Origin of the sequence: Streptomyces natalensis ATCC 27448 (genome assembly GCF_000935125.1) — a bacterium.
Taxonomy (GTDB): Bacteria; Actinomycetota; Actinomycetes; order Streptomycetales; family Streptomycetaceae; genus Streptomyces; species Streptomyces natalensis.
This window is the reverse complement of sequence record NZ_JRKI01000026.1, coordinates 112,614-169,450: the sequence shown is the minus strand read 5'-3', so window position 1 is coordinate 169,450 and position 56,837 is coordinate 112,614. Positions and strand designations below refer to the sequence as shown.

51 protein-coding genes (2 of these 51 cut by a window edge) are annotated in these 56,837 nt (G+C 71.9%); 35 read left to right on the top strand and 16 right to left on the bottom strand.

Translation table 11 applies throughout. The annotated features are described in order from the left end of the window. Positions 1–329, top strand: partial view of an AAA family ATPase gene (locus SNA_RS16515; RefSeq protein ID WP_030064615.1) — the 3' portion only. It extends 412 nt beyond the left edge of the window; 329 of the gene's 741 nt are visible here — the last part of the coding sequence; its start codon lies off the left edge, out of view; the stop codon is at positions 327–329. Between the two features lie 306 nt (positions 330–635). Here SNA_RS16515 and SNA_RS16510 read toward each other — a convergent pair whose 3' ends face one another. The 3 genes from SNA_RS16510 to SNA_RS16500 all read right to left on the bottom strand — a co-directional run bounded on the left by SNA_RS16510 (position 636) and on the right by SNA_RS16500 (position 4,140). Then, entirely contained in the window at positions 636–1,523 is an 888-nt protein-coding gene (locus SNA_RS16510) for a GNAT family N-acetyltransferase (protein WP_044365627.1), read from the bottom strand. Between the two features lie 83 nt (positions 1,524–1,606). Next, complete coding sequence (locus SNA_RS16505) at positions 1,607–3,058, bottom strand: amino acid permease (protein ID WP_030064614.1); 1,452 nt, start codon at positions 3,056–3,058, stop codon at positions 1,607–1,609. Positions 3,059–3,183: 125 nt separating this feature from the next. Continuing rightward, positions 3,184–4,140, bottom strand: a complete 957-nt coding sequence (locus SNA_RS16500; protein WP_198535049.1) for a hypothetical protein — start codon at positions 4,138–4,140, stop codon at positions 3,184–3,186. A gap of 720 nt (positions 4,141–4,860) precedes the next feature. Between SNA_RS16500 and gcl the strand changes: the two genes are divergently transcribed. The 3 genes from gcl to SNA_RS16485 all read left to right on the top strand — a co-directional run bounded on the left by gcl (position 4,861) and on the right by SNA_RS16485 (position 8,545). Continuing rightward, positions 4,861–6,642 (top strand): glyoxylate carboligase, encoded by a 1,782-nt coding sequence (gene gcl, locus SNA_RS16495; RefSeq protein ID WP_030064612.1) that lies wholly within the window; start codon positions 4,861–4,863, stop codon positions 6,640–6,642. Positions 6,643–6,755: 113 nt separating this feature from the next. Further along, positions 6,756–7,595 (top strand): TIM barrel protein, encoded by an 840-nt coding sequence (locus tag SNA_RS16490; RefSeq protein WP_044365624.1) that lies wholly within the window; start codon positions 6,756–6,758, stop codon positions 7,593–7,595. Positions 7,596–7,648: 53 nt separating this feature from the next. Then, positions 7,649–8,545: a 2-hydroxy-3-oxopropionate reductase gene (locus tag SNA_RS16485; RefSeq protein ID WP_044365622.1), complete on the top strand. Its 897-nt coding sequence runs from the start codon at positions 7,649–7,651 to the stop codon at positions 8,543–8,545. Positions 8,546–8,627: 82 nt separating this feature from the next. Here SNA_RS16485 and SNA_RS16480 read toward each other — a convergent pair whose 3' ends face one another. Both SNA_RS16480 and SNA_RS16475 read right to left on the bottom strand, forming a co-directional pair. Then, entirely contained in the window at positions 8,628–9,875 is a 1,248-nt protein-coding gene (locus SNA_RS16480) for a cytochrome P450 family protein (protein ID WP_044365620.1), read from the bottom strand. After that, positions 9,872–10,312: a MarR family winged helix-turn-helix transcriptional regulator gene (locus tag SNA_RS16475; protein WP_051877555.1), complete on the bottom strand. Its 441-nt coding sequence runs from the start codon at positions 10,310–10,312 to the stop codon at positions 9,872–9,874. Before SNA_RS16475 ends, SNA_RS16480 begins: the two co-directional genes overlap by 4 nt. A gap of 113 nt (positions 10,313–10,425) precedes the next feature. On the opposite strand from SNA_RS16475, the gene SNA_RS16470 reads away from it, so the two are divergent. Then, positions 10,426–10,653, top strand: a complete 228-nt coding sequence (locus SNA_RS16470; protein ID WP_030073235.1) for a hypothetical protein — start codon at positions 10,426–10,428, stop codon at positions 10,651–10,653. 60 nt (positions 10,654–10,713) lie between these two features. Here SNA_RS16470 and SNA_RS16465 read toward each other — a convergent pair whose 3' ends face one another. Beyond that, positions 10,714–11,478: an SDR family oxidoreductase gene (locus SNA_RS16465; protein ID WP_030073234.1), complete on the bottom strand. Its 765-nt coding sequence runs from the start codon at positions 11,476–11,478 to the stop codon at positions 10,714–10,716. A 630-nt stretch (positions 11,479–12,108) separates the two neighbouring features. Between SNA_RS16465 and SNA_RS16460 the strand changes: the two genes are divergently transcribed. The 18 genes from SNA_RS16460 to SNA_RS16380 all read left to right on the top strand — a co-directional run bounded on the left by SNA_RS16460 (position 12,109) and on the right by SNA_RS16380 (position 29,613). Next, positions 12,109–12,846 carry a DUF4232 domain-containing protein gene (locus SNA_RS16460; RefSeq protein WP_030073232.1) on the top strand — a complete coding sequence of 246 codons (738 nt, stop codon included), beginning with the start codon at positions 12,109–12,111 and terminating at the stop codon, positions 12,844–12,846. 295 nt (positions 12,847–13,141) lie between these two features. Beyond that, positions 13,142–14,233 carry an NADH-quinone oxidoreductase subunit B family protein gene (locus SNA_RS16455; protein WP_030073231.1) on the top strand — a complete coding sequence of 364 codons (1,092 nt, stop codon included), beginning with the start codon at positions 13,142–13,144 and terminating at the stop codon, positions 14,231–14,233. Positions 14,234–14,409: 176 nt separating this feature from the next. Then, positions 14,410–16,194 (top strand): nickel-dependent hydrogenase large subunit, encoded by a 1,785-nt coding sequence (locus SNA_RS16450; protein WP_030073230.1) that lies wholly within the window; start codon positions 14,410–14,412, stop codon positions 16,192–16,194. Continuing rightward, on the top strand, positions 16,191–16,736 hold the full coding sequence (locus SNA_RS16445; RefSeq protein ID WP_044365618.1) for a NifU family protein: 546 nt from the start codon (positions 16,191–16,193) through the stop codon (positions 16,734–16,736). The genes SNA_RS16450 and SNA_RS16445 overlap by 4 nt, the downstream gene beginning before the upstream one ends. Next, a complete protein-coding gene (locus SNA_RS16440; RefSeq protein WP_037794494.1) occupies positions 16,733–17,398 on the top strand; it encodes a DUF5947 family protein in 666 nt (221 codons plus the stop codon). The genes SNA_RS16445 and SNA_RS16440 overlap by 4 nt, the downstream gene beginning before the upstream one ends. Then, positions 17,395–18,144 carry a DUF6084 family protein gene (locus SNA_RS16435; RefSeq protein WP_078969952.1) on the top strand — a complete coding sequence of 250 codons (750 nt, stop codon included), beginning with the start codon at positions 17,395–17,397 and terminating at the stop codon, positions 18,142–18,144. The genes SNA_RS16440 and SNA_RS16435 overlap by 4 nt, the downstream gene beginning before the upstream one ends. Then, positions 18,141–19,556 (top strand): hypothetical protein, encoded by a 1,416-nt coding sequence (locus SNA_RS16430; protein WP_030073226.1) that lies wholly within the window; start codon positions 18,141–18,143, stop codon positions 19,554–19,556. The genes SNA_RS16435 and SNA_RS16430 overlap by 4 nt, the downstream gene beginning before the upstream one ends. Positions 19,557–19,620: 64 nt before the next feature. Further along, positions 19,621–20,166, top strand: coding sequence for a hydrogenase maturation protease (locus SNA_RS16425; protein ID WP_044365854.1), 546 nt, complete (start codon positions 19,621–19,623; stop codon positions 20,164–20,166). 14 nt (positions 20,167–20,180) lie between these two features. Next, positions 20,181–20,282: a DUF6893 family small protein gene (locus SNA_RS45190; RefSeq protein WP_420823484.1), complete on the top strand. Its 102-nt coding sequence runs from the start codon at positions 20,181–20,183 to the stop codon at positions 20,280–20,282. A gap of 143 nt (positions 20,283–20,425) precedes the next feature. Beyond that, positions 20,426–20,806 carry a hydrogenase maturation nickel metallochaperone HypA gene (hypA, locus tag SNA_RS16420; RefSeq protein WP_030071473.1) on the top strand — a complete coding sequence of 127 codons (381 nt, stop codon included), beginning with the start codon at positions 20,426–20,428 and terminating at the stop codon, positions 20,804–20,806. A 4-nt stretch (positions 20,807–20,810) separates the two neighbouring features. Continuing rightward, a complete protein-coding gene (gene hypB / locus SNA_RS16415) occupies positions 20,811–21,560 on the top strand; it encodes a hydrogenase nickel incorporation protein HypB (RefSeq protein WP_030071472.1) in 750 nt (249 codons plus the stop codon). After that, positions 21,557–23,944 (top strand): carbamoyltransferase HypF, encoded by a 2,388-nt coding sequence (hypF, locus tag SNA_RS16410; RefSeq protein WP_044365617.1) that lies wholly within the window; start codon positions 21,557–21,559, stop codon positions 23,942–23,944. The genes hypB and hypF overlap by 4 nt, the downstream gene beginning before the upstream one ends. A 163-nt stretch (positions 23,945–24,107) precedes the next feature. Continuing rightward, positions 24,108–24,431, top strand: coding sequence for a HypC/HybG/HupF family hydrogenase formation chaperone (locus SNA_RS16405; protein WP_030071468.1), 324 nt, complete (start codon positions 24,108–24,110; stop codon positions 24,429–24,431). Continuing rightward, positions 24,428–25,552, top strand: a complete 1,125-nt coding sequence (gene hypD / locus SNA_RS16400) for a hydrogenase formation protein HypD (RefSeq protein WP_030071465.1) — start codon at positions 24,428–24,430, stop codon at positions 25,550–25,552. The genes SNA_RS16405 and hypD overlap by 4 nt, the downstream gene beginning before the upstream one ends. Beyond that, positions 25,545–26,606 (top strand): hydrogenase expression/formation protein HypE, encoded by a 1,062-nt coding sequence (gene hypE, locus SNA_RS16395; RefSeq protein WP_030071464.1) that lies wholly within the window; start codon positions 25,545–25,547, stop codon positions 26,604–26,606. Before hypD ends, hypE begins: the two co-directional genes overlap by 8 nt. A gap of 257 nt (positions 26,607–26,863) precedes the next feature. Continuing rightward, complete coding sequence (locus SNA_RS16390) at positions 26,864–27,919, top strand: AraC family transcriptional regulator (protein WP_044365616.1); 1,056 nt, start codon at positions 26,864–26,866, stop codon at positions 27,917–27,919. Between the two features lie 107 nt (positions 27,920–28,026). Then, a complete protein-coding gene (locus SNA_RS16385; RefSeq protein ID WP_044365615.1) occupies positions 28,027–29,196 on the top strand; it encodes a lipase family protein in 1,170 nt (389 codons plus the stop codon). A gap of 144 nt (positions 29,197–29,340) precedes the next feature. Further along, positions 29,341–29,613 carry an acyl-CoA carboxylase epsilon subunit gene (locus SNA_RS16380; protein ID WP_157879944.1) on the top strand — a complete coding sequence of 91 codons (273 nt, stop codon included), beginning with the start codon at positions 29,341–29,343 and terminating at the stop codon, positions 29,611–29,613. Positions 29,614–29,699: 86 nt separating this feature from the next. On the opposite strand, the gene SNA_RS16375 is transcribed toward SNA_RS16380, so the two are convergent. Beyond that, positions 29,700–31,940 (bottom strand): HelD family protein, encoded by a 2,241-nt coding sequence (locus SNA_RS16375; protein ID WP_044365613.1) that lies wholly within the window; start codon positions 31,938–31,940, stop codon positions 29,700–29,702. A gap of 340 nt (positions 31,941–32,280) precedes the next feature. On the opposite strand from SNA_RS16375, the gene SNA_RS16370 reads away from it, so the two are divergent. From SNA_RS16370 to SNA_RS16360, 3 genes are all read left to right on the top strand, one after another. Continuing rightward, entirely contained in the window at positions 32,281–33,828 is a 1,548-nt protein-coding gene (locus tag SNA_RS16370) for an APC family permease (protein WP_078969975.1), read from the top strand. A gap of 250 nt (positions 33,829–34,078) precedes the next feature. Continuing rightward, complete coding sequence (locus tag SNA_RS16365) at positions 34,079–34,909, top strand: PP2C family protein-serine/threonine phosphatase (protein ID WP_044365611.1); 831 nt, start codon at positions 34,079–34,081, stop codon at positions 34,907–34,909. 63 nt (positions 34,910–34,972) lie between these two features. After that, on the top strand, positions 34,973–35,956 hold the full coding sequence (locus tag SNA_RS16360; RefSeq protein WP_030071440.1) for an MASE1 domain-containing protein: 984 nt from the start codon (positions 34,973–34,975) through the stop codon (positions 35,954–35,956). A 3-nt stretch (positions 35,957–35,959) separates the two neighbouring features. Here SNA_RS16360 and SNA_RS16355 read toward each other — a convergent pair whose 3' ends face one another. Continuing rightward, a complete protein-coding gene (locus SNA_RS16355; protein ID WP_044365609.1) occupies positions 35,960–37,078 on the bottom strand; it encodes an ATP-dependent DNA ligase in 1,119 nt (372 codons plus the stop codon). A 270-nt stretch (positions 37,079–37,348) separates the two neighbouring features. Between SNA_RS16355 and ligD the strand changes: the two genes are divergently transcribed. The 3 genes from ligD to SNA_RS16340 all read left to right on the top strand — a co-directional run bounded on the left by ligD (position 37,349) and on the right by SNA_RS16340 (position 40,106). Next, positions 37,349–38,359, top strand: coding sequence for a non-homologous end-joining DNA ligase (ligD, locus tag SNA_RS16350; RefSeq protein ID WP_030071434.1), 1,011 nt, complete (start codon positions 37,349–37,351; stop codon positions 38,357–38,359). A gap of 227 nt (positions 38,360–38,586) precedes the next feature. Then, positions 38,587–39,810: a PP2C family protein-serine/threonine phosphatase gene (locus SNA_RS16345; RefSeq protein ID WP_030071432.1), complete on the top strand. Its 1,224-nt coding sequence runs from the start codon at positions 38,587–38,589 to the stop codon at positions 39,808–39,810. Positions 39,811–39,881: 71 nt separating this feature from the next. Then, positions 39,882–40,106: a hypothetical protein gene (locus SNA_RS16340; protein WP_044365607.1), complete on the top strand. Its 225-nt coding sequence runs from the start codon at positions 39,882–39,884 to the stop codon at positions 40,104–40,106. Here SNA_RS16340 and SNA_RS16335 read toward each other — a convergent pair. After that, a complete protein-coding gene (locus SNA_RS16335; RefSeq protein ID WP_078969951.1) occupies positions 40,103–41,698 on the bottom strand; it encodes an AMP-binding protein in 1,596 nt (531 codons plus the stop codon). The genes SNA_RS16340 and SNA_RS16335 overlap by 4 nt on opposite strands. Positions 41,699–42,057: 359 nt before the next feature. Here SNA_RS16335 and SNA_RS16330 point away from each other — a divergent pair, with 359 nt between their 5' ends. Together SNA_RS16330 and SNA_RS16325 are read left to right on the top strand one after the other, a co-directional pair. Further along, positions 42,058–44,145, top strand: a complete 2,088-nt coding sequence (locus SNA_RS16330; protein WP_030071430.1) for a SpoIIE family protein phosphatase — start codon at positions 42,058–42,060, stop codon at positions 44,143–44,145. 327 nt (positions 44,146–44,472) lie between these two features. Then, complete coding sequence (locus tag SNA_RS16325) at positions 44,473–45,930, top strand: APC family permease (RefSeq protein WP_044365605.1); 1,458 nt, start codon at positions 44,473–44,475, stop codon at positions 45,928–45,930. A 43-nt stretch (positions 45,931–45,973) separates the two neighbouring features. Here the strand turns inward: SNA_RS16325 and SNA_RS16320 are convergent, their stop codons facing one another. Then, entirely contained in the window at positions 45,974–46,312 is a 339-nt protein-coding gene (locus SNA_RS16320) for a hypothetical protein (RefSeq protein WP_044365851.1), read from the bottom strand. Between the two features lie 560 nt (positions 46,313–46,872). Here SNA_RS16320 and SNA_RS16315 point away from each other — a divergent pair. Together SNA_RS16315 and SNA_RS16310 are read left to right on the top strand one after the other, a co-directional pair. Beyond that, positions 46,873–49,605 carry a SpoIIE family protein phosphatase/ATP-binding protein gene (locus SNA_RS16315; RefSeq protein ID WP_044365603.1) on the top strand — a complete coding sequence of 911 codons (2,733 nt, stop codon included), beginning with the start codon at positions 46,873–46,875 and terminating at the stop codon, positions 49,603–49,605. A 151-nt stretch (positions 49,606–49,756) separates the two neighbouring features. Beyond that, positions 49,757–50,482: a Mut7-C RNAse domain-containing protein gene (locus SNA_RS16310; RefSeq protein WP_044365601.1), complete on the top strand. Its 726-nt coding sequence runs from the start codon at positions 49,757–49,759 to the stop codon at positions 50,480–50,482. Positions 50,483–50,512: 30 nt separating this feature from the next. Here the strand turns inward: SNA_RS16310 and SNA_RS16305 are convergent, their stop codons facing one another. From SNA_RS16305 to SNA_RS16290, 5 genes are all read right to left on the bottom strand, one after another. Beyond that, positions 50,513–51,238, bottom strand: a complete 726-nt coding sequence (locus tag SNA_RS16305; protein WP_030071421.1) for a flavodoxin family protein — start codon at positions 51,236–51,238, stop codon at positions 50,513–50,515. Between the two features lie 130 nt (positions 51,239–51,368). Beyond that, positions 51,369–51,545, bottom strand: coding sequence for an SDR family oxidoreductase (locus SNA_RS39665; RefSeq protein WP_078969950.1), 177 nt, complete (start codon positions 51,543–51,545; stop codon positions 51,369–51,371). Continuing rightward, the gene (locus SNA_RS16300; RefSeq protein WP_044365599.1) at positions 51,542–52,567 is read right to left on the bottom strand and encodes an acyl-CoA dehydrogenase family protein; all 1,026 of its coding nucleotides are present in this window, start codon (positions 52,565–52,567) and stop codon (positions 51,542–51,544) included. The genes SNA_RS39665 and SNA_RS16300 overlap by 4 nt, the downstream gene beginning before the upstream one ends. Next, positions 52,567–53,736, bottom strand: coding sequence for an acyl-CoA dehydrogenase family protein (locus SNA_RS16295; protein ID WP_030071415.1), 1,170 nt, complete (start codon positions 53,734–53,736; stop codon positions 52,567–52,569). Before SNA_RS16295 ends, SNA_RS16300 begins: the two co-directional genes overlap by 1 nt. Then, a complete protein-coding gene (locus tag SNA_RS16290; RefSeq protein ID WP_044365597.1) occupies positions 53,736–54,587 on the bottom strand; it encodes an enoyl-CoA hydratase in 852 nt (283 codons plus the stop codon). The genes SNA_RS16295 and SNA_RS16290 overlap by 1 nt, the downstream gene beginning before the upstream one ends. Before the next feature lie 104 nt (positions 54,588–54,691). On the opposite strand from SNA_RS16290, the gene SNA_RS16285 reads away from it, so the two are divergent. Both SNA_RS16285 and SNA_RS16280 read left to right on the top strand, forming a co-directional pair. After that, positions 54,692–55,492, top strand: a complete 801-nt coding sequence (locus tag SNA_RS16285; RefSeq protein ID WP_030071414.1) for an SDR family oxidoreductase — start codon at positions 54,692–54,694, stop codon at positions 55,490–55,492. A gap of 112 nt (positions 55,493–55,604) precedes the next feature. Continuing rightward, positions 55,605–56,762, top strand: a complete 1,158-nt coding sequence (locus SNA_RS16280; RefSeq protein WP_030071413.1) for an acetyl-CoA C-acetyltransferase — start codon at positions 55,605–55,607, stop codon at positions 56,760–56,762. Positions 56,763–56,797: 35 nt separating this feature from the next. Here the strand turns inward: SNA_RS16280 and SNA_RS16275 are convergent, their stop codons facing one another. Beyond that, a protein-coding gene (locus SNA_RS16275) for an NAD(P)H-dependent flavin oxidoreductase (protein WP_030071412.1) crosses the window boundary here: on the bottom strand, positions 56,798–56,837 show its final stretch. Its footprint extends 1,004 nt past the window's final position; only the last 40 of its 1,044 coding nucleotides appear in the window; its start codon lies beyond the right edge, outside the window; its stop codon occupies positions 56,798–56,800.

The following is a 56,837-nucleotide window of genomic DNA, read 5'->3' as shown; positions in this document are numbered from 1 at the left end:
AGATGAGTCATGGCGAGGGGTTTCTGCTGGCCTTCCGGGAGCGGTTCTCCCAGCGGGGCTTGTATGTGTTGGACGAGCCGGAGGCGGCGCTGTCGTTCACTTCCTGCCTGGAACTGATCGCGTTGATGGATGAGTTGGGACGGGCCGGCGCGCAGGTCATCTGTGCTACGCACTCGCCCTTGCTGACTGCGCTGCCTGGTGCGGAGATCGTGGAGGTCGGTGAGCACGGGATGCGGTCGGTGAAGTGGGCCGAACTGGGGCTGGTGGACCATTGGCGGCGGTATCTCAGCGAACCGCGGGCCTATCTGCGGCACGTGCTGGGCCAGTGATCTGCGAGCAGCGGCTCACGGCGGCCACTGGTGTCGGTGGTGCAGTGCCACTTCACCGGCGGCGCCATCAACCTCGCCCGCATCGATGCCTGGTTCACCGGCGGGCCACTCGCCCGCACCTGCACTTCATCCTTCGCGGCGCTCCGCCCCGCTGGATGAGATCCAGCGGGGCGGATGTACCCACAGCATCCGTGCCCGGGGGGCTTGCGCCGCCTCGGCGGCTCGTGCGGGACGGTGCCTTGACGACGGCGCGTGCGGGACGATGCCCGGCAACGGCGCGTGCGGGACCGCGCCCCGACGGCGGCGCTACCCCAGTTCGAGGCTCGTCACGGCGAAGGTGCGGTTCCGGTCCGACGGTGGCACCTGCCCGGTGTACATCCGGACGGTGTGCGATTGGGGGGACAGGCCGTGGGCGGTGGCCAGGGCGTGTGCGGCGTGCCGGGGCTCGGGGACGTCGAAAAAGACATCGGCGGCCGGGTCGACGGTGGCGGTGAGGGCGTCGAAGAGCGCCTCGGCGGCCTGCGGGGTGTCGGCGAAGAGCGGGCCGATGCGGTGTCCGGTGCGAGCCGGCCGGATCACCCCGTAGCCGGCGATCTCGCCGTCGTGGACATAGGCGCGGGCGGTGTGGCCGGGGGCCGTCAGCCAGCCGCGGACGAAGGCGCTCCGGTCCGCGGGGAAGCAGCGCCGGTCGTAGCCGGTCAGGGCACCCAGGTGCGCGCCGGTGACCGCGACGATCTCCGGCGGGGCCGGTGTGCCCGCGCGGGTGGGGCGGCCTCCGTAGCGCAGGGTGTCGTAGACGGGGGTGAACCCGGCGCGCCGGTAGGTGGCTTGCTGTGCGGGGACCGCGTCCAGACCGACGGTCCGGGCGCCGGCGTGCGGGAAGGCGGCGCGCCAGGTGGCGAGGCCCAGGCCCCGACCGCGGTGGTCGGGGTGGACGAGGTAGTAGCCGAGGAAGGCGTACTCGGCCGAGTAGTTGACGATCGACAGCGACGAGAGCGTGGTGTCACCGCGGCGTCCCACGAAGAAGCCCGCGGGGTCGGTGGGGTGGAAACGGGCGGCGTCGTCGAGGCCCGGATTCCACTCTTCGTCGGCGGCCCACTGCACCACGTGGTGCCAGTCGTCCAACGTGGCGGTGGTGACGGCGAGTTCGCCGGTCGTGACGGGTATGCGGTGTGCTGCGGGGTTCTGGGGCATGCCGGTGGTGGTCCCTTCTGTGGGGTCGGGGTTCGGGGCCGGGCGGGTACGGCGGGCGGTGACGCCGACCCACCGGACAGGCCCTAGATCAGGTCCATGGCCGCGACCTCGTCGGGACGGCCGTAGCTGACCGGGCCCTGGAAGCGCCTGCGGGCGGTGGCGAACCACCAGACGGTGGCGATGACGAGCACCACCGCCAGGGCAATGGGCGCGTAGTTGAACGAGGTGGGGGTGATCGGGGACGCCTGGGGCAGCATGAACAGCACGTTGCTGACCAGGATCCAGGTCACCGCGATCGCCGCGACGGCCTTGCCGTAGCGGCCGAGGTTCCACGGCCCGGCCTGGAAGTCGTCGAGTCGCAGCCGCAGGAAGATCGGCACGGCGTAGGCGAGGAAGAGTCCTACGACGTTGACGCTGACCACCGCGGTGAAGGCGGTGTGCGACCACCAGCCGGGGAGCACCAGCACGAGGGGGCAGGCCGCGGCGAGCCAGACCGCCTTGACCGGCGTACGGGTGCGTGCGGACACCGAATGCCACCAACGGGAGCCGGGCATCGCGCCGTCCCGGGAGAAGGCGAAGATCTGCCGGGTATTGCTGGTCATGTTGGCGAGACCGCAGAACAGCATGGCGCCGATGACGATCAACAACAGGAACTTCGTGGTGTTTTGGCCGAGGGCGTCGAGGAGAATCTGCACCGGTGGTGCCTCGGCGCTCGCGGCGTGCGCATAGTCGCGGATCGCATAGACCAGGGCGAGCATCAGGATGAGGCCGGTGAGCGCCGAGTAGGTGATCGCCCGCATGATGCCCCTGGGCGCATTGACGGTCGCCTTCACCGTTTCTTCGGACATATGGAAACTGCCGTCGAATCCGGTGAACGTCCAGCTGGTGACGAGCAGCCCCAGCATTCCTCCGTACGCGGCGTGGCTGAATCCGGTGTTGTTGGCGAAATGCGTGATGAACGAGGGCGATTGGTGGTGTTCCGGGATGACGGAGAGCGCGCCGACGATGACCACCATGCCGGTCAGCAGCCACCACACGGAAATCCGGTTCAGTACGGCGACGAGTCGCACGGTGTAGGTGTTCGCCAGCGCCTGGACGAGGAGGATGACCGCGGTGATGGCGACGGTCTGCTGTGGCGTGGGGCGGTAGGACGGCCACTGCATGGCGATGAATGCCTGGATGAAGGTGGCGGCGGCGAAGTTGGTGGCCGCGGTGCCGCCGACCTGGCCGACGAAGTTCAGCCAGCCCGTGTACCAGGACCAGGCGGCCTGATGCCGTTTGGCCAGCTTGCCGGCCGAGAAGTAGAGCGCACCGCTGGTCGGGTAGGCGGACGCGATCTCGCCCATCGCGGCGCCGACGAACAGCACCATCACCGATACGCCGATCCAGCCGAAGACCAGGATCCGCGGGCCGCCGGCGTTCATTCCGAACCCGAAGGAGGAAAAGATGCCGGAAATGATGTTGATGATGGTGAAGGAAATGGCGAAATTGTCGAACGCACGGAATCTGCGGGTGAGTTTCCGTGGGTAACCCATGGCGTGCAGGGTCGCATCGTCGTCGAGTGTGACGGGGTATTCCGGATGGGGGGATTCTGGACCGAGAAGAGATGTGCGCCGGGACACAAACGCAACCTTTCTGGGGTGGGGGGAATTTATCGGGATCAGGCGTTGTGTGGCACCGGAAGCCCACAGGAACGTCTCGCTTTGGTCAGCTGTTCCGCGGGGTCACCGAATACACTCCAGGGCATTCTTGAGGCATACGGGCCCATGGCCGTGAAGACTTCCCGCGCCTCGAATTCCCGTTTCGCCATGAACAGCGCATGGGCCAGGTAGGCCAGGTCCAGTACCGGAGTGAAGCGGTAGTCGGCCACCCTCGGAAACCAGTGGTGGTGGACGCTCATCGCGGTGGCGGCCCACGGCGGCTGTTCCCAGGTGCGGTCGGCGAGCAGGGCCGAGGGATCGTAGTCCTCCACCAGGACGACCAACGGCAGCAGCCGGAGCGGTGAACCGGCCGGCGCCCGCTGGCTCAGGAACGCGGCGACATCCCAGCTGGCGCCGGAGGATCCGCCGTAGCGGGCGAAGAAGAACGACAGGAACCGGTGGTGCGCCTCGCGGTGCCAGGCGTCGAGCCGGAGGATGTGGGAGAAGAGGCGCCACGGGCCGGGCGGCGCGGTCAACAGCCCCTGCGGCGCGGGGTCCTTGAGGCCGTCGAGCCGAGCCAGCGCCAGCTGGGCCACCCACGGGGTGGGGTCCTCGGGCAGCTCCTTGGCGGCCCGTTCGCATGCCGTCCGCGCTATCCGCGTCAGCGCCCGCTGTCGCTGGTCACCGGCGTCGGCCATGCGCAGGGCGCGGAGCATCGCCACCCGGGCCCACAGCAGCGCCGCCTCGGGGCCGGGCTCCTCGGACAGCCAGCGTTCCGCCAGGTCGGAGTCGGCGGCGACGGACGCCAGCACGAGGGAGCGGTGGGCGCGTACCTCGTAATCGTCCCGGGTTTCCTTCAGCGCCTCGTGCGCGCTGAAGTACCGGCCGGCCCTGACGTCCATACATGCCCGCGCGAGCACGCGGTCATCGGCCGCCGGGCTCCACACATAGTGTCCTTCGAAAGAGCCGGCTGTCATGGTCCCCTCCCCGTCACGAAGGCGTTGTCCCCGGCACCGCATTCCCGTCGCCCTGAATTCAGCTGGATCCGCATCACCGGTTACGTGGCAGCGGTCACACCCTACTCACCCTCAACTCGAGGCGAAAAGAGTCGTCTGGAATATCTGCCTTTCCGTACCTTTTCGCCGCGAGGAAATTGAAGAGAAAACAATTTTTCGGCCGACCTCGGGAACCTCGACCGGTCGCTTCTCGCCGCCGCCGGTGCATGTGTTTGGCATATTCACGCGTTTACCTGACCTTCACAAGCGGACTCCGGGGACCGATCGCCCCTCCCTTTTCCGCCAACTTGGACATGCGTGGGCCGCTCGGCCCTCGGTCCTCGACCCCCAGCCCTCGGTCCCGGCCGCCGGCCGAGGCTCGCTGTCCACCGGTCGGGGCTCGCCGCCCCCCCGTCGAGGCGGTGATCCGCGTTCCCGTCGCTCCGCCGGGGCCGCCGCCAGGTCCCTGACCTGGGCGCCCGTGCGTCATCCCGCCGCGCCCCGGGCGGCCCCCGGGGTGCGGCTTTTCCGCCTGCCCGTCCGGAATCCGCCCCGCCTCCGGCCCTTGACGAGCGGTGTGAGGCGTTCTACCTTGCTCTTCCATAAAGCAAAACATTGATTCCATGATGCGGAATTAAGAGCTTTCGGTCCTTCCGGTCCTTCGCCGGAACATGCCCTGACAGGTCGACGCAGGAGTACTCGATGCCTCGAATGACAGCCGCCCGCGCTGCGGTGGAGATCCTCAAGCGCGAGGGCGTGACCAACGCCTTCGGAGTGCCGGGCGCGGCGATCAACCCCTTCTACAAGGCGCTGAAGGAGGGTGGCGGCATCGACCACACGCTGGCCCGCCACGTCGAGGGCGCCTCGCATATGGCCGAGGGCTACACCCGGACCCACCCGGGCAACATCGGTGTCTGCATCGGCACGTCCGGCCCGGCCGGCACCGACATGATCACCGGCCTGTACTCCGCAACCGGCGACTCCATCCCGATCCTCTGCATCACCGGCCAGGCGCCGACCGCGGTGATCCAGAAGGAGGACTTCCAGGCCGTCGACATCGCCTCGATCGCCCGGCCGGTCACCAAGGCCGCGACCACCGTCATGGAGGCCGCCCAGGTCCCCGGCGTCTTCCAGCAGGCCTTCCACCTGATGCGCTCCGGCCGCCCCGGCCCGGTCCTGATCGACCTGCCGATCGATGTCCAGCTGACCGAGATCGACTTCGACCCCGAGACCTACGAGCCGCTGCCGGCCTTCAAGCCGACCGCGACCCGTGCCCAGGTCGAGAAGGCGATCCAGTTCCTGCTGGAGTCCGAGCGCCCGCTGATCGTCGCCGGTGGCGGCATCATCAACGCCGACGCCTCCGATCTGCTGGTCGAATTCGCCGAGCTGACCGGCACCCCGGTCGTCCCGACCCTGATGGGCTGGGGCATCCTCGCCGACGACCACGAGCTGAACGCCGGCATGGTCGGCCTCCAGACCTCGCACCGCTACGGCAACGCCAACTTCCTGGAGTCGGACTTCGTCCTGGGCATCGGCAACCGCTGGGCCAACCGCCACACCGGCAAGCTGGACGTCTACACCCAGGGCCGCAAGTTCGTCCATGTCGACATCGAGCCGACCCAGATCGGCAAGATCTTCGCCCCGGACTACGGCATCGCCTCCGACGCCAAGGCCGCGCTGGAGCTGTTCGTCGAGGTGGCCAAGGAGCTCAAGGCCGCCGGCAAGCTGCCCGACCGCAGCGCCTGGGCCGCCTCCACCCAGGAGCGCAAGGCCGAGCTCCAGCGCCGTACGCACTTCGACAACATCCCGATGAAGCCGCAGCGCGTCTACGAGGAGATGAACAAGGCCTTCGGCCCGGAGACCCGCTACGTCACCACCATCGGCCTCTCCCAGATCGCCGGCGCGCAGATGCTGCACGTCTACAAGCCGCGCCACTGGATCAACTGCGGCCAGGCCGGCCCGCTCGGCTGGACCATCCCGGCCGCGCTGGGCGTCGCCACCGCCGACCCCGAGACGCCGGTGGTCGCCCTCTCCGGTGACTACGACTTCCAGTTCATGATCGAGGAGCTGGCGGTCGGCGCCCAGCACAAGATCCCCTACGTCCATGTCCTGGTGAACAACGCGTACCTGGGACTGATCCGCCAGGCGCAGCGCGGCCTGGACATCAACTTCCAGGTCAACCTGGAGTTCGAGAACATCAACACCCCCGAACTGGGCGTCTACGGCGTGGACCACGTCAAGGTCGCCGAGGGCCTGGGCTGCAAGGCGATCCGGGTCACCGACCCGAACGAGCTGGGTGCCGCTTTCGAGGAGGCCAAGAAGCTGGCCGCCGAGTACCGCGTCCCGGTCGTCGTCGAGGCCATCCTCGAACGGATCACCAACATCTCGATGAGCGGCACCGACATCGCCAGCGTCAACGAGTGGGAAGAGATCGCGACCGAGCCGGGGCACGCCCCCACCGCGATCAAGCCGCTCAAGAGCTGACGCCGGACCGGATCCCGTGGTGTGCCGGGCGCGCTTGACCCGCGCGCCCGGCGTCGCCACTATCCCGTAGAACAGAAACACAAATCCGCTATTCGGAAGGGGCGCCGGGCTTCATGGCTTTCACGGACACGCGCTTCAACGTCAATCTGTCGATCCTGTTCACCGAGCTTCCGTTGCTGGAGCGGCCGGCGGCCGCGCGGGCGGCGGGGTTCACGGCGGTGGAGCTGTGGTGGCCGTGGGTGGACGCCCCGGTCCCCGAGCAGGCGGAGCTGGACGCGCTGCGCGACGCCCTGACCGACGCCGGCACCCGCCTGGTGGGCCTGAACTTCTACGCCGGACAGCTGCCCGGCCCGGACCGCGGTGCCCTGTCGGTCCCGGGCGAGGAGTCGGACAAGTTCCGCGCGAACGTCCCCGTCGCGATCGAGTTCGCCACATCGCTGGGCTGCACCACGTTCAACGCCCTGTACGGCAACCGCGTCGAGGGCGTCTCGCCGGAGGAGCAGGACCGGCTCGCGCTGGAGAACCTGGCCTTCGCGGCCCGTGCGGTGGCCGAGATCGACGGCACGCTGATCATCGAGGCGCTCAACGCCCCCGAGTCACCGAAGTGCCCGATCGTCTCGGCCCCGAAGGCGATCGAGGTCGTCGACGCGGTGAACGCGGCCACCGGCCTGGACAACGCCCGCTTCCTGATGGACCTGTACCACCTGTCGATGAACGGCGAGGACCTGGACGAGGTCATCGACCGCTACACGGCCAAGACGGCGCACGTCCAGATCGCGGACAACCCCGGCCGCGGCGCCCCCGGCACCGGCGAGCTGGACTTCGACGCCCTGCTCGACCGCCTGAAGAAGGCCGGCTACGACGGCTGGATCGGCCTGGAGTACAAGCCGGGCGACACCCCGAGTGCTTCGTCGTTCGCCTGGCTGCCGGCCCCGCTGCGCGCAGCCCAGTAACCGGGTCCGCCGCTCGCTGTCCCCTGTTTTTGAGTGTGAAAGAGGTTATTTCGATGAGCAATCTGCCCAAGATCGCGTGGATCGGCCTGGGCATCATGGGCTCCCCCATGGCCGAGAACCTGATCAAGGCCGGTTACGCGGTCACCGGCTACACCCTCGAGGCCGACAAACTGGAGCGCCTGGCCAAGAACGGCGGCACGGCGGCCGGTTCGATCGCCGAGGCCGTCGCCGACGCCGACGTCGTCATCACCATGGTCCCCGCCTCCCCGCACGTCGAGGCCATCGCCTACGGCCCCGACGGCATCCTGGACAACGCCAAGGCCGGCGCGCTGCTGATCGACATGTCCTCGATCACCCCGCAGACCTCCATCGACCTGGCCAAGGCCGCGGGCGACAAGGGCATCCGCGTCCTGGACGCCCCCGTCTCCGGCGGCGAGGCCGGCGCCGTCGAAGCCGTCCTGTCGATCATGGCCGGCGGCGAACAGGCCGACTTCGACGCCGCCCGCCCCATCCTGGAGGCCCTGGGCAAGACCATCGTGCTGTGCGGCCCGCACGGCTCCGGCCAGACCGTCAAGGCCGCCAACCAGCTCATCGTCGCCGTCAACATCCAGGCGTGTGCCGAAGCCGTCGTCTTTCTGGAGAAGTCCGGCGTCGACCTCGCCGCCGCCCTCGACGTCCTCAATGGCGGACTGGCCGGCTCCACCGTCCTGACCCGCAAGAAGGACAACTTCCTCACCCGCGACTTCAAGCCCGGCTTCCGCATCGACCTGCACCACAAGGACATGGGCATCGTCACCGACGCCGCCCGCACCGTCGGCGCCGCCCTGCCCGTCGGCGCGGTCGTCGCCAACCTGGTCGCCTCCCTGCGCGCCCAGGGCGACGGCGGCCTCGACCACTCCGCCCTCCTCCGCGGCGTCGAACGCCTCTCCGGCCACAGCATCGAAGGCTGAGCCACCAGAGACTGCGCCACCGGGGACCCGTACCGGCCGGCGCCGCGACTGCCGCACTGCAGTCGCGGCGCCGGTTCGCCGTTCACGGCGTGCCGAGGGGCGCGTCCCGATGCGCGTCAGGTTCCGCCGTGGTCACGGGCAGCCGGGCCAGCCCCCGCATCAGCCGCGTCCGCCGCCATACGAGCGCCCCGTCGCCCTCCTCGCCGTCCCCCTGCGCACACCGCAGCTCCGGAAAGCGCGTCAGCAGCACCTCGAAGGCGATCCGCCCCTCCAGGCGGGCCAGCGGCGCGCCCAGACAGTGGTGCGGCCCGGAACCGAACGACAGATGCCCGGTGGAACGGCCCCGGTCCAGCCGTACGGCATCGGGCGCGGGGAAGCGCGCCGGATCGCGGTTGGCGGCACCGGGGGAGACCAGCACGACATCGCCCGCCCCGATGCGCGCGCCGCCCAGCTCCAGTGGTTCGGTGGCGTAGCGGAAGGTGGCGACGGTCAGCGGCGCGTCGTAGCGCAGGAATTCCTCGATCGCGGCCGGCAGCAGATCGAGGTCGGCCCGCAGGCGTGCCCGGAGGGCATCGTCGCGGAGCAGCGCCAGCATGCCGTTGCCGATGAGATGGGTCGTGGTCTCGTGCCCGGCGACCACCAACAGCACGGCCAGGGAGACCAGTTCGGGCTCCGTCAGCCGGTCGCCCTCGTCCCTGGCCGCGATCAGACCGCTGAGCACGTCCTCCCCGGGGTCGCGGCGCCGGGCGGCGATCAGCTCCGTCATATAGGCGCTCAGCTCGTGCGACGCCCGGTCGACGACATCGTCCGCATCGGCGGCGAACAGCGTGTTGGACCACCGGCGCACCGCCGCCCGGTCCCGCTCGGGTACGCCGAGCAGTTCGCTGATCACGGCGATGGGCAGCGGGACGGCGAACTCCTCCATCAGATCCGCGGTGCCGTGCGCGGCCAGCCCGGCGGCCAGCGCCTCGGCCAGTTCCCCGGCGATCTCATGGATCCGCGGTGCCAGTCGGGCGACGGCCGCGGGGGTGAATGCCGTCATCGCCAGCTTGCGCAGCCGACCGTGGTCCGGCGGGTCGGTGGCGAGCATGGTCCGACTGACGGCGGGTGCCAGATTGCGGGTGGAGGGCCGGTCGGCGAAGAACCGGGCGGTGTCCTTCGACAGCCGTGCGTCGGCCAGCGCCGCCCGCGCCGCCTCCCATCCGGTGACGACCCAGGTCGTACGCCCGTTACCGGTGGGTATCCGCTGTACGGGACCCCGCTCCCGCAGCGCGGCGAGCAGCGGATACGGGTCCCGCGAGAACTCCGGTGACGCCAGCGGACCGCTCACGGCCGCTCGGCCCGCGCCAGGGCCTTGCGCAGCAGCCGCAGGGCGGTGTCCTGGTCCTCGACGCTGAGCGCGGCCAGCGGCGACTGCTCGACCATCGCCTCGATCAGCTCGCCGCGCACCAGTGCCCCCTTGTCCGTCAGCTCGACCGTCTTGGAGCGTCGGTCCGCCAGGTCGGGAACCCGTTCCGTGAGTCCCTGGAGTTCCAGGCGGGTGACGAGGAAGGTGGCGCTGGAGGGGTCGCAGTGCAGCAGGCCCGCCAGGGTCTTCATCGACGGCGCGGGCAGCGCGGGATCCAGCACCCACAGCGCATCGGCGAGCGGTACCGTCAGCCCCAGCCTGTCCAGGGTCTCCCGGAGCTGGGTCTGGGACGTGCCGATGACCGCACGGAAGGCGATGAGCAGCTCCCGTGTGCGTTCTTCCGGAGTCGGTGTCACCACAGGGCCAGCCTACGGGGTGGCTGGTTGGAGGCTCAAAGCTAGGGCCCGGGTGAGTGCGTGGCCGGCCGCCGGTTCGACGTGCGGGGGCGCGGAGCGCGGAGCAGGCTGTACTCATGACCGAGCACCCGCCTGTCATCGTGCATCCGCCGACGCCGTCCGGCGGCCGACGCGTGACCGTACGTGGGCAGATCGTCGGCCTGGCGCACGGCCGGGGCGATGTCGCCGAATTCCTCCGCCGCGCGGGCATCGCCGGCTCGGCCGAGGAAATCGAGCTCGACGATCCGCGCCTGGTCGAATGGCGGGGCGGGAACCTTGACGAGTGGCCGATGCCGCCGGCCTGATGCGCGCGGGGCGGGGCGCGCCGGCCGGTGGCATCGAAGACGTCGGTGGGCCCGGCCGCGTCAGAGCGTGGAACCGCCGCTGACGTCGATGCGCTGCCCGGTGACCCAACGGGAGTCGTCGGAGGCGAGGACGGCGGCGACATCGGCGATGTCGGCGGGTTGGCCGACGCTGTCGAAGACCGAATAGGCCGCCAGCGCCGCCCGTCCCTCGGGCGTCGCCGTCCGCGCCGCGGTCACATGGGTCTCGACGAAACCCGGGGCGAGGGTGTTCACCGTGATCCCGCGTTCGCCGAGGTCCTTGGCGAGGGTGCGGGTGAGGGTCTCCAGCCCGCCCTTGGCCACGTTGTAGGCGATCTGCGTGGGGTACGCCAAACTCGTCACCGCGGACGAGACGTTGATGATGCGTCCGCCGTCCCGCATCCGGTGCAGACCGTGCTGGATGAGGAAGAACGGTGCCTTGACGTTGAGGGCGATGGTGCGGTCGAACTCCTCTTCCGTGGCTTGGCCTATGCGCCCGCGGAACCTGGTCCCCGCGTTGTGGACAAGGATGTCGAGGCCGGGTTCGGCGCCGCACGCGGCGAGTTCGGTGTCGAAGGCGGCGAACAGGGCCTCGGCGTCACCGGGCACCCCGAGTTCGGCTCCTATGGTGAAGGCCCGTCCGCCGGCGGCCGTGATGGCCTCCAGCGTTTCCTTGGCCGCGGTGTCGTTGCTGTGGTAGTGCACGGCGACCAGCGCACCGTCGCGGGCGAGGCGCTGGGCGATGGCCCGGCCGATGCCGCGGCTGGATCCTGTTACCAGCGCCGTCTTTCCGTTGAGGTCACGCATGGTCGGATGTGGCCTTCCTGTTGCCTGGACATTTGCAACGGACTGTCGCGGCTGTGGGACGCCTCACCGGAGCGTCCGGTCGTCCACAACCTGCCGGCCACGGTCGAGATCGCCACGCCCCATGTGTACGCCGACCAGATCGCGTACATGCACTGCCATCTGGAGCGCCGGCGCGGGCCGGGACACCTCGGTGCTGACCGCTTCCGTGCGGGCCGTGCTGTCGGCGGTCAACCGGGCGGCGCTCGGCCGGGAGGCCGTCAGCCGGGAGGCGGTCGCCGGGCGGTAGCGGGTAACGGGCGGCGGGGGTGCGGGGCGCCGTGGCCGGGGGAGGAAGGAGGGTGCGCGCCCGTCCCAACCGTCCGATTTCCGTCAATATTCGGCCCGGCCATCTGTGGGCCATTGGTGACCGTTCGATTACGGTCGATGACGTCCGTGGCGGTGCGCTGCGCGAACGCCGGTGGTGCGCCGGGGCGCGGCCGCGGCCGGGCGCTCCGGCCCGTTAGCCGGGCGTTAGCGCCTCGTTAGCGGACCGGCAGTGCCCGGGGTCACGCTGGAAGGAGACGGACCGACCGTGCGCACCCGCCACCCCGACAGGGCGCGCAACCACCAGACGAGGGGGAGACAGAGACCATGTCGCTCACCAGCACCACGCTCGGCCGCGGCCGCCGGGTCGCCGCCGGATCACTGATCGCCGTCGCGGCGCTCGGCCTCACCGCCTGCCAGAGCGGAACGGACTCCGCGTCCCACTCCTCGTCGGCCTCCGCCTCCGCCACGGCCCACAGCCAGGACTCCGGCCACGGCTCGCAGTCGTCCGGCAACGGCATGCGCCCGTCCGGCAGCCAGAGCCGCTCCGCCGCGGCCGGGCCCTCCTCCCAGGCCGGAGGCAAGTCGGCCAGCGGCAAGCCCGGACCCCATGCCCCGGGCGCCGCCCAGTCCCACACCTCGGCGACGACCGCCTCGGACCGCTGTACCGCGGACAACATGTCGCTGCACCTGGGCCGTTTGGACATCGGCGCGGGCAACATCCACATCCCGCTCGTCTTCACCAACAAGGGCAAGACGGCCTGTTCGCTGCGCGGCTTCCCCGGGGTCTCGCTGATCCAGCGCGACGGCTCCACGGTCGGCAAGCCCGCCACCCGCTCGGGCGGTGCGGGCGGCAGCGTCCGCCTCCAGCCCGGGCAGAGCGCACACGCCGTCCTGCACACCGTCAATGAAGGCGTCTCCGACACGCCCTGCTGGTCCAAGTCGCAGCTGGTCTTCGTCTACCCGCCCGGCTCCAAGAACTCGATGACCACCGGCAGCGGCGGGCTGCGGGTGTGCGGCGGACAGTTCGATGTCACGTCCGTGCAGCCCGGCTCCCTGGGCTGACGCACCGGGGGCAGTACGTCCACACGCCTCACGGGATCGCACCCGGAGGCGGTAGGGGCCACGCCCGGCGGCATCTGTCCGCCGGGGCGTGGCCCGCCGTATGTGCAGGCCAGCGTCTCTCCGGGGCCCGTGCCCCGCACGCCACGCACCTGTCACTTGAACGGCCCGCGTGCTCGCGCACGGTGGGGCAGTCGGTGTTACCAAGGGAACCGCACGCCGTCGTATGCGCCTTCGGGCGCAGTCGTTGCCTGCCCCTGCACCGCCCCTGACCTGCGCCCCGCGAGGAGGCATCCCCATGGATGCAGCACCGTCGACCGCCGCCGACCGCGCGAAAGCCGACGGGAGCCCGTCCGACGAGGACGCGGCCCCCATTCATGTGCTCTGGATCAACGCGGGCCTGAGCTGCGACGGCGACTCGGTGTCGCTGACCGCGGCGACCCAGCCGAGCATCGAGGAGATCGCGCTCAGCGTGCTGCCCGGCCTGCCCAAGGTCCAGGTGCACTGGCCGCTGATCGACTTCGAATGCGGTCCGACGCAGGGCGCGGACACGTTCATCGAGTGGTTCTTCAAGGGTGAGCGCGGCGAGATCGACCCGTTCGTGCTGGTCGTCGAGGGGTCCATCCCCAATGAGTCGATCAAGCCGGAAGGGTACTGGTGCGGTTTCGGCGACAATCCCGAAACCGGCCAGCCGATCACCACCAGCGAGTGGATCGACCGGCTCGCCCCCAAGGCGCTGGCCGTGGTCGCGATCGGCACCTGTGCCACCTACGGCGGCATCCACGCCATGGCCGGCAACCCCACCGGCGCGATGGGGGTGCCCGACTATCTGGGCTGGGACTGGAAGTCCAAGGCCGGTATCCCCATCGTGTGTGTGCCCGGCTGCCCGATCCAGCCCGACAACTTCTCCGAGACGCTGACCTATCTGCTCTACCAGGCGGCGGGCGCGGCCCCGATGATCCCGCTGGACGACCAGCTGCGGCCCACCTGGCTCTTCGGCGCCACCGTGCACGAGGGCTGTGACCGGGCCGGGTACTACGAGCAGGGGCAGTTCGCCACCACCTACGACTCGCCCAAGTGTCTGGTGAAGCTCGGATGCTGGGGCCCCGTGGTCAAATGCAATGTCCCCAAGCGGGGCTGGATGGACGGCATCGGCGGCTGCCCCAACGTCGGTGGTATCTGCATCGCCTGCACCATGCCCGGCTTCCCCGACAAGTTCATGCCGTTCATGGACGAGCCGCCGGGCGCCACGGTGTCCGTCACCGCCAGCTCCGCCTACGGCAAGGTCGTCCGCCGGCTGCGCGATATGACCGCCCGGACCGTGGACCACGAGCCCAAGTGGCGCCACCGCGGCGGCAAGCTGACCACCGGCTACCGAAAGCCCTGGTGACCTGGGGACCTGCCGGCCGCACCACCCGTCGCACGGCCCCACCGCAGAAACCGAACTGACGAAGCATCAGGTCGCATCGCTCGCCTCGGGCCTCGTTCGGTCCCGCCCCTCATGCGGACGGGCCCCCTCCCGTCAGACCCCCCTCCCGCGCGCTACAGAAGGGCACGGCACACACGATGGCACCGAAGACGAAGGCGGCCGGTGACGGCAGCGGTCTGACGGAGATGTCCTGGGATCCGATCACCCGGATCGTGGGCAGCCTCGGCATCCACACCAAGATCGACTTCAAGCAGAAGCGGGTGGCGGAGTGCTACAGCACCTCGTCCGTCTTCCGCGGCTACAGCGTCTTCATGCGCGGCAAGGACCCGCGCGACGCCCATTTCATCACCAGCCGGATCTGCGGAATCTGCGGCGACAACCACGCCACCTGCTCGGTCTACACCCAGAACATGGCTTACGGGGTCAAGCCGCCGCACCTGGGCGAGTGGATCATCAACCTCGGCGAGTCCGCGGAGTTCATGTTCGACCACAACATCTTCCAGGAGAACCTGGTCGGGGTGGACTACTGCGAGAAGATGGTCCGCGAGACCAATCCGGGGGTGTGGGAGCTCGCCCAGCGCACGGAGGCCCCGCACGCCGGCGACCACGGCTATCGCACCATCGCCGACATCATGACCTCCCTCAATCCCATCGAGGGCGAGTTCTACCGCGAGGCGCTCCAGGTCAGCCGCTACACCCGCGAGATGTTCTGCCTGATGGAGGGCCGCCATGTGCACCCCTCCACGCTCTACCCGGGCGGCGTCGGCACCATCGCCAGCGTCCAGCTGTTCACCGACTACATGAGCCGGCTGATGCGCTATGTGGAATTCATGAAGCGCGTCGTACCGCTCCACGACGACCTCTTCGACTTCTTCTACGAGGCGCTGCCCGGCTACGAACAGGTCGGTCAGCGGCGGGTGCTGCTCGGCTGCTGGGGCGCCCTCAACGACCCCGAGCACTGCGACTTCACCTACCGCAACATGAGCAGCTGGGGCCGGAAGATGTTCGTCACCCCGGGCATCATCGTCGACGGCAAACTGGTCACCAACGACCTCACCCAGATCAACCTCGGCATCCGGATCCTGCTCGGCAGCTCCTACTACCAGGACTGGGAAGGCCAGGAGCAGTTCGTCACCCACGACCCGCTCGGCAACCCCGTCGACCCCCGTCACCCCTGGAACCAGCACACCATCCCCGCTCCGCAGAAGCGGGACTTCAACGACAAGTACAGCTGGGTGATGTCGCCGCGCTGGTTCGACGGCAAGGAGCATCTGGCGCTGGACACCGGCGGCGGCCCGCTCGCGCGGCTGTGGTCCACCGCCCTGTCCGGACTCGTCGACGCCCCGTACGTCAAGGCCACCGGCCACAGCGTCGTGATCGACCTGCCGCGCAGCATGACCAAGCCCGAGACCCGCTTCGAATGGAAGATCCCGAAGTGGAGCAATGCGCTGGAGCGCAACCGCGCCCGGACCTACTTCCAGGCGTATATGGCCGCCATGGCGCTGCACTTCGCGGAGCAGGGCCTGGAGGAGGTCCGCGCCGGACGCACCCAGACCTGGGAGAAGTTCGAGGTCCCGGACGAGTCCATCGGCTGCGGATTCACCGAGGCCGTCCGCGGGGTGCTCTCGCACCACATGGTCATCCGCGACGGCAAGATCGCCAACTACCACCCCTATCCGCCAACCCCCTGGAACGCCAGCACCCGCGACACCTACGGCACCCCGGGCCCGTACGAGGACGCCGTCCAGAACACCCCCATCTTCGAGGAGAACTCGCCGGAGAACTTCAAGGGCATCGACATCATGCGCGCCGTGCGCAGCTTCGACCCGTGTCTGCCCTGCGGGGTGCATATGTACGTCGGTAACGGCAGGTCCGTGGAGAAGATGCATGTGCCCACCGGTCTGAGCGGACTGGCCGGATGAGCGCCCCGGCCACCGCGCCGGCACCGGACGCCGAGACGACCGGCCGGCGCGTCGAGGAGATCCTGGACCGGCTCGCGGCGGGCGGCGACGACAAGGCCGCCGCTGCCGCGGAGGAACTCGTCCGCGCCCTGATGGACTTCTACGGCGCCGGGCTCGCCCGGATGATGCACCTGATCGGCAAGGGCACACCGCCGGCCCTGCTCGGCGACGCGATGGTGGCCTCGCTGCTGATGCTGCACGATCTGCACCCCGAGGACGTCACCACCCGCATCGGCCGTGCCCTGGACAGCGTCCGGGCGCAGCATCCCGTCGAGATGACCGGCTTCGACGCGGACAGCGGGGCACTGCGCCTGCGCTCCGCGGCTGCGGGTGGCTGCGGCTGCCCGAGCACGGCGCAGACCGCCCAGCAGGCCGTCGAGCAGGCGCTGTCCTGTTTCGCGCCCGAGGTGACCTCGGTGCGGCTGGAGCAGGCCGCGGCCGCACCGGAGCCGGCGCTGCTCCAGATCTCCCGCCGCCCGCCGACCGCCGCCACGGCCTCGTGAGCGCCCGGCCCACCGCGCCCGCGCGCCCCGTCCCGCCCGACGCCCGGGGCCTGCACAGATTCCGCGTACCGCAAGCACCCGCCCCCGAACGCTGCGAACTGTGCGGCGCGCTGCTCGCCGACCACGACCACCGCCACCTCGTCGACACCAAACGCCGCGCCCTGGCATGCGCCTGCACCCCCTGTGCCCTGCTCTTCGAGCGGCCCGGCGCGGGCGCCGGGCAGTTCCGTACCGTCCCGGACCGCTATCTCACCGATCCGGACCACACCCTCGACGCCGCGACCTGGGACCTCCTCCAGATCCCCGTCGGCGTCGCCTTCTTCTTGAAGAACACCGACCTCGACCGTCTGGTTGCGCTCTACCCCAGCCCGGCCGGCGCCACCGAGAGCGAACTCGACCCCGGCACCTGGCAGACCGTCCTGGGAACCACGACCCTGGCCCGCCTCCTCGAACCCGATGTGGAGGCTCTGCTGGTGCGCCGCGCGGAGGGCCGGATCGACTGCTTTCTCGTGCCCGTCGACATCTGCTACGAACTCGTCGGCCGGATGCGGCTGCTGTGGCAGGGCTTCGACGGCGGCTCCGAGGCCCGCGCCGCCCTCGACGACTTCTTCGGGCGGGTCGCCGTCCGCGCCCGCGCCCCCAGGGAGGACGACCGCCCGTGACCGACCTCTCCTTCGTCTGCACGGGCGTCCGCTCCGATCCGTACGCCGCCGGGCCCACCCTCCTGTTCCGGCTGCGCATCACCGCCACCGGAGTGGAGCGCGTGCACGCCATCGCGCTGCGCTGCCAGATCCGCATCGAACCCGCTCGCCGCGGTTACGGCCAGGACGAGGGCGCGGCGCTGACCGACCTCTTCGGCACACGCGACCGCTGGGGCAGCAGCCTCAACCCCCTCCAGTTCGCCCAGGTTTCCGTCGTCGTCCCCGGCTTCACCGGCGAGACCGAGGTGGACCTGCCCGTCCCGTGCACCGGCGACCTGGACATCGCCGCCACCCGGTACTTCCACGCACTGGAGGACGGCGAGGCGCCGCTGCGCCTGCTGTTCTCCGGGACGGTGTTCGCCGGACCCGCGGGCTTCCACGTCACACCGGTGCCCTGGGACAAGGAGGCCCAGCTGCGGATGCCGGTCGCCGTCTGGCGGGAGATGACCGAAACGCACTTTCCCGGCTGCGGCTGGCTGCGGCTCCCGCGCGAGACCCTCGATGCGCTGCTCGCCTTCCGGTCGCGCCGCGCCCTGCCGTCCTGGGAGGCGGCCGTCGAGGCGCTGCTCGCCGAGGCCCGCCGCGGCGAACCGCCCCCGCCGCCCCGCCCGTTCGCCCGCCCCGCCACCACGAGTCCCGGCCCCGGCACCGCGGCCCGCGACGCCACCGCTCCCGACCCGACCGTCCCCGAGAGGACCGCACCATGACCACCAGCGTCCTGCCCGACACCCTGGCGGCCTCCTTCGCCGCGGCCCGCCGGGTGGCCGACGCGGTGCTCTTCGAAGGCTATGTGCTCTATCCCTACCGCGCCTCCTCGGCCAAGAACCGGCTGCGCTGGCAGTTCGGCGTCCTGGTCCCGCCCGCCTGGGCCACGGCCGGCGGCGAACACTCCCACCAGCGCACCGAATGCCTGATGGAGCCGCGCTCCGGCGCCCGCCTCTCGGCCGAACTGCGGTTCCTGCGGGCCCAGCGCCGCACCGTCCAGCGCCTGCTGCCCGACGGCACCTTCGCCACCACCGACGAACTTGCCCTGCCCGACCGGCTCCTGGTCCCCTGGGACGAGGGCGTCGAGGAACGCCTCACCTGCGTCATCGACCTCCCCGCACTCCTCGCCGGCCACGTTCTGCCCCTCTCCCTCCCCGCCGGCGAGGACACCGAGGACGTCCATGACGCGGACGGCCGGCAGATCGGCCGGCTGGTGCGCCGCCGCGCGCCGATCGAGGGGCGGCTACGGCTCGCGGCCACCGAACTCGACGGCCCCTACCGCGTGCTGCGGCTGACCGCCACCGTCGAGAACACCAGCACCTGGACCCCCGACGGCCCCGCCGACCGCACGGCCGCGCTGCCCCGCGCCCTGGTGGCCGCCCACCTCCTCCTCGGCCTCGACGCCGGCTCCTTCCTGTCCATGACCGATCCGCCCGAGTGGGCCCGCCCCGCCGTCGCCGACTGCCGCAACGAGCACACCTGGCCCGTACTGGCCGGCGAACCGGGCCACCGCGACGTGGTCCTCTCGTCCCCGATCATCCTGGAGGACCACCCCGCCCTCGCACCCGAAAGCCCCGGCCCGCTCTACGACTCCCTGGAGATCGACGAGATCCTCACCCTGCGCACCGCCGCCCTCACCGACCAGGAGAAACGCGAGGCCCGCGGCACCGATGCGCGCGCCGCCGAGGTCATCGACCTCGCCGACACGATGCCGCCCGAGGTCCTGGAACGGCTGCACGGCGCCGTCCGGGCCCTGCGCGAGGTCACCGGGGAAGGCCCGGCCACACCCGACGACACGCACCCCGACGTACCCCGGCTGCGCCCCGAAACGCCCTGGTGGGACCCCGAGAGCGACCGCAGCGTCGACCCCGTACGCGACCGCATCACCCTCGACGGCCGCTCGGTCGGAGCCGGGAGCCGGGTACGGCTGCGCCCCGGAAAGCGCCGCACCGACGCCCAGGACCTGTTCCTGCACGGCCGCACCGCACACGTCGAGGCCGTGCTGCACGACGTGGACGGCGGGGTGCATCTCGCGGTGACCGTCGACGGGGACCCCGGCGCCGACATCCGCCGCGAGCAGGGCCGGTTCCTGTATTTCCAGCCCGACGAGATCACCCCCCTGGAGGACGCGTGAGCGAGCGAACAATCCGGAGGTGCGCGCCTCGCGAATGCGAGGCCGAGCCAAGCGGGTTCTCGGCATGAGCCCCGATGCCCCTCCCAGGACGCTGATCGCCGGCGTCGGCAACATCTTCCTCGGGGACGACGGCTTCGGCATCGAAGCAGTCCGCCGGCTGTCCGCACACCCCCTGCCCGAGCATGTCGAGATCGTGGACGCCGGCATCCGCGGGGTGCATCTGGCCTACCAGATGCTCGACGGCTACCACACGGTGCTCCTGGTGGACGCCACGGCCCGCGGTGGCGCACCCGGCACCGTCTACCTCCTCGACGCCACCGACCCCGCCCCCGCCCCTGCCGCCCCGCACCCCGCCGCGATGGACGCCCACCACATGACCCCCGACAGCGTGCTCGCGCTGCTCGACACGCTCAGCGCCGGCACCGGCAGCAGCCGCCCGCAGCGCGTCCTGGTCGTCGGCTGCGAACCGGCCGACGTCGAGGAGCGCATGGGGCTGAGCGAGCCGGTCGCCGCCGCCGTCGACGAGGCCGTCGAACTGGTCCTGCGGCTGGTCGGCGGGGCGGAACCGGCCGCGGCCGACACCCCGCCCACCAGCGCCACCCACCACTGAGAGGAACCCGCACCATGCGCAAACTCGTCCTCGGCGCCGTCCTCGCCGCCGCGTTCGCCGCCGTCCTGTCCCAGCTGCCCGACCTCAAGCGCTATCTGCGCATGCGGACCATGTGACGGCCCCGCCCCGGGCGGCGGACCCGCTGCACCGAACGGCGGACGCCACCGGCCCGCCCCGGCGAGGCACCCCGGCCGCCCGGCGGCCGCGCCGTCTAATGGGCCGCGCCGCACCCCCCGCGTCCCCCACCGGAGAGAAACCGATGCACGAGATGTCCCTCGCGCTGGCGGTCGTGGACCAGATCGACGGCGCGGCCCGGTTCGAACGGGCCACCGCGGTCAGCAGCGTCCGCCTCCAGGTCGGCGAACTGGCCGGAGTGGTCCCCGACGCCCTCGCCTTCTCCTTCGAACTCGCCTGCGCGGAAACGGTGCTGGAGGGTGCGGAGCTGATCATCGAACAGGTCGCCGCCCGCGCCCGCTGCCGCCCCTGCACCCGCACCTGGGAGACGGGCATGCCGCCGCGGCTGACCTGCCCCGGGTGCGGAGGGGCCGACACCGAGCTGCTGTCCGGCCGCGAACTCCAGATCGTCAGCGTCAGCTGGCACGACGCCCCGCGGCCGCAACCGACCCACCAGGAGCGCTGACACCATGTGCCGAGTCGTCGATCTGCAACAGGCCGTCCTCGCCAAGAACGACGCCTGCGCCCGTCTGCTGCGCGAGGACCTGGCGGCCCGGGGCACCGCGGTCGTCAATCTGCTCTCCAGCCCCGGCAGCGGCAAGACCGCCCTGCTGGAACGCGAACTGACCCTCGCCCGGCGGCGCGGCATCCCCGTCGCGGCGCTCACCGCCGACCTCGCCACCGAGAACGACGCCACCCGCCTGGCCCGCTCCGGAGCGCCCGTCAAACAGGTCCTCACCGACGGGCTGTGCCATCTGGAGGCGGGGATGCTCGGCGGGCACCTCGACGGCTGGCTTCCCCAGGAGACCCGGCTGCTGTTCATCGAGAACGTCGGAAACCTGGTCTGCCCGGCCTCCTACGACCTCGGCGAGACCCTGCGGGTGGTTCTCGCCTCGGTCACCGAAGGCGAGGACAAACCGCTCAAGTACCCCACCGCCTTCGGGCTGGCCCATCTGGTCGTGGTGACCAAAACCGATATCGCCGCGGCCGTCGGATTCGACGAGGCCGCCTTCCGCGCGCACGTCGAACAGATCAACCCCGGCGTGGAGATCGTATGCACCTCGGCCCGGCGCGGCGAGGGCGACGGCGCCCTGCTGGACCGCGCGCTCGCCGCCCTCGACGGCGCCCCCGTGCATGTCCCGGTGATGACCCAGCAGCACTCCCACCCCGAGCCCGCCTCCGTGCTCGACCCCAACTCGCTGGTGCAGAGCCAGTCATGACGGTACGGCAGGCCGATGCCGCGGCGACGGAGGCCGTCCCCGCGCCGTCCGCCCCCGCGCAGACGGCCGCCGTACGGTGCCGGATCGCCGTGCGCGGGGTCGTCCAGGGCGTGGGATTCCGGCCGTTCGTCCACGCCCTCGCCACCGAACTCGGCCTGACCGGACAGGTGACCAACACCCCCGACGGCGTCGTCGCCGAGGCCGAGGGCCCGCCCGCCGCCGTCGCCCGCTTCGCCGCACGCATCCGCGAGGACGCGCCCCCGCTCGCCATGGTGGAGAGCGCCGACGTCCTCGACATCCCCGTCACCGGCGGCACCGGCTTCGCCATCCGCCCCTCCCGCACCGACGGCCCCTCCCGCACCCTGGTCGCCCCGGACGCCGCCACCTGCGACGCCTGCCTCGCCGAACTGCGCGACCCCGCGGACCGCCGCTACCGCCACCCCTTCCTCACCTGCACCCACTGCGGCCCCCGCTTCACCATCGTCACCGCGCTGCCCTACGACCGCGCCATGACGACCATGGCCCGCTTCCCCATGTGCCCCCGCTGCGCCCAGGAATACGCCGACCCCGCCGACCGCCGCTTCCACGCCCAGCCCATCGCCTGCCACGACTGCGGCCCCCGGCTCCGCCTGACCGGCGCGGACCCCCGCCCCGGCGACGACCCGCTCACCGCCACCCGCCGACTCCTCGCCGACGGCGCCGTCGTCGCCGTCAAGGGCCTCGGCGGCTACCACCTCGTCTGCGATGCGGCCGACGACGACGCCGTCGCCCGGCTGCGCCAACGCAAGGCCCGCGGTGACAAACCCTTTGCCGTGATGGCCCGTCAACTATCTGATGTGGAACGGCTGGTACACGTATCGGACGCCGAACGCGCCCTGCTCACCGGCCCCGCCCGGCCCATCGTCCTGCTGCGCCGCCGCCCCCCGCACGGCGCCGCCCCCCTCTCACCCGCCGTCGCCCCGGGCAGCCCCGACCTGGGCGTGATGCTTCCCTACACCCCCCTCCACCACTTGCTCCTCGGCCTGCCCGGCGATCCTCCAGGGCCCGGACTGCTCGTGATGACCAGCGGCAACACAGCCGGCGAGCCCATCGTCACCGACGACGACGAGGCCCTGCGCCGCCTGGCCCATCTGGCCGACGCCTGGCTCACCCACGACCGCCCCATCCAGGTCCCCTGCGACGACTCGGTCGTCCGCCTCTGCGACGGCGAGCCGCTGTTCGTACGGCGCTCCCGCGGCCATGCACCCTTCCCGGTGACCCTCCCTGTCCCCGTACGGCCCGCGCTCGCGACCGGCGGCGATCTGAAGAACGTGCTGTGCCTGGGGGAGGGGCGCAGGGCATGGCTGTCCGCCCACATCGGCGATATGGACGACCTGGCGACCCAGCAGGCGTTCCACCGGGCCGAGGAACATCTCGAAACGGTCACCGGCGTACGCCCCGAACTGCTCGCCGCCGACCGGCACCCCGGCTACCGCTCCACCCAATGGGCCCGACGGCACGCCGGAGAGCGGCAGGTGGTCCACGTCCAGCACCACCACGCCCATATCGCCGCCGCCATGGCCGAACACGGCCTCGACGGCAGCCGCCCGGTGATCGGCGTGGCCTTCGACGGCACCGGCTACGGGGACGACGGCGCGATCTGGGGCGGCGAGGTCCTGCTCGCCGACTACGACGGATACCGCCGCCTGGGGCATCTGCGCTACGTCCCGCTGCCCGGCGGCGATGCCACCGTCCGCCGCCCCTACCGGATGGCCCTGGCGCAGCTGCACGCCGCCGGACTCGATGCGGCCGCGGACCTGCCCCCGGTCGCGGCCTGCCCGCCCGACGAACGACGGCTCCTGCACCAACAGCTCCGGTGCGGTCTGAACTGCGTGCCCACCTCCAGCATGGGCCGCCTCTTCGACGCCGTCTCCTCCCTGGCCGGGGTGTGCCACCACGCCGGATACGAGGCCCAGGCCGCCCTCGCCCTGGAAGCGGCGGCCCTGACCGCCGCCGACGACGACCACGGCCCCGGCTACGCCTTCGCCCTCGATGCCGCCGACCCCGCCGCGCCCGCCGTCGCCGACCCCGCCCCCGTTCTCGCCGCCGTCCTCGCGGACCTGCGCGCAGGAGTGGCCCCGGCTCTGATCGCGGCCCGCTTCCACACCGCGGTCGCCGCCCTCGTCCACCGTTGGTGCCGGCTGGCCCGCGACCGCACGGGGCTGGACACCGTCGCCCTGACCGGCGGCGTCTTCGCCAACACCCTGCTGGCCACCACCACCGCCCGGCTGCTGCGCGCCGACGGCCTCACCGTCCTGCTGCACCGCCGCGTCCCGCCCAACGACGGGGGACTGGCCCTCGGCCAGCTCGTCATCGCCGCCCGCCGGGCCGACGGACCCGACTGAGAGCGGCAGGGGCCCTGCACGACGGCCGGACCCTGCACGGCCGCACCGAAGACCGAACGCATGGCAGACCGACGCATGACCGACCGACGCATGGCAGACCGCATGCACGACAGACCGTACGCATGAACGCACCCGCGACCGCACCCACGACGAGGAGAAACCCATGTGCCTGGCGGTACCCGGCAAGGTGGTGGAGATCGAGGAACGCGACGGCACCCGGATGGCCACCGTCGACTTCGGCGGCGTGGTCAAGGAGGTCTGCCTGGAGTACGTACCCGATCTCGCGGTGGGCGAGTACGCCATCGTCCACGTCGGCTTCGCACTCCAGCGCCTGGACGAGGAATCGGCCCGGCAGACCCTCGCCCTCTTCGAGGAACTCGGGCTGCTCCAGGAGGAGTTCGGCGACCCCTGGGAAGCGGCCGCCGCCGAGGCGGGCACGGTCCCCGGGCCCGCCGTGAAGGACGAAGCGCAGGAGGCGCAGCGGTGAAGTACATCGACGAGTTCCAGGACCCCGAACTGGCCCGGCGGCTGCTGGACGACATCCATGCCACGGCGACCCGGCCCTGGGCCCTGATGGAGGTCTGCGGCGGCCAGACCCATACCATCATCCGCCACGGAATCGATCAACTCCTCCCGGACAACGTGGAGTTGATCCACGGTCCCGGCTGCCCCGTCTGCGTCACCCCGCTCGAAGTCATCGACAAGGCCCTGGAGATCGCCGCCCGGCCCGACGTCATCTTCTGCTCCTTCGGGGACATGCTCCGCGTCCCCGGTACCGGCCGCGACCTGTTCCGCGTCCGCAGCGAGGGCGGCGACGTCCGCGTCGTCTACTCCCCGCTCGACGCCCTCAAGATCGCCCGGCAGAACCCCGACCGCGAGGTGGTGTTCTTCGGCATCGGCTTCGAAACCACCGCCCCGCCCAACGCCATGACGGTCTATCAGGCCCGCAGGCACCGCATCCCCAACTTCAGCCTGCTGGTCTCCCACGTCCGCGTGCCGCCCGCCATCGAAGCGATCATGACCTCGCCGAGCTGCCGCGTCCAGGCATTCCTCGCCGCCGGACATGTGTGCAGCGTCATGGGCATGGACGAATACCCCGCCCTCGCCGAACGCTTCCGCGTCCCCATCGTCGTCACCGGCTTCGAACCGCTCGACCTCCTCGAAGGCATCCGCCGCACCGTCCGCCAGCTCGAACGCGGTGAGCACACCGTCGACAACGCCTACCCGCGCGCCGTACGCGCCGGCGGTAACCCCGCCGCCCGCGCCATGCTCGACGACGTCTTCGAGGTCACCGACCGCGCCTGGCGCGGCATCGGCACCATCCCCGACAGCGGCTGGCGGCTGTCCGCCCGCTACCGTGACTTCGACGCCGAACACCGTTTCTCCGTCGAGAACATCGCCACCCGCGAACCCGCCGCCTGCCGCAGCGGCGAGGTCCTGCAAGGCCTGATCAAACCGCACGAGTGCGAGGCGTTCGGCACCACCTGCACTCCGCGCACCCCGCTCGGCGCCACCATGGTCTCCAGCGAAGGGGCCTGCGCCGCCTACTACCTCTACCGCCGACTCGGCGTCACCCCCACCAAGCTGGAGGCGAGCCCCGTTGCCTGAGCCCACCTTGGACATCACCGGCTGGACCTGCCCCGCCCCGCTGCGCGAGACGCCCCGCATCGTCATGGGGCACGGCGGAGGCGGCGCCCTGTCCGCCGAACTCGTCGAGCAGATCTTCGCCCCGGCCTTCGGCGGCGACATCCTCGCCCAGCTCGGCGACAGCGCCGCCCTCACCCTCGGCGGGCTGCGCCTGGCCTTCTCCACCGACTCCTACGTCGTACGCCCCCTGTTCTTCCCCGGCGGCAGCATCGGCGACCTCGCCGTCAACGGCACCGTCAACGACCTCGCCATGAGCGGTGCCCGCGCCGCCTACCTCTCCTGCGGCTTCATTCTCGAAGAGGGCATCGACATGCCCGTCCTGGCCCGCGTCGCCGAGGCCATGGGCGCGGCCGCCCGCGCCGCTCGCGTCGAAGTGGCCACCGGTGACACCAAGGTCGTCGAGGCCGGCCACGGTGACGGCATCTACCTCAACACCGCCGGTATCGGACTGATCCCGGCCGGCGTCGACCTGCGTCCCCAGCGCGTCGTCCCGGGCGATGTGGTCATCGTCAGCGGCGACATCGGCGTCCACGGCGTGGCGATCATGAGCGTCCGCGAAGGGCTCGAATTCGGCGTCGAGATCGAAAGCGACTGCGCGGCCCTCGGCGGCCTGGTCGAGACCATGCTCGCCGTCACGCCCGATCTGCACGCCCTGCGCGACCCCACCCGCGGCGGTCTGGCCGCCGCCCTCAACGAAATCGCCGCCGCCTCCGGCACCGGCATCGCCCTCCAGGAACGCGCCGTTCCCATCCCGCCCACCGTCGGCAACGCCTGCGCCATCCTCGGGCTCGACCCGATGTACGTCGCCAACGAAGGCAAGCTGATCGCCTTCGTCCCCCGCGCCCACGCCGACGCCGTACTGGACGCCATGCGCGCCCACCCCCTGGGCGCCGGCGCCGCGATCATCGGCGAAGCCGTCGAGGCCCACCCCGGCATGGTCGTCGCCCACACCTCGCTCGGCGGGACACGGGTGGTCGATCTGCCGGTGGGGGAGCAGCTGCCGCGGATCTGCTGAGGGGGCGTCATAAGACGCATGTCATAGGAAGCGTCATGGGAGCGCCGCCATCTGCCAGGGCCTGTCCGACCGTCGGGCAGGCCCTGGCCGCGGGTGACGGGAACGGTCACGCCCGCTGACCTGTCCGCTCACGGCGGCTACCGTGTCGGGCTATGAGCGAGCGCAGCGAACTCGTCATCAAAGGGTGCGCGCTGAGCCAACGCGAAGCCGAGCGAAGCGTGGGGGTGCCCCCGGTCGGAGACGGGGGGAGTTTCGGCATGAGCCGCCTGACGATCGCGATGCACTTTGTGCGGGCCGCGCTGAGCGGCGCCCGGCGCCGCGGTATCGACACCCTTCCCCTGCTCCAGACCGCCCGGATCCCGCCCCTCCTGCCGGCCGACGAGCGCGCCCGGGTCACCCCCGAACAGTTCACCCGGCTGATCAAGGCCCTGCACCACGCCACCGACGACGAGTTCCTGGGCCTGGGACCGTACCCCAGCCGCCGCGGCACCTTCGCGATGATGTGCCACGCCTGCCTGGGCTGCCACGACCTCGGCGCCGCCCTGGAGCGCGCGGCACGCTTCTACGCCCTCTTCCCCGGCGGACCCGAGATGGCCGTCACCTTACGCACCGGCCCGGACGGCGCCTCCGAGGCCGTCTTCTCCGTACGCAACGATCTGCGCCCCTACGACCACGGCCAGTTCCTCGCCGAATGCATCCTGATCATCTGGCACCGGCTCGCCGGCTGGCTGATCGGCCGGCGCATCCCGCTGCACTGGGCGCAGTTCGCCCACCGGGAGCCGCCCCATGCTGCCGAGTACGGCATGCTGTTCGGCTGCCCGGTGGAGTTCGGCGCCCGCCACACCGCGGCGGGCTGGGACCCGCACTGGCTGGCCGCGCCCGTCGTACGGGACGAGGCCGCGCTGACCGCGATGCTGCGGCGGGCGCCGGCCGATCTGCTCAGCCGGCGCGACTGGGGCACCACCGTCGCCGAACAGGTTCGGCGCACCCTCGACCGGGCCCTGCGCGCCCCCTCCCCGGCGCGGCTGCCGGAGGCCGCCGAGGTCGCGGCCCGGCTCGCGGTCAGTCCGGCGACGCTACGGCGACGGCTCCAGGCGGAGGGCACCTCGTACCGGCACCTGAAGGACGCCGTACGTCGCGACGCGGCCATCAGCGCGCTCACCGCCGGACACGAGCCGATCGCCGAACTCGCCGCCCGTATGGGCTTCTCGGAGGACACCGCCTTCCTCCGCGCCTTCCGTCGCTGGACGGGTACGACCCCCGGCGCCTTCCGCACGAACGGAGGAGCCACACACGGCACGGCCCCGCTGTGAGACACCGGGTCAACAAAGCTGAGCGTCCCGGTCAGCGCGCTCCTTACCCGCCAGTCAGTACGGTCGCCCCCAACCACCCTGGCACTGACGTCAGTTGGGAGACCCGTATGCACCGTCGCTCCAGCGCACTCACCGCCGTCGCCGCCCTGACCCTGGCGCTCGGCCTGTCCGGCAGCAGTACCGCCGCCGACCGCACGGCCGCCGACCACCAACCCGGCGACCTCGTCTCGTCGTCCCCCACCTCCTTCCACCCGCTGCCCGGCGAGCCGACCAACACCCGGGCCTGGCAGATCACTTACCGTTCCACCACCGCCAAGGGCACCCCCAACACCGTCTCCGGAACGGTCATCGTCCCCAAGGACGGACACACCGGCCCCCGCCCCCTGATCACCTACGCCGTCGGCACCGTCGGGCTCGCCGACTCGTGCGCGCCCTCGGCCGGCTTCCCCAAGGGCACCACCATGGAGGCCAATCTCATCCAGCAGCTCACCGCCCGCGGCTGGGCGGTCGCGGTCACCGACTACGAGGGCCTGGGCACGCCCGGCGACCACACCTACACCGTCGGACGCGCCGAAGGGCAGGCCGTCCTCGACGCCGCCCGCGCCGCCCAGCGGCTGCCCGAAGCGGCCGCCTCGGGCGTCACCCGGAACTCACCCGTCGGCATCATGGGCTACTCCCAGGGCGGCCAGGCCACCAGCTGGGCCGCCGAACTGCACCGCTCCTACGCACCCGAGCTCCGGGTCAAGGGCACCGCGACCGGCGGCGTGCCCGCCGACCTGCTGAAGGTCGCCGACCACAACAACGGCAACATCGGCGCCGGTCTGATCCTGATGGCCGCCGTCGGCCAGAACGCCGCCTTCCACGAACTGCACCTGGACTCCTACCTCAACGACAAGGGCCGCCACTACGTCGACTTCATGAAGAAGAACTGCGTGGCCGCGGACACCGTCGCCGGCCTCTTCAAGAAAATCTCCGACGTCACCGTCAGGAACCCGCTGGACGAGCTGGACTGGCGGGCGCGGCTGCGCGCCTCCGACCTCGGCACCCGCACCCCGGACGCCCCCGTGTACCTCTACCACGGCACCGCCGACGAGCTGATCCCGTACGGCGTCGGCAAGCAGCTCCGCGCCGACTGGTGCGCCAGGGGCGCCACCGTCCAGTGGACGTCCCTCCCGCTCGGCGAACACGTCCTCGGCGCGATCGTCGGCGCGACCCCGGCCGCCGACTGGCTCGCCGACCGTTTCGCGGACAAGCCGACCTCCGGCAACTGCGCCTGACCCGGCCCGGCGGCGGGGCGCACCCCGCTCTGTTCGCCCCGCCTCCGCTTGCCCCGCCCGCCCCGCCTCCCCGTTCCCCCGAATGGCCTACACGGACCCGGTCCCCGCACGACAGCGCCCGCCCACGCTCCTACCGTCGAGCCTGTGACCTGCATAGACACCGAACGCACAGCCGTGGACTCGGCGGCGGACGGCTCGGCAGACCCGGGCGGTCCGCCCGGGGTCGAGGTGCCGCTGCGGATCCACCGGGGACATGCCGAGCCCGAGGAGCTCGCGGCGCTCACCGTCATCCTGGGCGCCCATCTCGTCGGGCTCCGGCTCCGGGAGGAACACCGCCGACGCCGGGAGGCCGACCAGCAGCACATCGTCCGCGAACCGCCCTGCGCCTGCTGGTCGGGGTGCTGGTGCTGCGGCTGAGTGCTGGTGCTGCGGCTGAGCCGCCGTCCGCCCAGGGCCCGTCCGAAGGGGTCCTGGCCGGGCCCGCTCCTGACCCATCGGAGGCCCTAGCCGGGTGAGTCCGAAGTCCCCTCGTCCGTCAATCCTTCCAGCCCCGCAGGCAGCGCCCGGCGGTGGACCACGCCCAGCCGCTGCGTCGCCCGGGTGAGCGCGACATACAGATCGCTCGCCCCCAGCTCCTCCGGCGCCACCACGAGCACGGCGTCGAACTCCAGCCCCTTGGCCTGCCGGGGGTCGATCAGCACCACCGGACTGGTCAGATCCGGGGCGGCGCCGGTGGAGGCGGACGGAAGCGCGGCGGAGAGAGCGGTGTGCCAGGCGCGGGGGGCGATGACCGCCAAGCGGCCCTCCTCGTGGGCCTCGTGGGCGACGGCCTCGGCGACGGCGGCCGGCAGGTCGTCGGTGTGCCGGGCCCAGGGCCGTATGCCCGTCGAGCGGATCGACCGCGGCGGCTCGAAGGAGGGGTCCGCGGCGCGGGGCACCTCGGCCGCGATCTCCATGATCTCGGTCGGGGTGCGGTAGTTGACGCCGAGCCGGACGTGTTCCCAGCGGTCGCCGACGTACGGCCCCAGGGCCGTCTGCCAGGCGCCGCAGCCGCCCGGCTCCGCGGTCTGTGCCGGATCGCCGACCAGCGTCATCGAACGGGTCGGGCAGCGCCGCATCAGCAGCCGCCAGGCCATCGCGGACAGCTCCTGCGCCTCGTCCACGATGATGTGGCCGAACGCCCAGGTCCGGTCGGCCGCGGCGCGTTCGGCGGCGCTGCGGTGGTCGGCCTCCTCGTGCCGTTCGGCGAGCCGTTCCGCGTCGATCAGATCGTGCGCGGCCAGCACTTCCGAGTCCTCGTCGGCCTTGTCCTCGAACTCCTGGGTGCGCGAGCCGTAGGAGAGGTCGAGCACGCCCTGTGCGTAGGCGATCTGCTCCTGGCGCTCGGCCTCGGCGGCGGCGCGGGCCGCCGCATCGTCGTCGCCGAGGAGTTCGGCCGCCTCGTCCAGCAGCGGAACGTCCGCGGGCGTCCACGCCCCGCCGTCGCGGCGGATGGCCGCCGCCTCGTCCGGCGGCAGGTGGACGGGCTCGGCGAGGAAGTCGGCCACCAGCTGCCGCGGGGTGAGTGTCGGCCACAACTCCGCGATGACGGCGTGCAGTTCGGCGTTGGCGGCGATGGCCTTGCCGAGCTGGGCGATGTCGTCGGGGCCGAGCAGGTTCCCGCCGCCGTAGGGGTCCGCGCCGATGCGTTCGGCCAGCTGCTCCGTGAGGGCGTCGATGATGCGGAAGGCGAAGTGGGGGCGGGCGAGGTTGTGCGGCAGGCCGGTGGCGCGGGCCCGGCGCCGGGGCTCGTCCACCAGGTCCGCGTCCAGGACCAGATCGCCGTCGTCGTGCGGGACCACGATCGGCCCGTCCGGCAGGGTCTGCCGGTCCGCCACGAAGCGCGCCAGCGCATCCGCCATCGCCGCATCGCCCTTGACCCGGGCGGCCCCGGGCGTGTCGGTGCCGGTGGCGGTGACGCCCGGGAAGAGCTCGCCGGGCGTGGCGAGCAGCACACCGGTCTCACCGAGCGAGGGCAGCACCTCGCCGATGTAGCCGAGGAACGCCGGGTTGGGCCCGACGATCAGCACCGCGCGCCGGGCCAGCTGCTCGCGGTGGGCGTAGAGCAGATACGCGGCGCGGTGCAGGGCGACGACGGTCTTGCCGGTGCCGGGGCCGCCCTCCACGACGAGGACGCCGCGGTGCGGGGCGCGGATGATCCGGTCCTGGTCGGCCTGGATGGTCTGCACGATGTCGTGCATCCGGCCGGTGCGCGCGGCATCCAGCGCGGCCAGCAGAACGGCGTCCGCATCGCTGCCCTCGTGGCCGGTGCGTGCGGTGTCGGTGAGGTCGAGGATCTCGTCGTGCAGGGCGGTCACCCGGCGGCCCTCGGTGGTGAGATGGCGCCGGCGGCGCAGCCCCATCGGCGTGTGGCCGGTGGCGAGATAAAACGGCCGGGCGACCTCCGCGCGCCAGTCGATGACGAGCGGGGTACGGTCCGCGTCGTCGCGCCGGATTCCGATCCGGCCGATGTGGTGATCGGCGCCGTCACGGAATACCAGACGGCCGAAGCACAGGCCGTTCTCGCCGGCATTGAACGCGGCCAGAAGGCCGGACAGTTCGGCCACCAGCACATTGCGTTCCAGCCGCGCCTGATGCGTGGAACCCGCCGCCGGCAGGGCCTCACGGACCGCGGTTTCGGCGGCGTCCCGCAGTGCGGCGAGGTGATCGTGGACCAGGTCGAGGAATTCCTGCTCCGTGCGCAATTCCTCGGTCGGCGCGTTTGACAATTCGACTCCGCTCGGATACATTGACGCCATAAGGGTGATGAGTTGTCGTTGATTTCGGCCAAAGGCAAGCGCCCAATATACGCAGTGAAATACCCCGGCCGTCAATTCGGTTCGGGGATTTTTTGTGTCCCGCGCGGGCGGCGGCGCGGCGCCCCGCCGGCCCGAGGGCATACAGCGCGTCACGTAGGCTCCGACCTGCTGGAACAGGGATGCGAGGAGGCCGTTTTACGTGACGGAACGTCAGGTGTCAGACGGGGGAGAGCCGGACGGAGGCGAGGCGACCGGCGCGCCGGAGGTACAGGCGCAGGAGCGTCGGCTGCGACGGGAGCTGGGGTTCTGGGGGCTCACCGGGATCGGGTTCTCGAACATCGTGGGGTCCGGATGGCTGTTCGCCGCCATGTACGCGGCGCAGACCGCGGGCCCGGCATCGCTGCTGTCCTGGATCGGGGCGGGACTGCTGTGCACCCTGGTCGCCCTCGTCATGATCGAGCTGGGCGCCTCGCGGCCCGAGGGCGGCGGCACCGTCCGCTGGCCGCTGTACGCCAGCGGGCCGCTGGTCGGCACCGTCGTCGGCTGGTCGGTGCTGCTGTCCGTCGGCGGCACCGCGGCCGAGATCAGCGCCATCATGCAGTACGCCGCCCACTACCTCCCGTCCCTCTACAACGGCCACACCCTCACCGCCTCCGGACTGGCGGTGGCCGCCGGGCTGAGCGTCCTGCTGACCGTGCTGAACTGGTTCGCGGTCAAGCTGTTCGCCCAACTCAACAACCTCATCTCGGTGTTCAAGATCGTGGTGCCGGTGGTCACGGTCATCGCGCTGATCGCCTCGGGCTGGCACTCCGGGCGGCTGACGGACCACGGGGGCTTCGCCCCGTACGGCTATGTGGCCTGTCTGACCGCGCTGGCCGGCGGCGGCATCGTCTACTCCGTGAACGGCTTCCAGGCGCCGCTGGACTTCTCGGGGGAGACCCGCAACCCGCGCCGCACCATCCCGGCCGCGGTGCTCACCGGAATCGGCCTGGCGGTGGTGATGTACCTCGCCCTCCAGGTGGCCTATCTGTTCTCGGTGCCGGAGAGCCTGCTCGGCGGCGGCTGGAAGGGCGTCTCCTTCGACTCGCCGTTCGGGCAGCTGGCGATCATCCTCAATCTGCACTGGCTCTCCAGCCTGCTGTACGCCGACGCCGTCCTCTCGCCGGGCGGATCGGCCTACGTCGGCGTGGCGATCGACGCCCGGCACACCTATGCGCTCGCCAAGAACGGCACCATCCCGCGCTATTTCATGAAGGTGAACGAGCGGTTCGGGGTGCCGCGGCGGGCGCTGGCGGTCAACCTGGTGGTGATCGTGGTGTTTCTGCTGCCGTTCGGCGGCTGGCAGGACATCGTCAGCGTGATGGGCGACATGTACCTACTGATCTATGCGGCCTCGGCGGTCGCCGTCGCGGTGTTCCGGGCCGAGCCGGGCGGGCGGATGGCGGGCTGGGTGCCGGGGCTGCGCTACATCGCACCGGTCAGTTTCGTGGTGGCGACCGAGTTCGTGTACTGGTCGGGCTGGAGCGATCTGCGCCTCGCGCTGCCGCTGGTGCTCGCCGGGCTGCTGATCTTCGTGGCGATGCGCCGGACCGGACGGGGCGGGCGTCCGCTGCTCGCCGAACTGCGCACCGGGGCCTGGCTGGTGGTGTACCTCGTGGTGCTGACCGCGCTGTCCTGGCTGGGCACCTTCGAGGGCTCCGGACGGCTGCCCGCGCCGTACGACTCGCTCACCGTGGCGATCGTCGCGCTCGGGGTGTTCTTCTGGGCCGTACGCTCCGGCGTCGGCTACCGGACGGCGACCCGCCCCGCGGCTCCCACGGCCGCCGGGGCGTGACCGTACGGCCGGGGCGCCGGCCGCGCGGAAGGCGGCCCGCAGAAATATGATGAAGCCGGGGGTCGCGGATCCCGCCAGGTCAGGAGGCCGGTCAAGGACGCACCGCGCGGATCGCACCCCGTAGAGGCCCCTTGGGGCCTGTGTCGGAAGTCCCTCCCCCAGACTTCGTCCGGGAGGTGCCCCCAGCCCCGCGGGCGGACGGCGGGACTTCCGACACAGGCCCCAGCCCCGACGCACCTTGGAGCGGTCCATGCTTCGGCGTCGTCCCCCGCGGTCGGCGAGCGCCGACGATCTGCTGACCACCCTCGGCCGGCTCACCGCCCAGGCGCGGGAGGGGGCCGAGCGCCAGCAGGCCCGGGTGGAGCTGGCCGAGGCGCTCCAGCGCGAGATGCTGCCCGCCACTCTGCCGGAGGTACCGGGGCTGCGGGCCGCCGCCACCTATGCGCCCGCCCGCCACGGCCTGGACATCGGCGGCGACTGGTACGACGGCTTCCCGCTGCCCGACGGGTCGCTGGCCTTCTGTATCGGCGACGTACAGGGGCACGACGTCGAGGCGGCGGCGTTCATGGGCCAGATACGGATCGGGCTGCGGGCCGTCGCACCGCATGCCGCCGATCCGGGCGAGGTCCTCAGCCGCGCCAACGACCTGCTGCTCTCGGTGGCCGTCGGCCTCTTCGCCACCTGCACCTTTCTGCGGTTCGACCCGGCCACCTGGGAGCTGACCAGCGCCCGCGCCGGCCATGTGCCCGCGATCTGGGCCACCACCGACGGCCGCCACGGCGTCGTCGAGGACGAGGGCGGACTGCCGCTGGGCATCGTGCCGGGCGAGACCTACCCCGTCACCCGCCGCCGGCTCACCACGGCGGGGTCGTTCGTGCTGCTCACCGACGGCGTCGTCGAGGGCCCCTCGTTCGCGATCGAGACGGGGCTGGCGCAGGTGACCCGGCTGGTCGCCGATCGCGCGGGCGACGATCCGGCCGAGGTGGCCGCCGAGGTGATGAACATCGCCGAATGCACCGGCCACACCGACGACGCCGCGGTGATCGTGCTCAGCTTCGACGCGGCGGACAGGGCCGGGTGAAGCCCGCGGCGGGCGCGCGTGTCGCGGCCGGTGCGGGCAGGGCGGCGTTGTCTGATGGCTGCTGTGGTGCGCACCGAGGAACTCCGGCGGCCCGCTACCGCAGCCGTGACGATCGTGGCCCTCGCGGCCCTCTACTTCGGATCGGCGCGGATCGGGCTGCTGGAGCAGGTCGTGGTCGTCGACACCGTGGTCACGCCCCTGTGGCCGCCCACCGGCATCGCCCTGAGCAGTCTGCTCCTGCTGGGCCTGTGGACCTGGCCGGCCTTCGCCCTCGGCACCCTCGCCATCGTCGCCACGCTCAGCCCGCTCGACTTCGGCGTCCTGGGCATCATGGCGGGCAACACCCTGGCTCCCGTGTGCGCCTGCCTGATGCTGCGGCGCGTGGGTTTCCGCCCTGCCCTGGACCGGCTGCGCGACGGCGTCGCCCTGGTGCTGCTCGGGGCCTTCGCCGGGATGGTCATCAGCGCGACGTTCGGCAGCGGCACCCAGGTGCTCACCGGCCAGCTGCCGACCGGGGACTTCTGGCGGACCTGGGCGGCCTGGTGGGTCGGCGATGCGATGGGCGTTCTCGTCGTCACGCCGCTGGTGCTGGCCTTCCGGACGCTCCGCCGGCCGCGCGCCATCCCGCTCTACCGGTGGGCGGAGGCGACCACCCTGCTGGCCTGTACGGCCGCTCTCTCCGTCGCCGTGGTCAAGAGCCCGCTCTCGCTGCTGTTCCTGGTCTTTCCGCTGATCGTGGTGGCGGCGCTGCGCTTCCAGCTGGCCGGGGCGGCGCCGTGCGTGCTGGTGGTGTCCGTCGTGGCGATCAACGCGGCAATCCACCGTGCCGGGCCGTTCCAGGGCCAGAGCCTGCTGGAGGCCATGGTCAATCTCCAGGCCCTGAACGCCTCCGCGGCGCTCACCGCACTGCTGCTCTCCGCGATCATCACCGAGCAGCTCGCCATCCGGTACCGGGTCGAGCACGCCTGCGCGGAGCTGGCCGAAGTGGTGGACCGGCTCGCGCCGGGCGAGAGCCGGCGCCGCTGGCCGCCCGACGAGCGCCGCTGAGGCTCAGGGCCCGTCCGGAGGGTCGGCGTGGGCCCCCGGCGTCCGGCCCCAAGGCTGGTCCGGACCGCCGAGCAGGTCCGCGAGGTCATAGCCGACGGGCTCCTCCAGCTGCGCATAGGTGCAGCTGAGCGGCGTACGGTCGGGCCGCCAGCGCCGGAACTGGGCGGTGTGCCGGAACCGGCTGCCCTCCATGTGGTCGTACGCCACCTCGCACACCCGCTCCGGGCGCAGCGGCAGCCATGACAGGTCCTTGCCGCCGCTCCACCGGCTGGGCCCGCCCGGCATCCGGCGGGTGGCATGCGCCTCCTCGTCGGTCCACTCGCCCCACGGATGCGCGGCCGCATCGTCCGTGCGCAGCGGCGCCAGCTCCGCCACCAGCGCGCGCCGCCTGGCCATGGGGAACGAGGCGCACACCCCGACATGCTGCAACTGCCCGGCCTCGTCGTACAGGCCCAGCAGCAGCGAGCCCACCACCGGACCGCTCTTGTGCAGCCGGTAGCCCGCGACGACGCAGTCGGCCGTACGGGCGTGCTTGACCTTGAACATCGCGCGGTCGCCCGGCCGGTAGGGCAGGTGCAGCGGCTTGGCGACCACCCCGTCCAGACCCGCCCCCTCGAACCGGGTGAACCAGGTGTGCGCGAGCTCCTGGTCGGTGGTCGCGGGCGCGGTGTGCACCGGCGGCCGGGCCGCCCGCAGCGCCGCCACCAGCGCTTCCCGCCGCGCCGCCTGCGGCTCGTGCAGCAGCGAGTCGCCGCCCAGGGCCAGCAGGTCGAAGGCGACGAGGGAGGCGGGCGTGCGCCCGGCGAGGGTACGGACGCGGGAGTCGGCCGGATGGATGCGCTCCAGCAGCTCCTCGAAGTGCAGCCGGCCGTCATGGGCGATGACGATCTCGCCGTCGACGACACACCGCGGCGGCAGCTCGTCGCGCACGGCGGCGACGACCTCGGGGAAATAGCGGGTGAGCGGCTTGGTCGTCCGGCTGGTGATCTCGACCTCGGCGCCGTCACGGAACACGATGACGCGAAAGCCGTCCCATTTGGCCTCGTACTGCATACCGGCGGGAATCCCGGCGACCAGCTTGGCGAGCATGGGGGAGACCGGGGGCATGACGGGCAGGTCCATGCCTTCGATCGTGACGGCCCGGCGGCCCTGACGCGCGCCGGGGACGGACGGAACTCAGGGCATGTCCGATGGGCCGACGTGGGCCCGCGACGTCTGGCACCGCACCTCGCGGCGTTGTCGCATCACCCACGGACACCCGGTCCGAGGGCAATGCTCCGCCTTGCGATGCACGCGCCCCCAAGCTCTCGGCTGCGCTCGAGCAGGGAGGTACCCCCTCGACGCCGCGGGCTTGGCCACGCCGACCCATCGGACATGCCCTAGCGTGGGTTCATGGCCGCAGGAGCTGTCGAGCTGGACGTCGCGGGGCGCACGGTGCGGGTGTCGCATCCGGACAAGACGTACTACCCCGAGCGGGGGTTCACCAAGCTGGACGTCGCGCAGTACTACCTCGCGGTCGCCGACGGCGTGCTGCGCGGGCTGCGCGACCGGCCCACCACCATGCAGCGCTTCCCCGACGGCGTCGAGGGCGAGTTCTTCTACCAGAAGCGGGCGCCCAAGGGGCTGCCGGAATGGCTGCCCACCGCCCGGATCGCCTTCCCCAGCGGCCGGTTCGCCGACGAGATGTGCCCGACCGAACCCGCCGCCGTCATCTGGGCGGCCAACCTGGGCTGTCTGACCTTCCACCCCTGGCCGGTGCGCCGCGCCGACACCGACCACCCCGACGAACTGCGCATCGACCTCGACCCGCAGCCGGGCACCGGATTCGCCGACGCCGTACGGGTCGCCGGCGACCTGCGGGAACTGCTGGCCGAGCACGGGCTGCGCGGCTGGCCGAAGACGTCCGGCGGCCGGGGCGTGCACGTCTATGTGCCCATCCGCCCCCAGTGGACCTTCACCCAGGTCCGGCGGGCCGCCATCGCGCTGGCCCGCACCCTGGAGCGCCGCCGGCCGGACGGGGTGACCTCCGCCTGGTGGAAGGAGGAGCGCGGCGCCAAGGTGTTCGTCGACTACAACCAGATGGCCCGGGACCGCACCATCGCCTCGCCCTACTCCCTGCGCGCCCGGCCCCGGGCGACGGTGTCCGCCCCGCTGCGCTGGGAGGAGCTGGCGGATGCCGCGCCCGAGGACTTCGACCTGCGGACCGTGCCGGTGCGCTTCGCCGAACTGGGCGATGTGCACGCCGACATGGAGGGGCACGCCTTCGGCCTGGAATCCCTCCTGGAACTGGCGGACCGTCAGGAGTCGGACGAGGGCCTGGGCGATCTGCCGTATCCGCCCGACCATCCCAAGATGCCGGGCGAGCCGGCCCGGGTGCAGCCGAGCCGGGCCCGTAAGCGGTGAACCACCCCGTGCCGTCCCCCGGCCCGACCCGAACGGCGGTATCCACCGCGGACGCCTCGGACCGGGCCCGTCCGGCCGCAGCCGCGCCCGTGGGCCCCGGCACCCCCGTGCCCGGCATGCACCCGGGCAGGCGGCAGGGACACAATCCGCCCGTGGAACACGACGGGACGACCCCGCACGGGCCGGCCGCCGTCCGTGCGGCGCGGCCCCCGGACGGGTGAGCGCGCATGCCCGCCGGAATCGACTACGAGGCCGTCTTCCGGGCGCTGCCGGGCGCCGCGATGCTGCTCACCCCGGACCTGGTGATCGCCGACGTCAACGAAGCCCATCTGCGCCTGTCCGGACGGCCGCGCAACGGCCAGATCGGGCGCCCGCTCTTCGAGGTCTTCCCCGACAACCCCGCCGACCCGCACGCCTCCGGCGCCCGCGGCCTGGAGGCGTCGCTGCGGCGCGCCCTCGCCACCCGCGCTCCGGACAGCATGCCGCTGCACCGCTACGACGTGCAGGCGCCCGGCCGGCCCGGTGTGTACGAGGAGCGGTACTGGAGCGCCGTCAACGCGCCCGTCATCGGCCCCGACGGGGAGGTGCAGCTGCTGGTGCACCGGGTCGAGGAGGTCACCGAACTGGTCCGGGCGCGGCGGGCGGAGGCCGGTGCGGAACGCGAGCAGATGGAGGCCCAGCTCTACAGCCGCGCCCGCGAGCTCCAGGAGATCAACGAACGGCTGCGCCGGGCCCAGGCCAGGGAGCGGGAGGTGGTGCTGGCCCTCCAGGAGGCGATGCTGCCCGCGCCGCGGCCGGTGGGGCATCACCGGGCGGCGGTGCGCTACCGGCCCGCCATCGGGGCGCTGAACGTGTGCGGCGACTGGTACGAACTGACCGATCTGCCGGGGGACCGGATGGCGGTGGGCGTCGGTGATGTCGTCGGGCACGGGCTGGACGCGGCCGGTGTGATGGGCCAGCTGCGCAGTGCCCTGGGTGCCGCCGCCCTGGTCGCCCCCGGGCCCGCCAGGGCGCTGGAGACGCTCGGCCTCTACGCCCGCTCGGTCGACGGCGCCGAATCCGCCACCGCGGTGCAGCTCACCGTCGACTGGACCACCTGCACCGTCACCTACAGCAGCGCCGGCCATCCGCCGCCGGCCCTGCTGCACTCCGACGGCACCGTGGAGTTCCTCGACCGGGCCACCGATCCGCCCCTGGGGGCGCGCCCGGAGCACGTTCCCCGGCCGGAGGCGCGGACCCCGTTCACCGAGGGCACCGTCCTGGTCGTCTACACCGACGGTCTGATCGAACGCCGCCGCGAGGACATCGACGTGGGGCTGGGCCGCCTGTCCGACTCCCTCACCCGTCATCGGGGCGCCGACGCCGAGACGCTGGCCGATGCGCTGCTGGCGGAGCTGCTGCCGCCGGGCGGGGCCACCGACGACACCGCGCTGGTCGTCATCCGGCTGTAGGGCCCGCCTTGAACGGGCGCCCGCCGCGCCCGGAACGTGCGGCCCACAGCCCGCGCCCGCACCCTGGTGTCATGGATGTGCAGCCGCCGCAGGTGACGGTGACCGTGCACCCGCCGGGCCCGGACGGGGCGCGGCGGGTGACGGCCGGAGAACGCAGACTCGGGGTCGCCCACCGCATCGAGGACCTGGTGAAGTTCCTGCGGCACGTCGGCCTGGACGACATCGAGATCGAGGAGACCGACCTGATCGAATGGCGGGGCGGCGGCCCCGAGTCCTGGGACGCCTTGCGGTCCTAGGGCCTGTCCGATGGGTCAGGGTCGGAAAGGCCCTGGCCGCGGTCCTCCCCGGAACCCGAGAGGGCCTGTTCGGCCAGTTGGCGCAGCTGCTTCTTGTCCGGCTTGCCGGCGTCGGTCAGCGGCAGCGCGTCCACGAACCGGATGTCGGCCGGCTCGTACATCGCACCGCGCCGCTCGCGGACCATCGCGCGCAGGGCGTCGCCGTCCACGTCGCTTCCCGGGACGGGCACCACCACGGCGTACACCCGCTCCATCCGGTCGCTGTCGCGGACGCCGAAGACGGCGCTCTGGAGGACCTGCGGATGGGTGTTGAGCAGGTCTTCCAGCTCGGTGGTGTACACATGGCCGCCGACCACGACGATCATGTCCTTGATGCGGTCGACAATGGTCAAGTAGCCCTCGTCGTCGAGGAATCCGATGTCCCCGGTGTGCAGCCAGCCGTCCCGCAGCACCTCGGCGGTCAGCTCCGGCTGCTTCCAGTAGCCCTGCATGATCATTTCGGATCGGACGCAGACCTCGCCGTGCTCGCCGCTGGGCAGATCGCGGCCGGACTCGTCGCGGATCGCCACCTCGACGCTCTCGATGACCTTTCCGGCCGAGCGCAGCCGTTCGGGCCGGTCGAGGTCGTGGTCGTCCTGGGCCAGTATCGAGATACCGCCCGCCTCGTTCTGCCCGTAGAACTGGAACAGCACGGGGCCGAACCGGCGTACCGCGTCGGCGATGCGGGCCGGGGACGACTGGCAGCCGCCGTAGGTCAGCATGCGCAGGCTGGAGGTGTCGGTGTGCGCGGCGTCCGGATGGTCCATCAACTGGTAGAGCAGCGGCGGCAGCAGGAACAGGTCCGTGATCCGCTCGCGGGCGATCGTGGCGAGCGCCTCGGCCGGGTCGAAGTCGTCGTGCAGGACGATGGTGCCGCCGTCGTGCAGGATGTTGTCGGCGAGGTGACCGGCGGCATGCGCGAGGGTGGTGGCCACCAGCTGGCGGCGCTCGGTCCCCGGCTCCTCGGGCAGCACCCCGCTGAACGAGCGGACCTGTTCGAAGGTGGTGCAGATGCCCTTGGGGTGGCCGGTGGTGCCGCCGGTGTGCCGGAGGGTGCAGATGTCCTCGGGCCGCGCCAGGCTCGCCAGCGGCTCGGCGGACTGCTGCGCCGCCAGCTCCAGCAGATCGGTGCCCGCCTTGGCGGGGCCGAGCACCAGGACGCAGGGCACCGGCGCCAACTTGGTTACCTCGGCGGCCCGTTCGGCCAGGCGGGGGTCGACGACGAGTGCCTGGGTCTCGACATCGCGGACGATGGCGGCCTGGGCGTCGGCGGAGAGCTTGTTGTAGAGGTGGTTGACGCGGGCGCCGACGAGGTTGGCGGCGTAGCGGGCGGCGAGGGTCTCGGGCAGATTGCCGCTGAGCAGGGTGACGGTCCGGCCGCGGCCTATGCCCTGGGCGAGCAGCGCGCGCGCCATGCGGTGGACCAGGTCACGAAATTCCCCCGCGGTCACGCGACGGCCCTGGTGGATCAGGGCCTCGCGGTCCGGGTGCGTGCTAAGCGCATCGAGGTTTTCCTCCACGTACGTGCGGAAGTTCTGGTCATCCTTGGACATGTGGGGCTTCTCCTGTTGCCGGAGCTCGGTCAGGGCCCCGGCGGTGCGGGTGTAATCTTTAGTTGCTAGAGGCAACTAAGGGTGAGCGTACTCCTGCTAGATCGACATCACCAAGTCCAATGCCCCGGCACGGCTGTTATCCGCCACCCCATGAAATTCCGCATCAAGGTCGCCCAGGTGTACTACCGCGGGCATAATGCTGGCTCCCCACAGGACACCTTTGTGAAGATCCCGCTCTCCCTGCGGGGCCCTCCTGCGTGGAGAGATGATGGAGGGCAGCGGACGCACGGCGCAGACGGCCGGGCGCGGAGAGCACCACGGCCGGTCGGGCACCTCGCACCGGCGGAAGGAGTGCCTTGATGGGTGCGACCGACGCGTTCCCCGAGGGGGCGGCCCCGGCCGAGGCGGGCCCCTCCCGGCCCGGCGGCCTGCTCGATGTCCTGGGCGTGGCCGCGGTGATGCTGGACGCGGACGGCCGGATCGCGCTGTGGAGCCCCCAGGCCCAGAAACTCTTCGGCTGGAGCGCCGAGGAGGCGCTCGGGCGTCCCGCCGCGAAGCTGCTGGTCCCCCCGGAACACGTCGATCTGGTGCTCGGCCTCTTCACCCAGGTGATGGCGGGCGGCGAGAGCTGGGCCGGGGTCTTTCCCGTGCTCCACAAGAACGGCAGCACCCGACTGGTCGAATTCCGCAATATGCGTCTCCAGGACGAGCGCGGCCAGCCCTACGCCCTGGGCATCGCCACCGACCAGAGCGTGCTGCGCCGGGTGGAGCGGGATCTGGCGCTGTCCGTACGGCTGGTGGCGCAGTCGCCCATCGGACTCGCGGTGCTCGACACCGACCTGCGGTACGTGATGGTCAACCCCGCGCTGGAGCGCATCAACAACCTCCCCGCCGAAGCGCACATCGGCCGCGGCGTCCATGAAACGCTGACCTTCCTGGACACCGGCGTCGTCGTCTCCCGGATGCGCGAGGTCCTCGCCACCGGCACACCGCTGCTCGACCAGTTCACCGTCGGCCGCACCGGCGCCGACCTGGGCGCCGACCAGGCATGGTCGGTGTCGTACTACCGGCTGGAGGACCCGCACGGCCGGGTGCTGGGCCTGGCCACCTCCGTCGTGGACGTCACCGAACAGCACCGCGCCGCCTCCGAGGCCGCCCGCGCCCGCCGCCGCCTGGCGGTCATCGCGGATGCCTCGGCGACCGTCGGCACCACCCTCGACGTCGACCAGACCGCCCATGAGCTGGCCGATGTCATCGTGCCCGAACTGGCCGACCTGGCCGCGGTGGACATCCTCGACGCCGTCCTCAGCAGCCGCCGCCCCGCCTCGCTGCCGCCCGGCGCCGCGGCCCGCTTCCGGGCCCTCGCGGTCGCCTCCGCGGGACCCACCGAGGCCGTCCGCGCCGCCGACCCCACCGGCGAGATCGCCTCGTACGATGCCGACCGGCTGATCACCCGGTGCGTCACCGAGGCCCGGCCGGTGCTCGTCGGCCAGGTCGGCGAGGCGGACCTGCCGCGGATCGCCGCCGATGCGCAGGGCGCCGCGCTCCTGGCAAAGGCCGGACTGCACTCCTATCTGGCGGTGCCGCTGATCGCCCGCGGTGAGGTGCTGGGCGCCTTGTCGCTCTACCGCCTGCACAACCAGCTGCCGTTCGACGAGGACGATGCGGTGCTCGCCGTCGAACTGGCCGCCCGCGCCGCGGTCTGCATCGACAACGCCCGCTCCTACCAGAGCGAACGCCGCACCGCCCTGACCCTCCAGCGGCACCTGATGAACCACCGGCCGCCGCAGCCCGCCGGTATGGAGATCGCCTACCGCTACCAGCCCGCGCAGGCGGCCAGCGAGGTCGGCGGCGACTGGTTCGACGCGATCCCGGTGGCCGGCGACAAGACCGCCCTGGTGGTCGGCGACGTCATGGGCAGCGGAATCAACGCCGCCGCCACGATGGGCCAGCTGCGCACCACCACCCGCGCCCTCGCCGACCTCGACCTCGACCCCGCCGAGGTGCTGCGCCATCTCGACCACATCGCCGGCGGCCTCGACCCGGCCTTCGCCACCTGCCTGTACGCCGTCTACGACCCGCACCGAGGCGAGTGCAAGGTCGCCGTCGCGGGCCACCTGCCACCGGTCCTGGTCCGCCCCGGCGGGCCGCCCGAACTGCTGGACCTGCCCACCGGCGCCCCGCTCGGCGTCGGCGGCGTCACCTTCGAGCAGACCACCGTGCCGGTGGCCGACGGCGACCGGCTCGTCCTCTATACCGACGGGCTGATCGAGACCCGCGAGGACGCCATCGACACCCGCCTCGACACCCTCCTTGAGCTGCTCTCCGAGCCCGAGCGGCCGCTGGAGGAGCTGTGCGACCGGCTGCTGGGCGAGCTGCGCCACGGCCATGACCACGACGATGTCGCGCTGCTGATCGCGCGGGCCCGCAACCGTGGCGAAGGCTGACGTTAAGGTCAGTCCGGCGACCGGATCCCCTTTGACGGCAAGGGATTCGGCGGGGTCACGGTGCTCGGGCGCCGGAATCCGCATCTCCCGGGGTGCCACGAAATCCGCGGGAAAGGCGGCGGAACCAACATCGATTGCCCTGCTTGGCTTCCATTAGGCAACGGATTTCGTTGTCTCACCCTCTTAACAAGACCTTGACGTCGGTCGACGGCAGGGGTTTTATTCGGTCACCACAGCGGAGCCGGTGATTCCCCCGGGTTCCCCCGCTTTGCGGCTCTCTCCGTCGAAGAGTGCCCCCGTTCTGCCGCCAGCACCGATGGGACACGGATGACCGATATGCCCAGCCAGACCGCTGCCTCCGCAGCCCCCGACGCAGATGTCCGCGAGACGACGGAGAAATCGGCCCCCAAACTCACCCGCTCCATCGGCGTGGTCGGCGGGACGCTGCTGACCCTGTCCTGTCTGACCCCGGCGTCCTCGCTCTTCGTGATCGTGCCGGACTCGTTCGCCACCCTGGGCACGGGCGCCGCCCTCGCCATCGCCATCGCCGCGGTGCTGTGCATCGGCGTCGCCTTCACCTACTCCGAACTCGGCACCCTCATCCCGAGTTCGGGCGGCGAGTACGCCATGGTCGGCACCCTCATGGGCCGGCTCGCAGGATGGCTGGTTTTCATACTCTCGCTGATCGTCGTCATGATCGTGCCGCCCATCATCGCGCTGGGCACCGCCGACTATCTGGCCCCGATCGTGCATCTGGATCCGCAGTGGACCGCGGCCGGCGTCATGCTGCTGGCCACCGTGATGGGTCTGCTGGACCTGCGCGCCAACGCCTGGATCACCGGCATCTTCCTCGTCCTGGAAGTCGTGGCCTGCGCCGTCGTCGCCTTCCTCGGCTTCACCCATACCCACCGCTCCGCCTCGGTGCTCGTCCACCCGGTCATGGACGCCGGACACGGCCACAGCAGCCCGGTCACCGCGGGCCTGGTCATCGCCGGACTGGCCACCGCGCTCTTCATCCTCCAGGGCTTCTCCACCGCCGTGTACCTGGCCGAGGAGATGGAGAACCCGCGCCGCAACGTCTCGCGTACGGTCCTGTGGACCCTGGCCATCGGCGCGGCGGTCGTCATGATCCCCGTCGTCGCCATCACCCTGGGCGCGCCCGACCTCAAGACCCTGGGCGCCGGTGACGTGGCCGGCATGGTGCAGTCCTGGAGCAACTCCTCCATCGGCACCTTCGTCAGCCTCTGCATCGCCCTGGCCATCATCAACGCGGCCATCGTGATGGTGATCCAGAACTCCCGCGTGGTGTTCGCCTCGGCCCGCGACGCCGCCTGGCCGACCCCCGTCAACCGCGCCTTCTCGCACGTCAGCAAGCGCTTCGGCTCTCCCTGGGTGGCCACCTTGGTGGTCGGCGTCCCCGGTGCGGTGCTGTGCTTCGTCAACCTCGACACGCTCAGCGAGGTCACCGGCGTGGCCGTGGCCGCCATGTACGTCTTCGTCGCGCTGGGCGCCCTGGCCTCCCGTCGCGGGGCGCACAAGCACCGGGCGGCCTGGCGGATGCCGCTGTGGCCGGCGGTCCCGGCGCTGCTGGTGCTCGTGCTGGTCTGGGTGCTGTGGCAGCAGAGCGCCGAGAGCCTGCTGATCACCGGCTTCATCGTCGCCGGGGCGGCCGTGTACTGGGCCGTCTACCTCCGGCCCCGGCAGGACACCCACTGGGTGATCTCCGTCCCGGAAGACGAGCAGGCGCCCACCGAGGAGACCACTCTCTCTCCGGTGAACGCCTAGATACCGATCCGCTGGATACCGATCCGCGCCCCTGGCCCGCCCGCTACGTCCCGTCGGGCCGGGCCAGGGCCAGCGCGTCCAGCAGCAGACACACGTGGTCGACGGCGTCCCGCCCGGCGGGGCCGTCGGCCACTGCCGTGTCGTCGAGCAGTGTGGCCGTCGCCCGCAGCAGCGCCCGCAGGCCCTCGCTCGCACCGGCCGGGGGCTCCGTGTGCACGAGGGCGGAGCGGATCTGCTCGCCGGTCAGCGGCAGCCCCGTCTCAAGGAAGCGGAACAACGCCACGGCGGCTCGCCGGTCCGCGTCATGGGGTTTCCACGCACCGCGCGCATGACGGTCGATGAGCGCGACCGCCTCGGCACGGATCTCCTCAGCAACATGCATGCCCACGAACGTCTCATACCGCATCGCCGGCCCGAAGGGGCGTCCATGGCCCCGCAGCCCCGCTCCCCGCACTCCCGCCGATCTTGTGCCGATACGGGCTGACCAGGCACATTACGTATTCGACGCGCCCACCCGACCGGCCGAAAACCGGAATTCCGCCGGTCAAACCTGTGGCAAGAGTTACATGCCGGTGAAGAACAACGGCGGGAAAGGGAGGCAATTGCGTTTCCCCGGGATGGCGGAGGGTGACGGGCGCGAATGCCATATGCCCCGTAATTCCCGACCCTCCTCGGACAAATCCCCCACGGTGGGAGGGGGAGCCTTCCCGTCATGGTCGCGACGCCCCGGTAATACGCATCCGCGGACAAAGAACTCCGCAACCGCATAGCCGTGAAACATACCCACTGGTTTACTGGCCCTCTGGTGCACCGGGCGACCGCGCGGGATCATCGGACCGACTCCGCAATGCCCGTGAACTCGGCCGTCGCGGTGCAGCCCGAGCGGCTGCGCTCCGCATCGCGCGGCTCGCCCACCGTATGCGGGAGGTGTAGAAAGAGGACATGGCCGGACGCTACGGCCGCCCGCGTTCGGTTCTGAGAATGCGAACTGTCGCTGGCCAGGTCTTTCTCCTCCAGGTGGCGATCGTGGTGCTGCTGGTCGCCGCAGCCATAGCGGCACTCGTGTTGCAGTCCAGAACCGACTCGGAGCGCGAGGCCCGCAACCGATCGGTCGCCGTGGCCGAAACCTTCGCCAGTTCCCCCGGGATCGAGCAGGCCCTCAAAAGCCCGCATCCCACCGCCGTGCTCCAGCCCCGCGCCGAAGCCGCCCGCAAAGGCTCCGGCGTCGACTTCGTCGTCGTGATGAACACCCGGGGCATCCGCTACACCCACCCGCTGCCCGACCGCATCGGCAAGAAATTCGTCGGCAATCTCGCCCCCGCCCTGGCCGGCGGCATCGTCACCGAGAAGATCACCGGGACCATAGGACCCCTCATCCAGGCGGTCGTCCCGGTCACCGACCCCCACAGCGGCAAGATCGTCGGCCTGGTGTCCGCCGGCATCACCATCAGCAAGGTCAGCGGAGTGGTCAACGGCCAGTTCCCGCTGCTGTTCGGCGCCGCCGCGGGCGTCCTGCTGCTGACCACCGGCGGTACCGCCCTGGTCAGCAGGCGGGTGCGCCGCCAGACGCACGGCCTGGGCCCGGCCGAGATGACGCGGATGTACGAGCACCACGACGCGGTCCTGCACGCCGTCCGCGAGGGCGTCCTCATCGTCAGCGGCAGCGGCCGGGTGCTGCTCGCCAACGACGAGGCCCGCCGGCTGCTCGGCCTGCCCGCCGACGTCGAGGGCCGCCAGGCCACCGCCCTCGGGCTGGGCCCGGACATCGCGGCGCTGCTGTCCTCCGGGCGGCAGGCGACCGACGAGGTGCACCCCGTCGGCGACCGCCTGCTCGCCGTCAACCAGCGCTCCACCGACCAGGCCGGCGGCCCGCCCGGCAGCGTCACCACTCTGCGCGACACCACCGAACTCCAGGCCCTCATCGGCACGGCCGATACCGCCCGCGGCCGGCTCAAGCTCCTCTACGAGGCGGGCACCGAGATCGGCACCACCCTCGACGTCGTCCGCACCTGCGAGGAACTGGCCGAATTCGCCGCCCACCGCTTCGCCGACATCGTCACCGTCGACCTCGCCGGAGCCGTCCTGCGCGGCGAGGAGCCCACCCCCTCCGGCTCCGGCCCCGAAATGCGGCGCACCGCCGTCAGCGGCCGCGACGTCGAGAACACCGCCCTCTACCCGGTCGGCAAGGTCATCCGTTTCCACCCGGGCACCTCGCTGGGCGAGGGCCTGGCGAACGGCGAACCCGTCCTCGAACCGGAGCTGGGCGCGCTGTCCGGCTGGCAGCGCCAGGACCCCGAGCGGGCGCAGCGGCTCCTGGACCACGGCATCCACTCGATGCTCGCCGTCCCGCTGCGGGCCCGCGGTGTCATCCTGGGCGTGGCGATGTTCTGGCGGGCCCAGGAGCCCGAGTCCTTCGACGAGGAGGACCTCTCCCTGGCCGAGGAGCTGGTCGCCCGCGCCGCGGTCAGCGTCGACAACGCCCGCCGCTACACCCGCGAACACGCCATGGCGGTCACCCTCCAGCGCAGCCTGCTGCCCCGCGGCCTGCCCGAGCAGAACGCCGTCGAGGCCGCCTACCGCTACCTCCCCGCCCAGGCCGGACCGGTCGGCGTCGGCGGGGTCGGCGGCGACTGGTTCGACATCATCCCGCTGCCCGGCGCCCGGGTGGCCCTCGTCGTCGGCGATGTCGTCGGCCACGGGCTGCACGCCGCCGCCACCATGGGCCGGCTGCGCACCGCCGTGCACAACTTCGCCAATCTCGACCTGCCGCCCGACGAGCTGCTGTGGCATCTGGACGAGCTGGTCACCAGGATCGACCAGGACGAAGCCGGCGACGCCGACGGCACCGCCGCCATCACCGGCGCCACCTGCCTCTACGCCCTCTACGACCCCGCATCCGGCCGCTGCACCATCGCCCGTGCCGGACACTGCCAGCCGCTGCTGCTGCGCCCCGACGGCACCGCCGAGTTCGCCGAGGTGCCCGGCGGACCGCCGCTCGGCCTGGGCGGCATGCCGTTCGAGACCTGGGAACTGACGCTCCCCGAGGACAGCCGGCTGGTCCTGTACACCGACGGCCTGGTCGAGGACCGCGACCGGGACATCGACGCCGGCATGGCCGAGCTCGGCCGCACCCTGGGCGGCAACCCGGGCCGTACCCCGGAGGAGACCTGCGAGGCCGCGCTGCGCGCCCTGTTGCCCGAGCGCCCCAGCGACGACATCGCGCTGCTGGTCGCCCGCACCCGCGTCCTGGACGCCGCCCATGTCGCCGACTGGGACGTCCCCGCCGACCCCTCGGCCGTCGCCCAGGTGCGCGCCGCCGCGGTGCGCAAACTCGTCGAATGGGACCTGGCCGACGCCGCCTTCACCGCCGAGCTCATCCTGAGCGAACTGGTCACCAACGCCATCCGTTACGCCTCCGGCCCCATCCGCGTCCGCCTGATCCGCGACCGCTCGCTGATCTGCGAGGTCTCCGACCACTCCAGCACCTCCCCGCATCTGCGCCAGGCCGCCACCACCGACGAGGGCGGCCGCGGCCTGTTCCTCATCGCCCAGCTCGCCGAACGCTGGGGCACCCGCTACACCGGCGACGGCAAGGTCATCTGGACCGAGCAGCCGCTGGTGGAGGAGGTGGTGGGGGAGCAGGGGGCGCCGTTGCTCAGCCCGCCGGTGTCATGAGGTGAGGCGAGCCGACTGCGGGCCCAACGGGCGGGCGGATCAGGCACGTTGACCGCACGGTCCGGCCCGCAAACGGTCGTGGACCCGGCGGCCGCCGCGATGCCGGGGGTATTCCGTGGCCCGTCCCCGCCCCCGATGGCATGCTGGCCGCGTGAACGGTCCCGAGATCCATGTGACATTCCCGCCCGACCTGTACCTCTTCCTCACGGCAGGCCGCACCCCGGCGGGCCGCCGCGTCGTGACCGACGGGGCCGCCACGCTCGGTCATGTCATCGAGTCCCTGGGCGTCCCGCTCACCGAGGTCGGCCGGCTGCTCGTCGACGGCCGAGAGCTCCCCGTCTCCCACATCCCGCGGGCGGACGAACGGGTCGAGGTGTGCGCCGTCGCACGTCCCCAGCAGATCCCCGGCGCGCCCCTGCGCTTCCTGCTCGACGTCCACCTCGGCACCCTGGCGCGGCGGCTGCGGCTGCTCGGCGTCGACGCGGCGTACACCAACGAGGACCCGGGCGATGCCGCGCTCGCCGCCCACTCGGCGAAGGAGCGGCGGGTGCTCCTGTCCCGGGACCGCGGGCTGCTGCGCCGGCGCGAGATCTGGGCCGGCGCCTATGTCTACAGCGACCGCCCCGAGGACCAACTCGACGACGTCCTGCGGCGCTTCGCCCCCGCCCTGGCCCCCTGGACCCGCTGCACCGCCTGCAACGGCGCCCTGACGGACGCCGACAAGGACTCCGTCCAGGAGCGTCTGGAGGGCGGCACCCAGCGCACCTACGACGTCTTCGCGCAGTGCACCTCCTGCGGCCGGGTCTACTGGCGCGGCGCGCACCACGCCCGTCTGGAGGCGATCGTGAACAAGGCGCTGCGGGAGGCCGCCCACTAGGGCGCCCGGTCTCCCGTCCTGCGGCGGCGTTCAGCGGTGTTCGGGGTTGGGTGAGTCCCCCTGGCAGCCCGCGTCCCACTCCGTGCGCCGGTTGCCGTGGGCGGGGATGCCGCCGGCGGCCTTGAGCATCGCCGCGATATGCATCAGGTTCCAGGTCATGAAGGTCGTGTTGCGGTTGGTGAAGTCGTTCTCCGGGCCGCCCGAGCCCGGGTCCAGATACGAGGGCCCGGGCCCGGCCTCGCCGATCCAGCCGGCGTCGGCCTGGGGCGGGATGGTGTAGCCGAGGTGCTGGAGGCTGTAGAGGACGTTCATGGAGCAGTGTTTGATGCCGTCCTCGTTGCCGGTGATCAGACAGCCGCCGGCCCGGCCGTAGTAGGCGTACTGGCCGCGGTCGTTGAGGACGCTGGAGCAGGCGTAGAGCCGCTCGATGACCTGCTTCATGACGGAGCTGTTGTCGCCGAGCCAGATCGGGCCGCAGAGGACGAGGATGTCGGCGGCCGTCACCTTCTCGTACAGCTGCGGCCAGGCATCCGACGTCCAGCCGTGCTCGGTCATGTCCGGCCAGACGCCGGTGGCGATGTCGTGGTCGACGGCGCGCAGGACCTCGGTGGCGGCACCGGCGTCCGCCATGATGCCCCGGCTCTTGTCGATCAGGCCCTCGGTGTTGCTGGTCTCGGGGGAGCGCTTGAGGGTGCAGTTGATGAACAGGGCGCTCAGCCCGTCGTAGCGGAGGGCGGGCGGGGCGGCGGTGGCCATGGGGGCTCCCTTGCGGTGGACGGATGCGCTCCCAGCCTCCGGCCGGCGGACGGGGCGGGCCACCGGGGCGGCCCCGAACGTATGAGCCCGGGCGGGTGGACGCAGCCGGCCCGGCCGGTCCGTTGCTCCGTCAGGTGGTCAGCCCGCCGTCCACGGCGATCTCGGCGCCGGTGAGGTACGCCGAGGCGTCCGAGGCCGGAAAACGCACCAGCTCCGCCACCATGTCCGCCCGCCCGACGCGCCGCAACGGCACCCGCGGATGGCCCCGTTCGCCGGGCTCGTGCCCCAGCTCGCTGCGCTCGCTCATGCGCGCTCCCCGAGGGCGTACGCCGGGCCGGTGCCGCCCGGCCGGTCCGCCAGGACGCGGGCCCGGCACTCGGCGGGTGTGCCCCAGGCGTCCCGCAGGGCGCGGGCCTTGCGGATCCACAGGGAGAGGTCGAGTTCGTCGGTGTAGCCGAGGGCGCCGTGCAGCTGGAGCGCGGTACGGGCCGCGGCGTACGCCGCCTCGCCGGCGGCCGCCTTCGCCGCGGCGGCCTCCCGGGCGGCCGAGGGGGCATCCGCTGCCAGGGCCAGCGCGGCCGCATGCACCAGCGGCTCGGCGAACTCCAGGGCGATCAGGGTGTCGGCGAGGCGGTGTTTGACCGCCTGGAAGGAGCCGATGGGCACGCCGAACTGGGTGCGCTGTCCGGCGTAGGAGACCGTGCCGTCCAGCAGGGCGCGGCCCAGCCCCAGGCACTGGGCCGCCGTGACCAGCCGTGCGACGACGAGGGCGTGCGCGGCGGCCGCGGTCACCGCCGGGCCGCGGGCGAGGAGGGCGCCGTCCAGGGGGCGGGCCAGTCGGCGGGCCGGGTCCAGGCAGGGCTGGACGGGGCCATGGCGTGCGGTGCGGTGGACGCTGTCGTCCCGGACGGTGAGGACGGCATCGGCGGCGTCCGCGTCCAGGGCGTACGGCCCGTCCATGCACAGGCTGATGACGGCCTCGCCGGAGGCGATCTTGGGCAGCCATGCGGCGGCCGCCGGACGGTCGCCCAGGCGTCCGAGGAACGCCGCCGCTGCCACCGTCTCGGCCAGCGGACCGGGCACCGCATGACGTCCCAACTCGCCGAAAGCCACGGCCAGTTCGACGGGCAGCAGGCCAGTCCCGCCGTGCTCCTGCGGCACCGCGAGCCCGAACACCCCCGCCGCCGCGAGCCGCGTCCACACCTCGCGTCCCGGCTTGGGATCGCCCGACGCCCAGGCCCGGATGGTGGACGGGGTTCCACAGGCGCCCAGCATGCCGTCCAGCGTCCGGCCGAACTCCCGCTGCTCGGCGGTCAGGAGGAAGTGCATCACCGGCGTCCCTTCGGCAGCCCGAGCAGCCGCTCGGCGATGATGTCGCGCTGGATCTCGTTGGTGCCCGCGTAGATCGGCCCGGCGAGGGAGAAGGTGTAGCCCTCCGCCCAACTCCCGTTTTCCGGCGAGTCGTTGGCGTCATCGGCGAGGGCGCCGTACGGGCCGAGCAGATCGAGTGCGGTTTCGTGCAGGGCGATGTCCAGTTCGGACCAGAAGACCTTGTTGAGGCTGGATTCGGCGCCGAGGGACGCCCCGGAGGCGAGCCGGGAGGCGTTGGCGTAGGTGAAGAGCTGGTAGGCGCGGGCGCCGATCACGGCGTCGGCGACCCGGTCGCGCAGCGCGGTGTCGGACGGGGCCGCGCCGGCGCGCCACAGCGCGGTCAGCCGGTCTGCCGCGGCGGTGAACCGGCCGGGGCTGCGCAGCGTCAGCCCGCGCTCGTTGCCCGCCGTGCTCATCGCGACCCGCCAGCCCTGTCCCGGCTCGCCGATCACGTCCGCGTCCGGGACGAAGACCTCGTCGAGGAAGAGCTCGGCGAAGGCGGGTTTGCCGTCGAGCCGGCCGATCGGACGGACCGTCACCCCCGGGGCGTCCAGTGGGAACATGAGGTAGGTCAGCCCCTGGTGCGGCCGGGGGGTGCCCGGCTCGCTGCGGAAGAGCCCGAAGGCGCGGTCGGCGAAGGCGGCGCGCGAGGACCAGGTCTTCTGACCGCGCAGCAGCCAGCCGCCGTCGGTGCGGACGGCCGTCGACCGCAGCGAGGCCAGGTCCGAGCCCGCCTCCGGCTCGGACCACGCCTGCGCCCAGATCTCCTCGCCGCATGCCATGGGCCCCAGGATGCGGGCGCGCTGCTCCTCGGTGCCGTGCGCGAAGAGGGTGGGGGCGAGGAGGCTGATCCCGTTCTGGCCGACCCGGCCGGGTGCGCCCGCCGCGTAGTACTCCTCCTCGAAGATCAGCCACTCCAGCAGCGAGGCGCCCCGGCCGCCGTACTCCGTGGGCCAGGAGACGGCCGACCAGCGGTCCGCGGCGAGCCGGCGCTCCCATGCGCGGTGGGCGGCGAAGCCCTCCGCGGTCTCCAGGGACGGCAGCGGCGTGGCCGGGACGTGCGCGGCGAGCCAGGCGCGGGCCTCGCCGCGGAACGCCTCCTCGGCGTCGGTGAAGTCCAGGTCCATCAGGAACCGGCCTCCTTCATCCGCGCGATGTCCATCCCGCCGAGCGCGTCCCGGGACGTCTCGGCGTTGTGCGCATGGGCGAGATGGTGCAGGCCGAAGACGGAGTCCAGCCCGGTGTGCAGGCCCTGGAGGTCCTCGGCCTGGTTGACGGCGCGTTTGGCCAGGGCCAGCCCGAGCCGCGGCATCCCGGCGATACGCAGCGCCAACTCCTCGGTGCGGACGGCGAGTTCGTCGCGGGGGACCACACGGTTGACCATGCCGACCTCGTACGCCCGCCGGGCGCTCATCCGGTCGCCGGTGTAGAGGAACTCCTTGGCGATCCGCGGCGGCATCACCCAGGGGTGGGCGAAGTACTCGACGCCGGGGATGCCCATCCGGACGACGGGATCGGCGAAGAAGGCGTCGTCGGCGGCGATGATCAGGTCACAGATCCAGGCGAGCATCAACCCGCCCGCCACACAGGCCCCTTGGACCGAGGCGATCACCGGCTTGGGCAGCTCGCGCCAGCGGCGGCACATCCCGAGATAGACCTCGGACTCGCGGGCGAACCGGCTCTCGGCCCCCTCCTTGTCGGAGTGGTCCCACCACAGGCCCGCCCGGCGCTCGAAGGGGAGGTGGGCATCGCGCTGGGGGCTGCCGATGTCATGGCCCGCGGAGAAGTGCCGGCCCGCGCCGGCCAGGACGACGACCTTGACCTCGCCGTCGTCGGCGGCGCGGTAGAAGGCGCGGTCGAGGGCGTAGGTCATCGCGGAGTTCTGGGCGTTGCGGTAGTCCGGCCGGTTCATGGTGACGGTCGCGATCGGCCCCTGGCGTGCGTAGTGCACCGGCTCGTCGTCCGGGGTGGCGGTCATCGCCCGCCCTCCTTCCCTAACAAGTGTTTGGTAGATTAACGTACCGTCATGAGCAGCGTCGAGGCCCCGTCCGCCGCCGAGAGCTTCCGCAAGGAGGCCCGCCCATGAACCCCACGACCCCCCAGCCGCCGCCCCGCTACGTCCCCGGTCATGACCTGCTCGCCGGGCGGACCGCCGTGATCACCGCCGCCGCCGGAGCGGGCATCGGCGGCGCCACCGCGCGCCGCTTCCTGGAGGAGGGCGCCCGCATCGTCCTCGGCGACGCCCACGCCCGTCGGCTCAAGGAGAGCACCGAGGCCCTGGCCGGGGAGTTCGGCGCCGGCCGCGTCGCCGGGCTGCCCTGCGATGTCACCGACGAAGAGCAGGTCACCGCGCTGTTCGACCTCGCCGAGGAACGTCACGGCCGGCTCGACATCGTCGTCAACAACGCCGGACTCGGCGGCACCGCCGACCTCGTCGAGATGACCGACGACCAGTGGGGCCGGGTCCTGGACGTCACCCTGAACGGCACCTTCCGCTGCACCCGCGCCGCCCTGCGCCGGATGCAGGCCGCCGGCGAGGGCGGCGTGATCGTCAACAACGCCTCCGTCCTCGGCTGGCGCGCCCAGCGCGGCCAGGCCCACTACGCCGCCGCCAAGGCCGGGGTGATGGCCCTGACCCGCTGCGCCGCCCTGGAGGCCGCCGCCCACGGCGTACGGATCAACGCGGTCGCGCCGAGCCTGGCCCTGCACCCCCATCTGGTGAAGGTCACCACCCCCGAGCTGCTGGCCCAACTCACCGAGAAGGAGGCGTACGGCCGCCACGCCGAGCCCTGGGAGGTCGCCAACGTCATCGTCTTCCTGGCCGGCGACTACGCCTCGTACATGACCGGGGAGACGGTGTCGGTCAGCTCGCAGCACGCCTGAGACCTCGCAGCACGTCGGGTGCTCGGTCCGCCCCTCCCGCGTGCCCGAGACCCGCCCCGTGCACCTTGCGGAACCGGGCGGCCCCTTTGCAGACTCATGACAGGAGACCGTGATGTCCGAGGCGTATATCGTCGGCGCGCTGCGCACCCCCGTGGGCAAGAAGGGCGGCGGCCTGGCCGCCGTGCACCCCGCCGACCTCGGAGCGCACGTCCTCGCGGCCCTGATGGACCGTACGGGTGCCGACCCCGCCGCCGTCGAGGACGTCGTCTTCGGCTGCCTGGACGCCGTCGGACCGCAGGCCGGAGACATCGCCCGCACCTGCTGGCTGGCCGCCGGACTGCCCGAGGAGGTGCCCGGCGTCACCGTCGACCGCCAGTGCGGCTCCTCGCAGCAGGCGATCCACTTCGCCGCCCAGGGCGTGCTCTCCGGCACCCAGGATCTCGTCGTCGCGGGCGGCGTCCAGAACATGTCGCAGGTCCCGATCGCGTACGCCAGCCGGCAGGCCGCCGAGCCGCTGGGGCTGACCGAGGGCCCGTTCGCCGGCTCCGGCGGCTGGCGGGCCCGCTACGGCGAAGCGCCCGTCAACCAGTTCCACGGCGCCGAACTGATCGCCACCACCTGGGGCATCGGCCGACGGGAGATGGAGGAGTTCGCGCTGCGCTCCCATCAGCGGGCCGTCCGCGCCATGGACGAGGGCCGCTTCGCGCGGGAGATCGTCCCCTACGGCGACGTCACCGCCGACGAGGGCCCACGCCGCACCACCTCCCTGGAGAAGATGGCCGCGCTGGCCCCCCTCGTCGAGGGCGGCCGGCTGACCGCGGCGGTCTCCTCCCAGGTCTCCGACGGCGCCGCCGCGATGCTCCTCGCCTCCGAGCGGGCACTCTCCGAACACGGTCTGACCCCGCGCGCCCGCATCCACCACCTCTCCGTACGCGCCGAGGACCCCATCCGGATGCTGTCCGCGCCGATCCCCGCCACGGCCTACGCGCTGAAGAAGGCCGGAATGACGCTGGACGACATCGACCTGGTCGAGATCAACGAGGCTTTTGCGCCGGTGGTGCTGGCGTGGCTGAAGGAGACCGGCGCCGACCCGGAGAAGGTCAATGTCAACGGCGGCGCCATCGCCCTGGGGCACCCGCTCGGCGCGACCGGGGTGCGGCTGATGACGACGCTGCTGCACGAACTGGAGCGCATCGGAGGGCGGTTCGGGCTCCAGACGATGTGCGAGGGCGGCGGCCAGGCCAATGTCACCATCATCGAGCGGCTCTGAACCGCGCGCCTCCGAGACACCGGGCCCGGACCCCCTCAGCGCGGCAGTGCCCCCAGCGCCTCGCGTGCCTCGGCC

Excerpts from the sequence above, each read along its gene's own strand:
- ligD (WP_030071434.1), top strand. The coding sequence starts at position 37,349 with ATGGCCGCAGGAGCTGTCGAGCTGGACGTCGCGGGGCGCACGGTGCGG.
- SNA_RS16280 (WP_030071413.1), top strand. The coding sequence starts at position 55,605 with ATGTCCGAGGCGTATATCGTCGGCGCGCTGCGCACCCCCGTGGGCAAG.
- SNA_RS16305 (WP_030071421.1), bottom strand. The coding sequence starts at position 51,238 with ATGGCCACCGCCGCCCCGCCCGCCCTCCGCTACGACGGGCTGAGCGCC.
- SNA_RS16345 (WP_030071432.1), top strand. The coding sequence starts at position 38,587 with ATGCCCGCCGGAATCGACTACGAGGCCGTCTTCCGGGCGCTGCCGGGC.
- SNA_RS16445 (WP_044365618.1), top strand. The coding sequence starts at position 16,191 with ATGAGCGCCCCGGCCACCGCGCCGGCACCGGACGCCGAGACGACCGGC.
- SNA_RS16335 (WP_078969951.1), bottom strand. The coding sequence starts at position 41,698 with ATGTCCAAGGATGACCAGAACTTCCGCACGTACGTGGAGGAAAACCTC.
- SNA_RS39665 (WP_078969950.1), bottom strand. The coding sequence starts at position 51,545 with ATGAGCGAGCGCAGCGAGCTGGGGCACGAGCCCGGCGAACGGGGCCAT.
- SNA_RS16450 (WP_030073230.1), top strand. The coding sequence starts at position 14,410 with ATGGCACCGAAGACGAAGGCGGCCGGTGACGGCAGCGGTCTGACGGAG.
- SNA_RS16490 (WP_044365624.1), top strand. The coding sequence starts at position 6,756 with ATGGCTTTCACGGACACGCGCTTCAACGTCAATCTGTCGATCCTGTTC.
- hypB (WP_030071472.1), top strand. The coding sequence starts at position 20,811 with ATGTGCCGAGTCGTCGATCTGCAACAGGCCGTCCTCGCCAAGAACGAC.
- SNA_RS16405 (WP_030071468.1), top strand. The coding sequence starts at position 24,108 with ATGTGCCTGGCGGTACCCGGCAAGGTGGTGGAGATCGAGGAACGCGAC.
- SNA_RS16455 (WP_030073231.1), top strand. The coding sequence starts at position 13,142 with ATGGATGCAGCACCGTCGACCGCCGCCGACCGCGCGAAAGCCGACGGG.
- hypF (WP_044365617.1), top strand. The coding sequence starts at position 21,557 with ATGACGGTACGGCAGGCCGATGCCGCGGCGACGGAGGCCGTCCCCGCG.
- SNA_RS16295 (WP_030071415.1), bottom strand. The coding sequence starts at position 53,736 with ATGGACCTGGACTTCACCGACGCCGAGGAGGCGTTCCGCGGCGAGGCC.
- SNA_RS16315 (WP_044365603.1), top strand. The coding sequence starts at position 46,873 with ATGGCCGGACGCTACGGCCGCCCGCGTTCGGTTCTGAGAATGCGAACT.
- SNA_RS16510 (WP_044365627.1), bottom strand. The coding sequence starts at position 1,523 with ATGCCCCAGAACCCCGCAGCACACCGCATACCCGTCACGACCGGCGAA.
- SNA_RS16325 (WP_044365605.1), top strand. The coding sequence starts at position 44,473 with ATGACCGATATGCCCAGCCAGACCGCTGCCTCCGCAGCCCCCGACGCA.
- SNA_RS16390 (WP_044365616.1), top strand. The coding sequence starts at position 26,864 with ATGAGCCGCCTGACGATCGCGATGCACTTTGTGCGGGCCGCGCTGAGC.
- SNA_RS16470 (WP_030073235.1), top strand. The coding sequence starts at position 10,426 with ATGACCGAGCACCCGCCTGTCATCGTGCATCCGCCGACGCCGTCCGGC.
- hypA (WP_030071473.1), top strand. The coding sequence starts at position 20,426 with ATGCACGAGATGTCCCTCGCGCTGGCGGTCGTGGACCAGATCGACGGC.
- SNA_RS16505 (WP_030064614.1), bottom strand. The coding sequence starts at position 3,058 with ATGGGTTACCCACGGAAACTCACCCGCAGATTCCGTGCGTTCGACAAT.
- SNA_RS16355 (WP_044365609.1), bottom strand. The coding sequence starts at position 37,078 with ATGGACCTGCCCGTCATGCCCCCGGTCTCCCCCATGCTCGCCAAGCTG.
- SNA_RS16425 (WP_044365854.1), top strand. The coding sequence starts at position 19,621 with ATGAGCCCCGATGCCCCTCCCAGGACGCTGATCGCCGGCGTCGGCAAC.
- SNA_RS16500 (WP_198535049.1), bottom strand. The coding sequence starts at position 4,140 with ATGACAGCCGGCTCTTTCGAAGGACACTATGTGTGGAGCCCGGCGGCC.
- SNA_RS16330 (WP_030071430.1), top strand. The coding sequence starts at position 42,058 with ATGGGTGCGACCGACGCGTTCCCCGAGGGGGCGGCCCCGGCCGAGGCG.
- SNA_RS16320 (WP_044365851.1), bottom strand. The coding sequence starts at position 46,312 with ATGCATGTTGCTGAGGAGATCCGTGCCGAGGCGGTCGCGCTCATCGAC.
- gcl (WP_030064612.1), top strand. The coding sequence starts at position 4,861 with ATGCCTCGAATGACAGCCGCCCGCGCTGCGGTGGAGATCCTCAAGCGC.
- SNA_RS16465 (WP_030073234.1), bottom strand. The coding sequence starts at position 11,478 with ATGCGTGACCTCAACGGAAAGACGGCGCTGGTAACAGGATCCAGCCGC.
- SNA_RS16430 (WP_030073226.1), top strand. The coding sequence starts at position 18,141 with ATGACCACCAGCGTCCTGCCCGACACCCTGGCGGCCTCCTTCGCCGCG.
- SNA_RS16300 (WP_044365599.1), bottom strand. The coding sequence starts at position 52,567 with ATGCACTTCCTCCTGACCGCCGAGCAGCGGGAGTTCGGCCGGACGCTG.
- SNA_RS16290 (WP_044365597.1), bottom strand. The coding sequence starts at position 54,587 with ATGACCGCCACCCCGGACGACGAGCCGGTGCACTACGCACGCCAGGGG.
- SNA_RS16285 (WP_030071414.1), top strand. The coding sequence starts at position 54,692 with ATGAACCCCACGACCCCCCAGCCGCCGCCCCGCTACGTCCCCGGTCAT.
- SNA_RS16340 (WP_044365607.1), top strand. The coding sequence starts at position 39,882 with ATGGATGTGCAGCCGCCGCAGGTGACGGTGACCGTGCACCCGCCGGGC.
- SNA_RS16460 (WP_030073232.1), top strand. The coding sequence starts at position 12,109 with ATGTCGCTCACCAGCACCACGCTCGGCCGCGGCCGCCGGGTCGCCGCC.
- SNA_RS45190 (WP_420823484.1), top strand. The coding sequence starts at position 20,181 with ATGCGCAAACTCGTCCTCGGCGCCGTCCTCGCCGCCGCGTTCGCCGCC.
- SNA_RS16385 (WP_044365615.1), top strand. The coding sequence starts at position 28,027 with ATGCACCGTCGCTCCAGCGCACTCACCGCCGTCGCCGCCCTGACCCTG.
- SNA_RS16485 (WP_044365622.1), top strand. The coding sequence starts at position 7,649 with ATGAGCAATCTGCCCAAGATCGCGTGGATCGGCCTGGGCATCATGGGC.
- SNA_RS16365 (WP_044365611.1), top strand. The coding sequence starts at position 34,079 with ATGCTTCGGCGTCGTCCCCCGCGGTCGGCGAGCGCCGACGATCTGCTG.